Raw genomic sequence first — 57671 nt, forward strand, 5'->3', positions numbered from 1 at the left:
CCGATGGTAGTGTGGGGTTTCCCCATGTGAGAGTAGGTCATCGTCAAGATTAAATTCCGAAACCCCAATTGCGAAAGCAGTTGGGGTTTTGTTTTGCCTTCGAAAAAGTACTCACCTGCTTAACGCACAAAATGGCGCAGTTATTTTCGACTCATGCCTCTAGAATAGGACCAACTTTTTCGGAATCAGAGTCTTTATGTCAGATCCGGTTGACGCCACCAGGCTGTCAGAATTACCGCTGAACGATTTGGTCGCGTGTCATGAGTGCGATTTGCTGATGCGCAAACCCGAACTCGCTCACGATGAGAAAGCGCTGTGCCCGCGTTGTGGTTATGAACTCTACGCACATAGGCATAACGTCGTGCAGCGCAGCCTCGCCTTGGTCATCGCCGCTTTATTGTTGTATGTGCCGGCGAACTTTTTACCCATCATGGAGCTCAATCTACTCGGGCAATCGACGCAGGACACTGTCTGGAGCGGCGTTGTCGGCTTGTTTGATACGGGTATGCAAAGCGTTTCTGTGATTGTGTTCCTGTGCAGCATGGGCATTCCGTTGCTCAAACTGCTCTGTCAATTAATCGTGCTGTTGAGCATTCGCTTTGATATCGGACGCAGCTACGGCTTGCTGCTCTATCGCATTTATCACCATTTACGGGACTGGGGAATGCTCGAGGTTTACCTCATGGGCGTACTGGTCGCGATCGTAAAGCTGGCAGATATGGCGGCCATTACCGTAGGTCTTGGCCTGGTGTGCTTTATCAGTTTGTTGTTGATTCAGGTCTGGTTGGAGGTGGTGATGTCGCCTCATCAGGTCTGGCAGGCGTTATCAGGAGAGGATGCCCATGCGGGCGATTGATGCAGGCATTCTGATTTGTGCGGAATGCCATGAGTTGAACAAGCAGGAAGCTGACACCGACGAGCAAGTTTGCACCCGTTGTGGTGCGCTGGTTCATGCCCGTCGCCCGAACAGCCTGGTGCGCACCTGGGCGCTGCTGATTACCGCGGCGATTCTTTACATTCCGGCCAACCTGCTGCCGATCATGACCATCAATTCACTCGGTAAGGGCGCCCCGAGCACCATCATGTCCGGCGTGATTGATCTGGTTCATTACGGCATGTTTCCCATCGCGGCAGTGGTGTTCATTGCCAGTATTCTAGTGCCGACGTTCAAATTGGTGGGCATCGGCTTGCTGCTGTTTTCGATACAGCGCCGCCAGCCACTCTCGGCTCGCCAACGAATCTGGATGTACCGCTTTATCGAGTTCATCGGCCGCTGGTCGATGCTGGATATCTTTGTGATCGCCATCCTGGTGGCGGTCGTTAATTTCGGACGGCTTGCCAGTATCGAAGCCAATCTTGGCGCCATCGCCTTCGCCAGCGTGGTGATTTTGACGATGCTTGCCGCAGTATCTTTCGATCCCCGACTGATTTGGGATAACACGGAGTCGGACGACGACCATGACTGATTTGCCTACAGCAAAAACCCGACCGGCCTCGAACTGGTCGGCTATCTGGATTCTGCCCCTCATTGCGTTGATCATCGGTGGCTGGCTCGGGTGGCGTGCCTACAACGAGACCGGAATCGAAATTCAGGTGCGGTTCGAAAGCGGTGAAGGCATCCAGGCCAACAAGACTGAAGTGGTCTACAAAGGGATGTCGGTCGGCAAGGTCAAAGCCCTCAAGCTCGATGACGAAGGCGCTTCCAAGGGGGTGATCGCAACCGTCGAGATGAATAAGGATGTCGAGCAATACCTCAGGACCAGCACGCGCTTCTGGCTGGTCAAACCGAGCGTGACCCTGGCCGGGATCACCGGTCTGGAAACGCTGGTCTCTGGTAACTATGTAGCGATCAGCCCGGGTGAAGGCGAGCCTGTTCGCAAATTCAAGGCGCTGGCTGAAGAGCCTCCCTTGTCAGACGCGAAGCCGGGTTTGCACCTGACCATCAAGGCTGATCGACTTGGTTCGCTCAACCGTGGCAGCCCGGTGTTCTACAAGCAGATCAAGGTCGGCCAGATCAAAAGCTACGTGCTCTCGCAGGATCAGAGCACGGTCGAGCTCAAAGTTTTCATCGAACCCACCTACGCCAATCTGGTGCGCAAACACACGCGCTTCTGGAACGCCAGTGGCGTTAGCATCGACGCGAACCTGTCCGGTGTGAAGATTCGCAGTGAGTCGCTTGCCAGCATTGTCGCCGGTGGTATCGCGTTCGCCACGCCGGAGAACCGTAAGGACAGCCCGCCCACCGATCCGAGCCTGCCGTTCCGTCTTTATGAAGACTTTGACGCCGCTGCCGCCGGTATTCGGGTCAAGGTCAAACTCACCGACTTCGAAGGATTGCAGGCTGGCCGTACGCCGGTGATGTACAAAGGCATCCAGGTCGGCAACCTGAAAGCGCTGAAGATCGATCCGGACCTGTCCGGCGCCACCGCCGAATTGACCCTTGATCCGTTGGCTGAAGATTATCTGGTGACCGGCACTCAATTCTGGGTGGTCAAGCCATCGATTTCCCTGGCGGGTATCACCGGTCTGGAAGCGCTGGTCAAAGGTAACTACATTGCCGTGCGCCCTGGCGACAAAGGCTCTGCGCCGCAACGTGAATACGTGGCGCGGCCCAAGGCGCCGCCGCTGGATTTGCGTTCGCCGGGCCTGCACCTGGTGTTGTTTACCGAGAGCCTGGGCTCACTGGAGGTCGGCAGTCCGATTCTCTACAAGCAGGTCAAGGTCGGTTCCGTTCAGAGTTATCAATTCTCCAAAACCAAGAAGCAATTGGTGATTGGCGTTCACATCGAGAAGGAATACGAAGGGCTGGTCAACGCCTCGACGCGATTCTGGAATGCCAGCGGCATCACACTCTCGGGCGGATTGACGGGCGGAATCCAGGTTAAAAGTGAGTCGCTGCAAAGCCTGATGGCCGGCGGCATTGCCTTCGAAACCCCGCAAGCCAAGGCGCCGCTGCAAAAGAAAATTCCGCGTTTTCGTTTGTTCGCCAACCATGAAGAAGCCAATCAGAAAGGCACACTGGTCACCATCAAGGTCGAGCGCGCCGACGGTTTGCGTGACGGTACGCCTGTGCGATTCAAAGGGCTGGATGTCGGCAAGATTGAAGACGTTGACCTCAGCGATGACCTGCAATCGGTGTTGCTCACCGCGCGGATCACCGAAGTGCCGGAACGCATCGCTCGGGTAGGCACCCAGTTCTGGGTGGTTAAACCTGAGTTAGGGCTGATCAAGACCTCCAATCTCGAAACCCTGGTGACTGGTCAATACATCGAAGTACAGCCCGCACCGAAGAACCTCGGCCCGCAGAAGAATTTCGTCGCATTGGCCAACCCGCCGGAAGCCGCCAAGTCAGAGACTGGCTTGAGTCTGGTCTTGAGCGCCGCTCGGCGTGGTTCGCTGAAAACCGGCGTGCCGGTAACGTACCGCGAAATCACCGTGGGCAAAGTGACGGGCTACGAACTTGGGCAGACCGCAGACCGCGTGTTGGTGCACATCCAGATTGAGCCGAAATACGCGCCGCTGGTGCGCAGTGGTACGCGATTCTGGAACAGCAGCGGATTTGGTTTCGACTTCGGTTTGTTCAAAGGCGCGACGGTGCGTACTGAATCCCTGGAAACGATGATCCAGGGCGGCATCGCCTTTGCCACGCCAGACGGCGACCGGATGGGCAGCGCGGTGCGGCCTGGACAGACGTTCCCGCTGTTCGACAAGTTCGAAGACGAATGGCTGACCTGGGCACCGAAAATCTCCCTCGGCAAATAAGCTCAGGCAACAGGCATAAAAAAGGCCGCGATCCATTGGATCGCGGCCTTTTCCGTATCTAACGGATTAACTCAGACCGCATCCAGCTCCGGCTCATCCGCTTGCACAACGACGCTGGCCTTCACTTCATCATGACGACGGATGTACTTCCAGTCCGCCTCGTCGATGTAGATCCCGTTCGGCCCGCTGCCACCTTCCAGGTCAATCGCGACACTGGCGCACACTTGTGGCTTCACGCTTGCCAGGATTGGCACGAAGCCCAGTTGCAGGCTGGTTTCCAGCAAGGCTGCCTGGTTTTTCTCGTCGATGTCCGCTGCCTCGTCGAGGTAGTACGGCAGACGCACGCGACCGGCCTGGTCGCGGTCCATCAAGTGCAGCAACAAATACATGTTGGTCAGCGCCTTGATGGTCATCGTGGTGCCGTTGGAGGCGGCGCCGTCGATGTCGGTGTGAATTACCGGCTGGCCGTTGACCTTGGTGATCTCGAACGCGAGTTCGAACAAGTCCTTGAGACCGAGCTGGTTGTGGTTGGCCGCCACCAGCCGTGCCAGGTATTCCTTGGCCTCTTCGTTCTTGTTGTCCTGTTCGGCGCTTTGGCTCAGGTCGAAGACGGAGAGGGTTTCGCCTTCTTCGTACTGGCCGGCGCTGTGGATAATCTGGTCGATGTGCTTGAGCGCTTCCTTGTTCGGCGCGAGCACGATGCGGAAGCTTTGCAGGTTGGACACCTGACGCTTGTTGATCTCGCGGTTGAACAACGCCAGTTGGTGCTCGAGGCTGTCGTAGTCGCTACGGATGTTGCGCAGGGTCCGGGCGATGTCGGTGACCGCCGCACGGCGCGCCTTGCCCAGCGTCAGGGCTTCGTCGGTGCGATGCGCGTAGGCGTTGATCAGCAATTGCAGACGACGCTCCATGTCGTCTTCGCTGTCGAACTTGGCCACGCCCTTGAGGCGGACTTGTGCGTACAACGCTTCGATCTGACCGTCGCTGCGCAGCAAACCCTGCCAGCTGTCCTGATAGTCATTGAGCAGCGGCAGCAGGTTGTCCATGGAGTCGTCGATCGGGTCCATGAACGGGGTGCCGAACGGCAAGTCTGCCGGCAGCAACTGACGGCGACGCAGGGCGTCGTCGAGGGTGCGTTGCTTGGCTTCCATGTCGCCGATCTGACGGCCGACCAGTTGCAGCTTGGCCGACAGTTGCTGGACACGCTCGGTGAAGGCGTCGCTGGAGCGTTTCAATTCATCCTGCGCGGCTTCCATCTGCGCCAATTGCTCAAGCTTGTCGCCTTCTTCGGCGCTCAAGGTTTGCGCGCGACGGAAGTCTTCCAGGGCTTTCTGCGCATCCAGCACTTGCTGGTACAGCGCTTCCGTCTGGGTCTTGCTCGCGGCGCGGTCGGCGGCGACGGCTTGTTGGGTCTTGAGTTGCTTGAGTTCTTTGTCCAGACGCTCTTTCTGATCGCGCAACGCTGCACGGTCAGCCAGGGCTTGCAGCGCCGGCGGCTCGATGTTCGAGATGTCGATGGACAGGCCCGGCACTTCGAAGCGCTCGCCTTTGAAGCCGTCGAGGATCAGCTCCATGGATTTGACCCACTGACCGTCCTCGTCCAGCGTAATCCCATGCTCGCCCAGCGGCAGGCTGAACAGCGCGCTGTTGAACAGGCGCATCAGGCGCTCGACATCCTGTTGCGAGAACTCTTCGCGCAGTCGGGCGTAGCTGTTGTTGTCGGCGTGATCGAGTTGCTGCTTGACCGACTTCAGGCGTTTTTCCAGATCGCGCAGACGCTCTTCGAGGTCTTCGGCGCTGAACTGACGGGACTGCGCCAGCGCACCGGCCAGTTCATCGTGAGCGTCCTTGGCCGCCAGCAGTTGCTGTTCCAGCACTTTGACGTCATCGACCAGGGCGAAGCGATGCTTGAGCACCGACAACTCGCCGAGCCAGCGCTGGATCCCGGTGATTTCCCGCTCCAGACGCATCAGCTCTTGCGTGCCGCCACGCTGATCGTTTTGCAGCGCGTCTTGTTCATTGCGGTAATGCTCGGCCTGAATCGTCAGCTCTTCCTTGCGTGCACTGGCGTAGTCCAACCAAGTGCCGAGCAGGGAATCGAGCAGCGGTGAGATACGGTGCAGCTTGCCACGCAGAATATTGCGCTGGGCAACGCCCGCGGCCAGGGCTTCAACCAGCGGGCCGGCGGTGACCAGCGAGTTGTAATCCTGCTCCATGCGCCGTACATCGCGGAACGCCTCTTCACACGCGGCGATGTAATCGACGCTGCCGGAACGCAGGCTGTGCTCGAACGCATCGAGGAACAGCTGCTTGAGTTTCGCCGCCGTAATTTCGCGCATGTGCAGCAAGTTGATGAACAGCGCACGGAAGGTTTTCAGGCTCTGTTCACTGGTGGAGCGCAGCGGGATCAAGGTCAGGTCGAGTGGAATCGACGTGTGACCGCCGACCAGCAAACGACGCAGCTCATCCGGCTTCAACTCGTAGGCTTTGAGGCCTTCGCGTTCAAGGTTGGTGAACAATTCTTTCTGGCGCAGGCAGGTGTCGTTCTTCTGGTAATGGGCCAGATCGAGTTTGCCAGCGTAGGCAAAGAATTGGTGACCGAAACCACCGCCCGGGCCGCGGCCGACCACGCCGATCACGTGCGGGCCGTGGGGCAGGGAGACTTCAACGAGAATGTAACTGGTGTCCGAGGCGAAGTAGAAACGCCGGGATTGCTCCAGGCTGTACTTGCCGAAACTCATGTCCGACATGCGCGCCAGAATCGGGAACTGCAAGGCGTTGATCGAGGCGGATTTACCGAGGTTGTTCGCGCCGTAAACCGACAGCGGTTCCTCCAGCGGAAACAGGCCGAGGCTGTATCCGGCGGTGTTCAAAAGGGCAAAGCGGCGAATGCCGTAGCGTTCCTTGCTCATGCGTCGAGCTCCTGTTCTTCGGCAATGGCGCGGGCCATGGCGTCTTCTTCGCTTTCACCCTCGAATTCGCTGAGGTCCAACGGGTCATCGGTTTCCAACAGTTTTTCGTCACTGTCGTCATCGATCAGCACCGGCACCGGCAGTGGCAACACGCTGTGCAGGCTGGCCGCCAGGTCACGGTCCTGCTGCACCGACAGGCAGACATCAAGGAAGCGGTGCATCGGCGGCAGGAAACGGTAGATGCCGTTTTCTTCACTGGCGAAACCGAGTTGAGTCATGCGGCGCATGATTTTTTCTTCGAGTTCTTCCTGAGTCTGCACCTCGGCCTGGATGAACAGGTCGCGGTACTTCTCCAGCAGCGACGGCAGTTCATCGCGACCGAGGCTACCGCCGTCGAGCACGGCGACCGGGTCACGGCCCTGATCGGCCAGATGCTCGACGAGGATGAAGGTGAACAGCGCCAGACGTTGCGCGGTCTTGTTCACCGCCGCGGCGGCCAGGTCCGGCACGAAGTAGTAGAAACCACGGGTGTCGCATACCAGTTCAAAGCCCAATGCCTTGAACAGCGTGCGGTACTGGTCCTGGAAATTCGACAGTTGCGCGTACAGCTCCGGGTCGCGGCGGCTGACGTGGTAGCCCTTGAACAGCTCGCGAAAGATCGGCGCCAGCTGAGACAGTTCGGATAGATCAAGATGCATAGGGAGTGCTCGCAGAATCCTCGGCGGTGTCGCTGGCCGAGAGCAGGGCGAAGGAGCGCAGGCTGACCTGGTGCTCATGAGTGTGGTATTCGCGGCGTTCCAGACGCTCGCGTTTGAAGCGTTTTTCCCGCGACAGGCGCGAGAACCAATAAAGCAATTCGTCGGTCGCGCCGTCCGGTTCCTGCTCCAGCAGCCAGGTCATCAAGTCCGGCATCGGCAGGGCGTCTTCGCAGCGTTCGAGCATTTCGCGAACGGTACGTGGCGCGCGCGGGGCTTCGCCTTTCTGGGTCTTGTGGGCCTTGGGGAAACGCGCCGGTTTTGGTTCGAACCGGGCCAGCGCATACACGTAGGCTTCAACCTGACTGGCGCTGCCAAGGAAGGTGCTTTGCGGACGGGTGAACATCGGCATCGCCGCTTGCGGCACGGCGTCGATGCCCTTGCGACGGATCATCGACAGCGCCAGCGCGGCGCCACGGGTCACGGCGTTGTGGCGGCGGGCTTCTTCACGCAGCGGCAGCAGCAACTCGCGGGCATGGCGCAGGGTCAATTGGGCGCTGGTCTGCATTTCGAGGATGCGTGCGTGGGTACGCAGCAGCATGTCGTCATCGACCAGGTGGCCAAGGCGCTGCTGCTCGCTGAGCATCTTGAGCAGGACGGTTTCGACCTTGCGCACACCTTGTTCGAAGGCGCCGTCGGCGTTCACCAGGTCGATCATCGGCTCGACGTATTCGTCCCAGGTCGCCAGGACTTCGGCGTAGCGCTGACGCAACGGAATCTGCCGGTCGCTGGTCTTGGCCCTTTCGGCCACGGCCACCAGCGCCTGTTCGTCGTTGTCGAGCTTCTTCAATACGTCGCGTACGCGCATATCGAGCAAGCGCAACTGGCGCGCCAGATCGTTGCCGTCACGAATGTCGAAAGCGTCCTGAATGTAACCGGCCAGGCGTTCGAGGTGACGCAAGTAGGCTTCGATTTCCAGGCACAGGCCCAGACGGTGCTCACGGCGCAGGTAAGCGAGGAAGTCGTGGATCTGCGCATTGAGCTCGAAGCGGTTCGGGCTTTTCGCCACCGGAACCAGAATATCGAGGCGGATCCACACGTCCAGCAGGCTGGTGATGTCCTGCGGCGTACTGTCGAGTTGCTGGGCGGCCAACTGTGAACGCAATTCGTTGAGGCTCAGAGTGCCTTGGTCGAAGTGCTCGCACAGTGGCTCCAGAAGTGCCCAGTGTTCAGCGAGGGCGCGCAAGACGCGCTTGGGTTCGATCATCGGAATGGCCGGCTGGTTGGCGATTAAAAGCCGCGATTGTACTGCATCGCGGGCGTGTCGATTCACTCTCGGGACAGACTGTCGGGTTTCTATCGATCAAGCGCGGGCGATCTTGAGCGAACGGCGGTAGAATCAGCGCACTTTTAGTTATCCACAAGTGGCCGACCTTTGCTTATCGAGTCTCGTCGTCGCGCTTATTTGACCGCCATGCAGGTGGTCAACTGGCTACCGCGCACCGAATTGCCCTTTGCCGCGCCCTCGCGCCCCGAACTGCTCGAGATGCCTGAGCCGTTGGTCGTCGCCCCGGAAGTGCTGGCTCCAGTGCCTGAAACGCCTGTGGAGCCGCTGGTCAAACCGGCCGAACGGGTGAAAATCGAGGTGCCGCGTCCATCGTTGGCCAGTACGCGCACCAACGCCAAGGTCGAAGAAGAGGCTGCTCCGGTCGTCGCCAAGGCGGTGCAAGTGCCGCCACCGCGCTTCGCCCTGCAATTGCTGCGCGCCGGTCGTTGCCTGCTGCTGGTGGAGTTACCCACAGGCGAAACGTTCCAGACCCGCGATCCCGCTTATCTGCTACTCAAGGACATGCTGCGCGCTGCCGGTTTGCCGGACAGCCCGCAGATCGTCGGCGAGCCGGTACGCTGGCCGCTGCTGGCTCGCGGCACCATGGATCAGGGCCCGGAAGCGGCTCGCGACTTCGTGCAAGGCTTTCTTTCGGCGCGCATCGAAGACGCGCCATGCGTCTGCGTGTGGCTGATCGGCCTGCCTGCGGTGCGTTTTGCCGGTGAGGCGAACGCCGAATCGTTCAACCGTGAACTCCAGGTCGAAGGCCTGGGCTCGGTCTGGGTCCTGCCGGGTCTGGAATTATTAATGGAAGAGCCACAGCGTAAGGCTGATGTCTGGCAAGCCATGCGTCGGCTGATGGCGCGCTGGAAAGAATCAAATGAGTGACGCTGTATCGTTCCGCCCGATGACCGAGGCGGACCTGGACGCTGTACTGAAAGTCGAATACGCGGCGTATAGCCATCCCTGGACACGCGGGATATTCCTCGATGGCCTGGGCAAGTACCAGATCTGGCTGATGTTCGAAGGGCAGCAGCAGGTGGGTCATGGCGTGGTGCAGATCATTCTTGATGAGGCGCACCTGCTCAACATCACCGTCAAGCCGGAAAACCAAGGCCGCGGCCTGGGTTTGACGCTGCTTGAACACCTGATGTCGATTGCCTACAAGGCCGAGGCGCGGGAGTGCTTCCTGGAAGTTCGCGACAGCAATCGGTCGGCGTTTCGCCTGTATGAACGGTACGGGTTCAACGAGATTGGCCGGCGCCGGGATTACTACCCGGCGGTGGGTGGGCGCGAAGATGCGGTGGTCATGGCCTGTACGCTGGTCGACTGAGTCACAGCTATTGCGGCGAGGGAGCAAGCCCCCTCACCGCAGATCAGCGTTTACCGTCCATCGGATCGCGCTGCGCCATCTGCTCCTCGTCCAACCCGTTCCCACCGCCGATGTCATCTTCATCGACAATACTCAAATCCCAATCCGCCTGATCACCGTCGCCCGCCTCATGCGCGTCCCGCGCACCATCCTCATGGATCAGTGTTTCGGGACTCATGTCGTCATCGGTAGGCTCGTGGTCATCGATCGAGGCACCGGTTATGCCGACTGTACGCACACGCTCGGCGGACATCAGCCGTTCGCGTTCGGTTTGGGGCAGTTCGTCACCGATTTTGGCGCTGGGCTCTTCGTCGTCAAAATCCAGTTCGTGCATCGAACCCATGCGGTCTTCGTTGTCGTCGATCGGCTCGGGCTGCACCGCATCGAACGGACGTCGTGAATCATTCATGGCAATTGCTCATACTGTGGGCTTACTAGGGTGGACCCACCGGGCTGCCGAGAATTCCGTCGGCATGGAACGCCAGTTTTAAATGTCAGCGGCTATCCGCATTGCGCGCGTGACCCCGACGGGCGGTTGTCTGTCAAAGCTGCGCACCATTCTCGAGGCTTCTTTGTATGAACGACTTACAAGATCTGATTGATAACAACGAGCGTTGGGCTGACGCGATCAAAAAAGAAGATCCTGACTTCTTCGCCAAGCTGGCCCGCCAACAGACACCGGAGTTCCTCTGGATCGGCTGTTCCGATGCACGGGTGCCGGCCAACGAGATCGTCGGCATGTTGCCGGGTGATCTGTTCGTCCACCGCAATGTGGCCAACGTGGTACTGCACACCGACCTCAACTGCCTGTCAGTGATTCAGTACGCGGTCGATGTCCTCAAGGTCAAACACATCCTGGTCACCGGTCACTACGGCTGCGGTGGCGTGCGCGCCTCGATGCAGGATCGTCAGCTGGGCCTGATCGATGGCTGGCTGCGCTCGATTCGCGATCTTTACTATGAAAAGCGCGAAGAGCTCGCCAAGTTGGCGACTGAGGAGGAGCGGGTCGACCGTCTCTGCGAACTCAACGTGATTCAGCAAGTGGCCAACGTCGGGCATACCAGCATTGTGCAGAACGCCTGGCATCGCGGGCAGAGTCTGTCGATCCACGGTTGCATCTACGGCATCAAGGACGGTCGCTGGAAAAGCCTGAACGCGACCATCAGCGGGTTTGAACAATTGCCGCCGCAATACCGCCTGCGCCCGGTCGAAACGTTGTAAGACTGATCGAGCCTCGGGTCAACTGAGGCTCCGTCGGTGCAAATGCTGATAGAACAACTCACCGTCGGCATTCGGTGGCTCGTCGTAGCCGGTGATCCATTCGCGGCACTCGGCCGACCCGCAGCGGCAGGCAAACTGTCGCAACAGTTTGTCTTCGGTGCTGGCGTAATCCATCGTCAGGATATCGCCGGGGGCGATGTCCTTCAGCGCCCAGATCCACAGTTCACTCATGTCGAGAAAGATGTTCGGCTCGCACGAGTGGCGCAAGAGCCCGCAGAAGCGTGGGTCGTAGAGGTGAATGCCGGACGACAGCTGCCGGGTATGGCGCTGGCGATAAGGCAGCAGATGCCCGGAGACACGGCAAACCCGGCTGATTCGCGGGAATGCGCGCAAGGCCGCAACGGCCGTCGCTGACTCATTGACGTGGATAATCCTGAAGTCTTTGAAGGAGGGAAACCCGAAACGAACGGGTAACTCTTCAAAGGGATAAATCCCGTCCGGTGGTTGTGCACGCGTTCCGTTCAGGGAATGAGGTTTCATAACGATCCTTGTCGGTTGGGTGTTGCGACGTCCAACGCCAACGATCCTGCTGGCCCCTGCAACACTTGGGTGTGTCTCAAGACTCTCGCAATTGAAACGTTCGGTCTACTGTCAGAACTGACAGGGGAAAAGTGCGCTTTCCCGCGTCAGCCATGACGTACGCGGGAAAGCGTTTTTGCTTTAAAGGTGGGGTGCCGGGATCGCCATTGCGGGCGCCGGGGCTTGCAGTAGTTTGAGCTGGGACTTGATCGGTGTTGTCGCGCACTGGGCCACGGCTTGTTCGGGTGTCAGATTGCGAATCGAGGTGTAGAACAACTCGCAGGTTTTTTCCGTCTCGGTCACTTGCCAGGTTTGTGTGCAGCTTTTCAGTTGAACATCAGGGTCGCTGCCCGGTTTGCTGCCCATGCCGGCCTGCCAGCACGCAGCACTCAAGTCCTGGCCCATGACCTTCAGGCCCGCAGCATCGGCCTTGGCCTGGGCATCGTCGCCGGTATAGCTGTCCGGGTTGGCGGCGTACCAGATGTAGCTCGGGTGGTTGGACCCCAGCACCGGCACCTTCACGCCGGCTTTCGGGCTGATCGTGGCCAGCCCCAGCACGTTGACGGTCGGACCATATTGCTGCTTGAGCCAGTTACGCACCGGCGCGCCAAAGGCGACCATTGGCAGCGCCGCGCCTTTGGCGTTCAGGCTGACTTCATTGACCATGGTGGTCTGGTAGTTCTTGAAGTAATCGTAAACACCCTCCAGGTCCTTGCCGGCACTGGCCGGTGCGGCGATTGGCGCGATGTCGATGATGGTCTGATAGCCCGGCGTCTGGTCGGCGGGGATGCCGTTGGCGGTCAGCAGCGTGGCCCAGCGATCAGTGGTCGCCGAACGCAGGTAATCCTGGGCTTGTGTCAGGGAGTAATCCGGTGGGAAGTGCAGCAGTTCGACACTTTTACGGTTTTCCAGGGCCATGCCCAGCGGCAGGAACAAGTACCAGTTGTAGGCCCATTTGCCATCCGCATTGAGCTTGCTGGCGCCGGTGTACGCCAGATCGCCTGCGTCGAGCAGCGCGGCCAGTGGTTTTTCGTAGCCTTTTGGTACGCCGCTGATGTCGGCGTAGAGCTGATGGTTATCGGTTTTGACCCGTACTTTGGCCGCGCCATAACCATCGCGTTGCACGCTTTGGGTCAGGTAATGCTCGACGGTCTGCTCGAGCGTCCAGTTGCGAAAGCAGATCACATTGCAGTTGTTGGGGTAGGCGAACAGCCGGGTGACGCGTTCGGTGCTGCCCAGCTTCAGATCGACATCGGCATGGACGGCGGCACTCAGGGTGAGGGCCGCCAGGGTGAGTCCTGTGAGTTTTAACATGCTCAGATCCTTTTCAGCGTGGACCCGCGTGAGTCGCGGGTCACCGTACTAAAGCAGATCGGCTGGTCATCGTTTAGCTGAACCGCAGCTGAGTCAGGTGATATTCAGGAAAGTAAATCTGGCACGCCAGGTCGAGGCCGACCATCACCAGCAAGAACGCCACTTGCAGCGGGCTGAGATACGCCCAATGCAGCGCCGTCAGCCATGGACGACGGGCACGAAGTTCTGGGTCGAGTTCGCCGATGCGCCGTGTGTGCACGAAACCGATCAGCATAAAACCGACGTACGTCACGATCCCGAACCAACCCTGTAGCAGCGCAAACAGCAACAGCATGACGGCCTGCGGTGCGCCGTGGCGGATCAGTAACCAGCGCGTGTCCGGGTTCAAGCGTCGCGGAATCAGTTCTTCCGTCAGCCACAGGTCCTGGACAATAAAGTGGGAGGTGATCACCACCCACCAACTCAGCGCGAAGCGACAAAACGAGAACGGAGCGAGGGCGACAATCAACGGTATGCCGATGCTGTAGCCGACGGAGTTGTGGTTGGAGGGGAAAAAAAACAAATACAGTGCCAAGGCGAAGCCCGCCCAGACTAGCAGCCAGGTTTCGGCCGCGATGGGGCGTGGTAAAAAACGCCGCCAAAAAAACACATCGGTGCGCGGCAACCGCAAGAGCAACTGCGGATACCGCCACTTGAGGGTGTGCGCAAGGTCGTGGCAGGCCTGCCATTCATCCTGGCCGAAGCCGTCAATCATCTGTTTCTGTTGTTGGGGCCGCATTGGGTTCATCAGCAAATGCGCGGCCTGAGCATCGGCAGTCCAGTTGCGGCCATCTCGTGCCTTGGCGCGCTGGTTTTCGTAAAAGCTTTCCTGGTTGCAGCGCTCAATCAAGGCCTGCCAGATCGATGCCGGTTCCGGATGAATGCCTTTTTTGTCATCCCAGCCAAACACCTGTCCGACACGGTCGAACAGCGGCAGGCTCCATTCGGTGTCGTTGAACAATTGCAGGATGATTCGCTGCCATTCCTGGCGTCGATCGAACACCTGCAGCCAGGGTTGGGCGGTGTAACTTTTCAGTTGCGTGAGAAACTCTCGCTCTTTGCCGGCTTCAAGCAGTTCCTGCAAGGCTTGTCGATATTCCTGCAACAAACCGCTGGTGAGTGCGTCTTGCTGCTCCTCGGTCATGGCGACGTTTTGCCAGGGGGCTAGCCAGTCCAGATGTTCCACGGCCCAGTTGGCAATCGAACGGCGCAAACCCGGATGATCGAAGCAAAGCCGCAGCAGCAACTGCTCAAACGCTTGAGTGCATTGCTGGTGTCGGGCTTGCTCCCAACGCTCGGGCAAGTTCTGCGCCGTGAGTCCTTCCAGTAGCGCTCGTGCCGCTTGTTCCTGCGGCGCGATGACCGGTTCGTCGTGAAGGAGGAGGGGATCCAGCGGTTTAAGGTACAGCGGCCGTATACGAGGTGGATTCAGCGGTTCGATGTTCAGGGGCCGAAGGCGAGGCGGGTTCAGCAGTTCAATGTTCAGGGGCCGAAGGCGAGGCGGGTTCAACGGCTCGAACTTCAATGGCTTCAGGTCAAGCACCTCGGCCCACGCCGGCAGATTGACGTGCTCCGGTTGCGTGAATACCTCGGTGGGTGTTTCAGTCGTCGCGACTTCAACCTCTTCAATCGAGTTTTCGGCTCGCCAATGCGCTATCCCCAGCGCCGCTTCATACGCTTCGCGCAAGCGCTGAAAACCGGCTGGATCTTCATCGGGCCTGAACGTTTTCAGCAGCTTTGCATAGCTGCGTTTGATGCTGCGGGCATCGGCGTCTTCGGGCAGTTGCAGGAAAGACCAGCAATCCATGTCGCGGCTCCTTATTGCCAGAGGCCGCTGTCGAGGTTGCTCAATTGCAGGGTCAGCTCGCTGCGCGCCTCACGGATCCGGCGTTCGTCCTGGGACTCCAGCACGCTCTGGAATTGCCGGGCCCACTGACCAATCTGGTCACGCATCTGCCCCAGACTTTCCTGATACAGACGCTCAAGGCGTGCCGTCAACACGGTGTTGACCTGCTGATCACGAGGATGGATCTTCAGCAACGCCAGGCCCTGCAAGCGCTCTTGAATCTCTTCGGCGGTGAGTACGCCGGGATTGTTCTCGATCACCAACGAATGCAAGTCGCCGGTCAGCGGCACGACCACCTGAGCTTCCAGCAGGCCGTTGTTGTCGTAGGTGAAGCGCACGTCCAGCGCCACTTCACCGGCCTTGCGTTTAGGCACTTTGATGTCCAGTTCACCCAGCGCGACGTTATCTTTGACCAAGCGGCTCTCGCCTTGAAAGATCTTCAGTCGCACGCATTCCTGGTTGTCTTGCAGGGTGTAAACGGTTTTGACCCGGCTCACCGGCACGATGCTGTTGCGCTCGATGATCGGCAGGTAATGGCCACTTTCGAATTGCTGGCCAATTTGGGTCGAGGTCTCGATGCCCAAGGTGTAAGAGCAGACGTCTGTCAGCACCACTTCTTCCAGCGCGGCGGAGCGGGCTTTCAGTGCCGCTTGAATAGCTGCGCCGTGGGCCACCACTTCGTCCGGGTCGAGGCTGATGGACGGGAAGCGGCCAAACAGTCCCGCCGCGAGTTTGCGCACCAGCGGCATGCGTGTCGTGCCGCCTACCAGCAGGATTTCGTCGAGATCGCTGACCCGAATGCGCGCATCTCGCAACGCGCGTTCGATCGGTGTGCGCAAGCGTTCAAGCAGCGGCGTGTAGAGGGTGGCCAGTTGCTGTTGGGTGATGGTCTGCGACCATTGTTGGCCATCCACCCGCAGGCTGAACTCCACACTGTTTTCCTGGCCCAGGGCTTTGCGCACGCGCTCGGCTTCGCGCCGTAATGGCTGGATAACGCTGGCGCGGTCCGGGAAGTTGTCGGTGGTGCGATGGTGGTCAAGAAAGTGCTCAAGCAGCACGCTGTCGAAATCCTCACCGCCCAGAAAGTTGTCGCCGGCGCTGGCGCGCACTTCCATCACACCGTCGAAGAGCTCCAGGATCGACACGTCGAAGGTGCCGCCACCGAGGTCGAAAACCAGGAACGAGGTTTCCTTGTCGCGTTGATGCAACCCATACGCCAGCGCTGCCGCCGTCGGTTCGTTGATCAGTTTTTCAACCTTCAAGCCGGCCAGTTCCCCGGCAATGCGCGTGGCTTTGCGCTGGGCATCGCTGAAATAGGCCGGGACGCTAATGACCGCTTCATGCACCGTCTCACCGAAGGCCCGTTCGACGTCTTCCTTCAGGCTCTTGAGCACCAATGCCGAGAGCTCTTCGGGGCGGAATGTCCTGTCCCCGAGGCGCACTTCGGTGGCGCTGCCCATGTGGCGCTTGAACAGTGACGCGGTTTGGCGCGAGTGGGTGTGCAACCGCTCACGGGCTGCCTGGCCGACCAGCACCCGACCCTGATCATCGAGACCGACCACGCTCGGTGTGAGGAACTGGCCCAGGGCATTGGGCACCAACTCGCTCGACTCGCCCCGCCAAACGGCGACGAGGCTGTTGGTGGTCCCCAGGTCAATCCCTACGATCATCACGTGAACTCCCTTTGCGGTTTGCAAAAAACTGAAACAGTTAATATCCGTCCAAGGATATTACTGGAGCAGTGGAGCCGGCAAAGGAAAGTAGTGGCACTGAGCTATTATTTTACATAGCTCAGTGCATTGATCGGGCTCAAGGCATCACCGGCGCCGTATACGTCAGCGTCGTGCCCAGCGCCCATAGCAGAAACAGCACCAGCGGCGTGTGCACCAGCAACTGCACAAACGAAAACCCGATCAGGTCACGCGCCTTCAATCCGAGCACGCCCAGCAGCGGCAGCATGTAGAACGGGTTGATCAGGTTCGGCAGGGCTTCGGCTGCGTTGTAGATCTGCACGGCCCAGCCCAAGTGGTAATTGAGGTCGGTGGCCACTTGCATGACGTATGGCGCTTCGATGATCCACTTGCCGCCGCCGGACGGGATGAAGAAGCCGAGAATCGCCGAGTACACGCCCATCAGCACCGCATAGGTGTCGTGGGAGGCGATGCTGACGAAGAAGGTCGAGATGTGGTGTGCCAGGGTCTGGGCATCAGCGCCTTTGACCGTGGTCATCAAGGCGGCGATCGAGCCGTACAGCGGGAACTGGATCAGCACGCCGGTGGTGGTCGGCACCGCGCGGGCCACGGCATCGAGGAAGCTGCGCGGGCGCCAGTGCAGCAGCGCGCCGAGCATCAGGAACAGGAAGTTGTAGGTGTTCAGCCCGGAGATGGCACTGAGCAACGGTTTGGTCGAAAACTCGTGAAACAGCCAGCCAGCTGCCAGCAGCACCAGCAAGAGGGTCAGCAGCGGGCTGTATTCCAGCCATTCGCCGGGGCGAGTGCGTGGTTGCAGTGGCGGCAGATTGAAACTCGGGTCGACGCCACAGGCTTTGGCGTCTCGGGCCGTGTTGGGGCCTGGTGCGGTGGCGTAGGCAACGATCAGCGAGACCACGATCAGCGCCAGCAGCATTACACCGGACTGCCACAAAAAGATCGTTTGGGTGAAGGGAATGACTCCGGTGATCGCCAGGATAGACGGCGGCAGGCTGGCCGGGTTGGCTTGAAGTTGTGCAGCGGAGGACGACAGGCCCAAGGCCCACACCGCACCAAGACCCAGATAGACGGCAGCGCCGGCGGCACGGTAATCCATTTTCAGATCGGTACGGCGGGCGAGGGCGCGCACCAGCAAGCCGCCAAACACCAGCGACAGACCCCAGTTCAATAGCGAAGCGACCATGGAAATCAACGCCACCCAAGCCACGGCCGAGCGACCGTTTTTCGGAAGACGGGCCAGACGGTTGATCAGTTTCACCGCCGGCGGCGAACTGGCGACCACATAGCCGCCAATGACCACGAACGCCATCTGCATGGTGAATGGAATCAGGCTCCAGAAGCCGTCGCCGAACGCCATGGCGGCATCAGTCGGTTTGGCGCCCATGAACAGCGTGGCCACGGCGACGATGATCACCGCCAGCGCGGCAAATACCCAAGAGTCGGGGAACCAGCGCTCGGCAAAACTTGAGCAGCGCAGGGCAAAACGGGCGGAGCGGGTATCTTCGATAGCAGCAGCCACGGGAAAACCTCGAATTGTTATGTTTATTGTGGTCTTTCGGGCCATAGAGGCCCGTCTAGACAGATGCCAACAGTAAATCAACCGTTGCTGTTTTGTGACCAGGTTTCACCTAAACAGGACTATGGTCTAACGGCTTGTCCGAGGAAGCGTTTGCGTAGACCATGGGCGCCTTGGTTTTTTACCGGTTGCAGAGTTCTTTTTCATGACCGCCAACACCCCTTCGCGCCCGACGCCTTTTACCCGCTCGGACTACAAGACCCTCGGCCTTGCGGCCCTGGGCGGTGCGCTGGAAATCTACGATTTCATCATCTTCGTGTTTTTCGCCCTGACCCTTAGCCAACTGTTTTTCCCGCCAGAAATGCCCGAATGGCTGCGCCTGCTGCAAAGTTTCGGCATCTTCGTCACCGGCTATCTGGCGCGGCCGTTGGGCGGGATTCTGATGGCGCATTTCGCCGACCGACTGGGTCGCAAGAAGGTCTTCAGCCTGAGCATCCTGATGATGGCGCTGCCGTGCCTGCTGATCGGGATCATGCCGACCTACGCGCAAATCGGATATTTCGCGCCGCTACTGCTGTTGGCCCTGCGCGTTTTGCAAGGCGCGGCGGTGGGCGGGGAAGTGCCGAGTGCCTGGGTGTTTGTCGCCGAGCACGCGCCGGCCGGGCATCGCGGTTATGCGCTCGGTTTCCTGCAGGCGGGATTGACCTTTGGCTACTTGATCGGCGCCCTGACGGCGACCTTTCTGGCACAAGCGTTCACCCCGGCCGAAATCCTTGATTACGCCTGGCGTTATCCATTCCTGTTGGGCGGTGTGTTCGGCGTGATTGGCGTCTGGCTGCGCCGCTGGCTGAATGAAACCCCGGTGTTCATGGCGATGCAGGCCCAGCGCGATGCCGCTGTCGAACTGCCGCTGCGCACGGTCTTGCGCGAACATCGCCTGGCGATGTTGCCGGCGATGATCCTCACCTGCGTGCTGACCTCAGCGGTGGTGGTCTTCGTGGTCATCACGCCGACCATGATGCAAAAGACCTTCGGGATGACTGCCAGCCACACCTTCGCCTTGAGTGCATTGGGCATCGTGTTCCTCAATATCGGCTGCGTGCTCGCCGGTTGGCTGGTCGATCGCATCGGCGCCTGGCGCACGGTCATGTTTTATAGCCTGTTGCTGCCGCTGGGTATTGGCGTGCTTTATACCTGCCTGAACACTGGCGGCAACTGGATCGGTCTGGCGTACACGATTGCCGGTCTGAGTTGCGGCGTGGTCGGCGCGGTGCCGTCGGTGATGGTCAGCCTGTTCCCGGCGCGGGTTCGCGTTTCAGGAATTTCCTTCACCTACAACATTGCCTACGCCGCGTGGGCGAGTATCACACCGTTGTTGCTGATCGGCCTGATGCCGTGGAGCCCATGGATTTGCGTGATGTTCTGTACGGTCATGGGGGCCGTAGGCGTCGGCAGCGCGGCGTATTTTGGTGCGCGGATGCCCAGAGCCGGCCAATGCGCAGCGGCTGGCGCGATGTAATCGCAGGGTAGATCCCTCGCGTTGCAATTATTTTTGTAGGACAACCCTGAGGCACTCTTCAGAAAACACCCACAAGGCCGATGGCTAGGCTGCATCCCGCTCTATTTCCTGCCTATCGGTACCTTCCCATGTTCAACAAACGCTTGAAGCAGGAGCTGTCGGCTCTTCGCGAAGAACTCTCCAGCCTTCAGCAAGTGAAGGACAGCCTGGAAAGCGAGATGCTGGTCCTGACCCTTGATCCTGATGGGCGGATTCAGTCGGCCAACCAGAACTTCATCGGCGAAATGCTCTACAAGAGCGCCGACCTGGTCGGCCGGCACATCGAAGACATCGTCCCCGTGCATGTGAAGTCCGATGAATTCCACCGCCGCTTCCAAAACGCGCTGACCCGCGGCGAGCATTTCGCCGGGGCCGTTCGCTTGCTGCGTGGCAATGGCCAGGAAGCGTGGTTGCGCTCGATTTTTCAGCCAGTGCGCTCGGCGGATGGCCGGATCAAACACTTCTCGCTTTACTCCAGCGACCTGACCCGCACCATCGAAGCGTCTCGCGAGCACGAGAACCTGATCGGCGCGCTGGTGCGTTCAACGGCAGTCATCGAGTTCGATCTGGACGGCAACGTGCTGACAGCCAATGATCGGTTCCTCAGCGGCATGGGTTACAGCCTGGCGCAAATCAAAGGTAAACATCACCGCACGTTCTGTGATCCGCAGGAATTCAACAGCACTGAATACCAGGATTTCTGGCGCCGCCTGAACGCCGGTGAGTTTGTCGCCGGCCGTTTCAAACGCTTCGACAGCCATGGGCGTATGGTCTGGCTGGAGGCCTCTTACAACCCGGTGGTCGACGCCAATAACAAACTCTACAAAGTGGTGAAGTTCGCCACTGTGATTACCGATCAGGTCAATCAGGAGAACGCCGTGGCGCAAGCGGCGAACATCGCCTACAGCACCTCTCAGCAGACCGACCAGAGCGCCCAGCGCGGCACGGCCGTGGTGACTCAGGCGGTGGATGTGATGCGCGACCTGGCGAAGCACATGCAAACCGCGGGCGATGGCATCGAAGCCTTGAATGAGCAATCGCTGGTGATCGGCACCATCGTCAAAACCATCAGCGGTATCGCTGAACAGACCAACCTGCTGGCGCTCAACGCGGCCATCGAGGCGGCTCGGGCTGGCGAACAGGGCCGAGGGTTTGCCGTGGTCGCAGACGAGGTTCGACAGTTGGCCTCTCGCACCAGCCAGGCCACCGATGAGATTGTCGGGGTTGTGCGTCAGAACCAGGAGATGGCGCGCAATGCCGTGGCCCTGATGACTGACGGCAAGCTCCAGGCCGAACAAGGCCTGGCGCTGGCGGCGGAGGCGGGCACAGTGATCGTCGAGATTCAGGACGGTGCGCAGAAAGTGGTGAACGCGGTCGGGCAGTTTGCCAATCAGCTCGCGACTTGATGCCAGCGCGGTGGAAATCGCTACAATCGGCTCTTTTCAGGAGCAGACACCATGAGCGCTTCCCACCGCCGGCCGGTTCCTTTGCCCAAGGCTTACCGTTTGCTCAATCACGGGCCCACCGTACTGGTGAGCGCAGCCCATGAAGGTCAGCGCAACATCATGGCCGCCGCCTGGGCCATGCCGCTGGATTTCGAACCGCCGAAAATTGCCGTGGTGCTGGATAAATCCACCTGGACCCGGCAACTGCTCGAGGCCTCGGGGACGTTCGTGCTGAACGTTCCTTGCGCGGCTCAAGCCGATATCACGCAGACCGTTGGTTCGACATCAGGCCTGGAATTGACCCAAGGCCAAGGCCAGGACAAGTTTCAGGCTTATGGCTTGCAAACTTTCAGTGGCGAATTGATTGACGCGCCGATGCTCGAAGGCTGCGTTGCATGGCTGGAATGTCGACTGCTGCCGGAGCCCAACAATCATCAGCAGTACGATCTGTTCCTGGCTGAGGTGATTGCCGCTCAGGCCGATGAGCGGGTATTCAGCGACGGACGCTGGCACTTTGAAGGGCAGGATGCATTGCGCACCCTGCACCATGTGGCAGGCGGGCATTTCTTGACAATCGGCGACCCGGTGGACGGCAAGACCCTGGCGTAAACCCGCCAGGTTCACACCCAGACGTCATTCAATGCGGTCCGTTCGCCACCTTCGCTGCCGGTATTCAGCACACCCTTGGGCTCGATCAGCAGCAACTTTACTTCCTGATCGGCAGACGGTTTGTGCTCGACGCCCTTGGGCACCACGAACATTTCACCGGCATTCACCAGCACGTGGCCATCGCGAAAGTCGAGGCGCAATTGCCCTTCGATGACGATGAAGGTTTCGTCGGTTTCCAGGTGATCGTGCCAGATGAAATCCCCTAGCAGCTTTACTACCTTGAACTGATAGTCGTTCATTTCGGCGATGACCCGAGGCGCCCAGTGTGCGTCGATCCGGGCGATTTTTTCAGCGAAGTTCAGGCTTTTGTAAGCGCTCATGAAGCGGTTCTCCAGGTTGATCGTGAACCCACGATAACCCGCGTATCGGTCAGCTTCTTGTACGATTGTGCGTGGCTCAGCGACGGTGCATTTTCATCCAGCGAGCCGGCGACAGGCCGTAGGTTTTGCTGAATTGCCGGGTCATGTGGCTCTGGTCGGTGAAGCCGGCAATCAGCGCGGCACTGACCAGTGGCTGGCCCTGGATCAGCAGCGAACGGACCAGGTCCAGGCGTCGCATCGTCAGGTATCGATAGGGGCTGGTGCCAAACAGAAGGCGAAAGTCGCGTGACAGGCTCCACCGATCACGACCGCTGTGGTGCGCCAGTTCCTCCAGGGTCACAGTGCGATCGAGTGCGCTGTGGATGAACTCCCGCGCACGTTCGGCGGCCACGTAATCGAAGGATTGGCGCGGGACGCCGGTCGCTCCCGAAACGCTGCTCAGGGCTTGCGCCAGATCGTACAGCGCGTCCTGTTCTTCCAACGGGTCGAGCGGGCAATCGAGGCTTCGCAGCAGCACATCGGTGGCGGCGAACAGGCGAGGGTCAGTCGATAGTCCGGTCTTGATGAACGGCAGCGGCTGACCGCCGAGCATCTGCTGGATCAGCGCCGGTTCGATGTACATCATTCGGTATTTGAAACCGGCCTCGGTGCCGGCCTCTCCATCGTGGACTTCGTCCGGGTGCAACACCAGGGTCCCGCCCGGCAGGCTATGGCGCCATCCTCCTCGGTACTGAAAGCTCTGCACGCCGGCCAGGGTTCGGCCGATGGCGTAGGTGTCGTGACGATGAAGGTCGTAGCCGTGGCCGGAAAAAAACGCTTCGAAACGCTGCAGCCCGCCGACGTCGGGCGCGCGGTGGAACCAGTCGATGGGGAGCGTCTGCTTGGCCATGGTGTTGTGTCTTGAGCGCGATGAAGAACACGTTAACCCAGTGGTTGACCCTCTGTCTTCCCACCGATAAAACGCGTCCGTCGGGTAGAAAACCCTAGGCAAATGTTGCAAGGTTCCCTCTGCTGTCCGGTACACAGTGAGTGGCCAATCGTTGAGGTGTCTTGAATGAGTAAATTGCGGGTAGGCATTATTTTTGGCGGTCGTTCGGCGGAGCACGAAGTATCGCTGCAATCGGCGAAGAACATTGTCGATGCACTGGACCGCTCGCGCTTCGAGCCGGTGCTGATCGGCATCGACAAGCAAGGCCACTGGCACCTCAACGACCCTTCGAACTTCCTGCTCAATCAGGAAAACCCGGCGCTGATCGCCCTCAATCAGTCCAATCGTGAACTGGCGGTGGTGCCGGGAAAAGCCAGCCAGCAATTGGTGGAAACCACCGGTCAGGAACTGCTGGGCCACGTCGATGTGATCTTCCCGATTGTCCACGGCACCCTGGGTGAAGACGGTTGCCTGCAAGGCCTGTTGCGCATGGCCGACTTGCCCTTTGTCGGTTCCGACGTGCTGGGTTCGGCGGTGTGCATGGACAAGGACATCAGCAAACGCCTGCTGCGTGACGCCGGGTTGGCGGTCACGCCGTTCGTCACCCTGACCCGCGCCACGGCGGCGCGTATCGGGTTCGCCGAGGTGCAGGGCAAGCTCGGCCTGCCGTTGTTCGTCAAACCGGCGAACCAGGGTTCGTCCGTGGGCGTGAGCAAGGTCAACGACGCAACCGAGTACGAAGCGGCTGTGGAGCTGGCCCTGGGTTTCGATGAAAAAGTCCTGATCGAATCCGCCGTCAAAGGCCGTGAGATCGAGTGTGCAGTGCTTGGCAACGAAGACGCTATCGCCAGCGGGTGTGGTGAAATCGTGGTGAGCAGCGGCTTCTATTCCTACGACTGCAAATACATCGATGACCAGGCGGCGCAGGTCGTGGTGCCGGCAGACATCAGCGTGGAGGCCAGCGAACGCATCCGGGCGTTGGCCGTCGAAGCGTTCCAGCTGCTGGGTTGCTCCGGGCTGGCGCGGGTCGATGTGTTCCTCACCGACAGCGGCGAAGTACTGATCAACGAGATCAACTCGTTACCCGGCTTCACCCGAATCAGCATGTACCCCAAGCTCTGGCAGGCCACCGGCATGACCTACAGCGAACTGGTCAGTCGTTTGATCGATCTGGCGCTGGAAAAGCACCAGCGGCGACAGGTTTTGAAGATCACGCGCTAAGCTGTTTATTCCAGCGTCGTACTCAATCCCGGGTTTGAAGCGTGGAGGTAGCCGAGTGCGTCGTTGCGTCACACAACGTTATCCGGAATGATGGGTTAAGTTGTATACAATAATTTTCATTCAGGGAGACAAAACGTGAAAGTCAGCGCGCGTAACGTATTCAAAGGCACCATCAGTCAACTGCAGCCGGGCGCGGTCAACGCCGAAGTCTCGCTGAAACTCCCGGGCGGCAACGAATTGGTCGCCGTGGTGACCATGCAAAGCGTGAAAAACCTGGGCCTGGCGGTCGGCAAGGAGGCGGTCGCGCTGGTGAAGGCGCCGTGGGTCATGCTGATGACCGAGTCCAGCGACATTCGTCTCTCGGCGCGTAACTGCCTGGAAGGCATCGTCACCAATGTCACCGATGGCGCGGTGAATGCCGAAGTGGTGATCAAGCTCGATGGCGGCAGCGAGGTTTATTCAATCGTCACCCGTGAAGCGGTTGCAGAGCTGGGCCTGGCTCCGGGTGTGAGTGCGACGGCGGTGATCAAGGCGTCGCATATTATTTTGGGTGTGCCGGCCTGAAGCGTTTGCGTGTAGGAAAAGCCTATACGCGACAACCGATAAGAATGTGAAACCTGTAAAAAAGGGCCTACCTTGCGGTAAGCCCTTTTTCATTCTCACGTACGAATCAATCCCCCAACGCTTCCCCCTCACGCCGCGGATCGGCCCCTCCGGCCAGCGACGCATTCCCCTGTGCATCCTTCACCCGGACAATCGCCTGGGTGCCGCTGGTCATGTCGATCTCACTCACGCTGTGCCCCTTGTCCTTCAGCGCCTGAATCAGCTCCGCGCTGAACTGCCCCCGTTCCAGTTCGGTCGGGCCGTTGCGGCTGCCGAAGTTGGGCAGGTTGATGGCGGCTTGTGGGGCGAGGCTCCAGTCGAGCAGGCCGAGGGTGGTTTTGGTGACGTACTCGATAATTTGCGAGCCGCCGGGAGAGCCGAGGGTGGCGAGGAATTCACCGCTCTGACGATCGAAGATCAGGGTCGGCGCCATGGACGAGCGCGGGCGTTTGCCAGGCTCGACTCGGTTGGCAACTTTTTGCCCGTTTTCTTCGGGGATGAACGAGAAGTCGGTCATCTCGTTGTTGAGCAGGAATCCCTGGACCATCACGTGCGAGCCAAAGGCCGATTCAATGGTGGTGGTCATGGATACGGCGCCGCCTTCGTCATCCACTGCCACCACTTGTGAGGTGGAAATGCGTAGCGGTGAACGGTCCGGTGCATAGGCGACTTGAATGCCTGGCGGGGTGCCGGGTTTGGCCGTGCCCATGCTGTGGTCACCGATCAGGGCGGCGCGGCTGGCCAGATAAGTTGGGTCCACCAGCCCTTTGACCGGCACGGGCACGAAGTCGGTGTCGGCGACGTACTGTGCGCGGTCGGCGTAGGCCAGGCGCTCGGCTTCCGAGATCAGATGCACGGCTTCGGGGGCGGGTTCGGTGCCTGCCGGTTTGTCAGTCCTGACCGGTTTTAGCGGCGCGAGGGCAAAGCGTGGGTCGCGGTTTTCCAGAGCCTGCAAGGTGCCGAGGATCTGCGCCACGGCGATCCCGCCGGACGATGGCGGCGGCATGCCGCAAATCTGCCAGCGTTTGTAATCGGTGCACAGCGGCGCGCGTTCCTTGGCCTTGTAGCCTTGCAGATCGTTCAGCGACAGGCTGCCGGGGTTAGCGTGGCCCTGAACCTTGGCGACGATCTCTTGCGCGACAGCGCCTGTGTACAACGCGTCAGGCCCTTCCTTGGCAATGCGTTTCAGCACCGCGGCCAGTGCCGGATTCTTCAACAGCGTGCCGGCAGCTTTCGGGCTGCCATCCGCGTTCATAAAGTAGGCCACCATGTCTGGCGAACTGCGCATGGACGCATCCGAAGCGATCAGTTGATGAAGGCGCGGCGAGATGGCGAAGCCTTGCTCCGCGAGTTTGATGGCCGGCTCGAACAGCTTCGACCACGGCAGGCGACCGTGTTTGCGATGGGCCAATTCAAGCGCCCGCAACACGCCCGGCGTCCCCACCGAGCGCCCCCCGATCTGCGCCTGGGTAAACGCCATCGGGGTGCCGTCGGTCTGTAGGAAAAGCTTCTCGGTGGCGCCGTGCGGTGCGGTTTCGCGACCGTCGAAGGTGCGCACCGCCTTGCCATCCCAGAGCACGATCAACGCGCCGCCACCAATGCCGGAGGATTGCGGCTCGACCAGCGTCAACACCGCTTGCATCGCAATCGCAGCATCAATTGCCGAACCACCCTGGCGCAGCATCTCCCGGCCGGCTTCAGCCGCCAGTGGATTAGCCGCTGCTGCCATGTGTCTGGACGCGTGGCGGGTTTGCAGGTCGGTGCGATAGCCAGAGGCGACTTCCGGAGCGACAGGCAAGGTCAAGGAGGGCGGAGAATGACAAGCAGCGAGGGTTAACGCGGCGGCGATCAACGAAAGGGTTGAAAGGCGAAGGGTTGAGAACATGTTGGGGCACTCCGTCCGTGGGAAAGTTACCGGGACTTTATCGGCCGACTCGGCATGGCGCAAACCAAGGCCTACAGTAAAGCTGCATTTGCCCTTCAGGAGTCGAAGGATTTTCTGTAGGGTCGAGCGCAACAGATTGGCCAGAAGATCAACAAGAGGCAGACATGCAGACCGAGTTCCCCACCCAGCCAAGTTACCGCACCCAGCGCGAACAGTTCATCGCGGCAGCCACCGCGGCCGGTGCGACGTTGACCGAGTACCCGCATCCGCTCAAGGGGCCTTTCGGTGAGTCGTTGAGCACCGATGTGGCGGTGCTGGGCGATCCGGGCGCCAAGCGGTTGCTCATCGCGTTGAGTGGCACCCATGGCGTCGAAGGCTTCTACGGGTCGGGTTGCCAGATCAAATGGCTGCAGGAGTTGGGCAAGCGCTCACTGCCGACTGACGTCGCCGTGGTGTTCATACACCTGATTAATCCTTGGGGCACCGCGTGGCTGCGCCGGGTCAACGAGGACAACATCGACCTGAACCGCAATCACCTGAACTTCGAGCGTGCGTTGCCGGACAATCAGGCTTATGCAGCGCTGCATGAGATCTATGCCTGCACCGAACTGCAAGGTCCTGAGCGTGAGCGTACCGATGCCTTGCTCGACGAGCAGATTCGCCAGCATGGCTGGCCGGCGGTGATGTCGATTGTCGAGGGCGGTCAGCACAGTCACCCTGATGGCCTGTTTTACGGCGGGCTGGCGCCAAGCTGGTCGAACCGCACATTGCACGCGATCATGCAAAAGCACATGGCCCATGCCGATGTGGCCATGTGTTTCGACTTGCACACAGGGGCCGGTGAGTACGGTCATCCGATGTTGCTGACGATCACCGAAACGGCTTATCCGGCCCTTCCAGACGCGCAGGCCATTTACGGCCCATGGCTCTATACGCTGCTGACCGGCGCCGACACATTGAGCGAAACCGGCGTGGCGGCCACGGCGACCGGCTACACCTCGCAGGCGTTGGTCGATGCCTTGCCCCACGTACGGCTGATGCCGTTTGTCATCGAGTGTGGGACGTATCCGGGCGCGGACGTGCATCGCCATTTGCGCGATGACCACTGGCTGCATCTGCATGGTAATCCGAGTGATGCCGTGGGGCGCGGGATCAAGCTGAATCTGCTGGAGCAGTTCTATCCGGCAGACAGCGACTGGCAGGCGATGGTCTGGCTGCGCACCTGGCAGATTTGGGAGCGGGCGCTGTCTGCACTGCCGACGATTCGCACCTGACGCGGATGACCTTGAACCCTTGCGGTTCAAGGTACTTTTCTCGAGGCATAAAAAAACGGCCTACCTTTCGGTAAGCCGTTTTTAGTACTTGGTGGCTACACAGGGACTTGAACCCCGGACCCCAGCATTATGAATGCTATGCTCTAACCAACTGAGCTATGTAGCCAAGTGGCGCGCATTATTGGCTTGGAACGATGATGTGTCAAGCGTAAATCTAAAATATTTCTCTACGCTTTCAACCGCTTATCCTCCTGACCCGAAAAATCGGGCCAGGGGAGGGTGTTAACCGAGCTGAAATCTCCCGGTATTTGCGCTCAGGGCCTTGCTGCCCTGGCTCAAGGTATCTGCTGCCAGGTTCACCGCCCGCGCGCCTTCAAGCAACCTCACTGCCGCCTGATCGACTTGCTGGATGTTGCCGCTGACCTCATCGGCGGTACTGGCCTGTTCTTCCACGGCGGTCGCAATCTGCGCCAGAGTGTCAGTCACGCCTTGCACCGCATGGGCAATTTCGCCAAGGCGTTCGCCCAGGCCGGTGACCGACTGGGCATCACTTTGTGCCTGGCTACAGGCTGCTTCCATCAGGCTGACCGCCTCATTCACGGTACTGCGCAGGCTGTCGACCGTGCCGGCGATTTGCGCGGTGGAAGACTGGGTGCGTTGCGACAGGCTGCGCACTTCATCGGCGACCACGGCAAAACCGCGACCTTGTTCGCCTGCGCGAGCCGCCTCGATCGCAGCATTGAGTGCCAACAGGTTGGTTTGTTCGGCGACCCCGCGAATGGTGTCCACCACCAACTGAATCTGTTGCCCTTGTTCACTGACCCTGCCCAGTGCCGCGGCGGTGTCGTTCAAGCGTTGATTGAGCTGCTGAATGCTGGCGGTCGTGCGCTGACTGTCTCGACTGCTGTCGGCGGCAATGCGCTGGGTGTGCTGAGCGCTGCCTGACGCCTGTTCACAGCTCTGGGCGACCCCTTGAGAAGTAGCCGCCAGTTGCGTGGCCGCAGCGGCGATCTGGCTGATTTGCAATTGCTGCGCTTCGACTTCGCCGAGTGCGCCACTGGAGTGCTGATTGAGCGTGCGTACGGCGTTGCTCACTTGCAAGGTTTCGTGATCGACCCCCAGCAAGCTGTTGCGCAATTGCACCACGGCGACGTTAAGGGCGGTGCTGATGGCCGCCAGTTCGTCACGGCCCTGCACCGGGGCTTGCAGGCTCAGATTGCCGTCACGCAAGGCTTCGGCCAGCAGCGTGATACCGCTGGCGCTACGACGGATCGAGGCTTGCAGGCAGATAAACAGGTACAGCGCGGCCAGGAGCAGACAGCCAAAGATGGTCGCCACCACAATGAATTGCCGAATCGCCGAGCCGTGGTAGTAATACAGGCGCTGATCCAGCGACGTCAATGACTGCTGGCGCAACGCGGCGAGGTCGGTGAGCAGGGCGTCCAGGTTGCGTTCGAACTCTTCCGGCTTGAGCGTAATGCTGCCGCCGAACACCCCGTCATCCAGGACTTTCAGGCTCGCGTCCAGGTGTTTCAGGTTGTCATGGTATTGCCCGGCCCAGCTTTGCAAAGCACTTGGCAGGCGGGCTTCCAGGAGCGTGGCGGTTTTCACCAGTTGCTCCCGGGCATCACCGATACGGCTGCGCAAATCACGCAGTTGCAGACGACTTTGCAACGTGAACTGTCCCGAGACAACAGACGCCTGACCCACGCTGGCCAGGCGGCCGACCCGTTCGATCAGGTCAGGCGCGTGTTGCGTCGAGATCTGCGTCAGCAGGTAGGTTTCCAGCCAGGGCGCGAGTGTCAGGCGATTGTCCATGGCGATCTGTTCACGCAGGGCTTGCAGTGCGCTCAAGGCGTTGGTGAAACGGTCGTAACCGTCTGGCCACCAGCCAACACTGCTCAGGCTTTTCGAGTCCAGGCCATTGAGGGCAGTTTGCAGGGCTTGATACCGGGTCAGCGTCTCGCCCTCGGCCCCTTCGGTTTTCAGTGCATTGCCCAGGTCCGACGTGGCTTGAGCGACGGCAGGCTGAACCGCATCAAACGCGCCCATCGCGGCGATGGTCGCCGGCGTCGGCTGGCGATTGGTTTCCGTGGCGCGCCAGCGAGCAGCGCGATCCCGCTGGGCGGCGAGCAGGTTGTCGAGCGCATCCAGCGCGAGCAACTGACGCACACCGGCACGTTCGCCGGAGATCAGATTGAGTTTGTCGCGATAATCCTGACCAATCATCCACAGGCTGCCCGTCAGCGGCAGGATGAACAGCAGAAACAACAGCTGAAATTTGCGTGCGAAGCCAAAACGCCCCAGCAACCCGATCCCCGGTGATAAAAAAGACATGCCCCATGACTCCTCTGGACACCACGCACCATCGGCGTGCGTCGAGGTCATTGCGACCGCGACATGTGCCCTTTTAAAAGGCCTCGAAAGTTCACCCTCGCCAGCTCTGTAGGCCGACTCTGTAGCGAAACTTCCCATTCTCGGTCCTCTTTGTAAGAGGCCCGCGTTGAAGGTGTTAAACAAGGCAAGATTCAGACCATGGCGTTGCGCTATCACCTATCGGCCGATGAAAGATTAGTTCGTTAGCTGGCTAAGGGGATGGCGTTGTCGCACCGAAAAATGGCACATTGATGCACCTGCCCGCATGCACCCATCTGCTATACGGAAATACTCATGGCTATCAGCACTACCCAGACCGGCACGACGTCGGCTCCCGCGACTTCACAAAGCAGCCCTCTAGTCATGCGCATCATCGGCGCGGTGGCGCTGGCGCACCTCATCAATGACCTGATCCAGTCGGTGCTGCCGTCGATTTATCCGATGCTCAAGGCCAGCTATGGCCTGACCTTTACCCAGATCGGATTGATCACGTTGACCTTCCAACTGACCGCTTCGCTATTGCAGCCGTGGGTCGGTTATTACACGGACAGACATCCCAAGCCCTGGCTGCTGCCCGCTGGCACGGTGTGCACGCTGATCGGCATTTTGATGATGTCGGTGGTTGGCACCTTCCCGTTGATTCTGCTGGCGGCGGGGTTGATCGGTATCGGGTCGTCGACCTTTCACCCCGAAGCATCTCGCGTGGCGCGACTGGCCTCGGGCGGACGATTTGGCCTGGCGCAATCGACCTTTCAGGTGGGCGGTAATGCCGGCTCGGCGTTCGGTCCGTTGTTGGCGGCGGCGATCATTATTCCTTATGGCCAGGGGCATGTGGCCTGGTTCGGATTATTCGCGGTGTTCGCGCTGTTCGTGCTCTACCGGATCAGCCGCTGGTACGCCAACCACTTGAGCCTGTTCAAGCTCAAACAAGGCCAGGCGGCGACTCATGGCCTGTCCAAGGGGCGGGTGACCAGTGCGCTGGTGGTGCTCGGTTTGCTGGTGTTCTCCAAGTATTTCTACATGTCCAGCCTCACCAGCTACTTCACGTTCTACCTGATCGAGAAGTTCGACCTGTCGGTGGCCAGTTCGCAGTTGCACCTGTTCCTGTTTCTGGGCGCGGTCGCGGCGGGGACCTTCTTTGGTGGGCCGATTGGCGACAAGATCGGGCGTAAGGCAGTGATCTGGTTCTCGATCCTGGGTGTGGCGCCGTTCACGCTGTTGCTGCCGCATGTCGACCTGTTCTGGACCAGCATCCTCAGCGTGATCATCGGTTTCATCCTGGCTTCGGCATTCTCGGCCATTGTGGTTTACGCGCAGGAACTGGTGCCGGGCAATGTCGGAATGATTGCCGGCGTGTTCTTCGGTTTGATGTTCGGCTTTGGCGGGATCGGCGCGGCGTTGCTCGGGCATCTGGCGGACGTGCACGGCATCGAATACGTGTACTTCCTGTGCTCGTTCCTGCCGTTGTTTGGTGTGTTGGCGATCTTTTTGCCGCGAACCAAAAAGGCCTGATAGCTCACCGTCCTGTAGGAGCAAAGCTTGCTCGCGATGGCCGTTACGCGATTTACCATTAGCACCGCGTTATCGTTCATCGCGAGCAAGCTTTGCTCCTACAGGCGCAAAAAAGCCGCGTATCAAACGCGGCTTTTTCTTGGGCGGGTGTTTTACAGGCTCAGGCACTGCTATTGCGGAAACTACCGGGTGTGATGCCCACTACTTTTTTGAACGCTCGGGTCATGTGGCTTTGATCGAAGAAGCCGCAGGTGAATGACGCTTCTGCGAGACTGGATCCGGTGCGCAGCAGTTTTTGGACCTGGGCGATTCTTTTCTGAATCTGATAGCTGTGGGGCGAGACGCCAACGCTTTTTTTGAACACCCGGATCAGGTAAAGAGGGTCAAGGTTCACCAGTTGCGCCAGTTCTTCCAGAGACAGATGTTTGTCGAACTCGTCTTCGAGCTTCCTCTTGATCCTTTGCACGGCGTGCTGCTCAACCGCACTGACGGGTTCGATGGGCGCTCCGCTGCGCTCGAAGAGCTGCGTCACCAGATCCAGCAGGATCGTTTCCCGTTCAAGGCTGGAGGGCGATTTTTCAATGATTTGATGTTGATGCAAAAAGGTCCGGGCGAAGTCGGGGGCCTGGCTCAGCGCTGTTTGAAAAAGATGAATATGATCGTCTGAAAAACGCCCTTGAAACACCATCCGATTGACCCATTCGGGGTCGATATAGAGCATTCGATACATCCAGCCCTCATCATGGCCTGGCAAGCCGTCGTGGATCTCCCCGGGGGTAATGGTGACCACACTGTCAGCGACGCCCATGTAGTAACTGCCGCGATAAAAAAGTTTTTCAACCCCGCTACTTATAACGCCGATAGCGTATCGGTCATGTGAATGTCGGCCGAAAGATTGAGTGCTGTAACGCGCAGATAGCAACTCACAGTCGCCTTCGGGTATACGCCAGAATTGAACAAAGTCCTTGTCTTTTTGAGGGGCTTTGTTGCGGCGACTTTTGTCCATGAATTGTCCAGTTTTGTGCAATACGTATGAAAAAAAGGTCGCTAAATTTAGCACCTGTTTCATAACACAAGCTAGGGGGTACGATGTCTACAAAACTGGTAGTTGGGGATTTTAATAAGTCTTCATGGTCATTTCGTGCGTGGCTGGTTCTTGTGACAGCGGATGTTGAATTTGAAACCCTTCAGATCAAACTGGAACAAAGCGACACCCGCCAGCGCATTCTGGAGCACTCGCCTTCCGGCAAGGTGCCGGCGCTGCTGCTTGATGATGTCGTCATCACCGACAGCCTGGCCATCAGCGAATACATTGCCGATTACTGTCCGGCCGCCAACCTTTGGCCCCGGGATTCAAGGGGCAAGGCTCTGGCACGCGCTGCTGCGGCAGAGATGCACTCCGGTTTCATCCACCTGCGCACGCAGATGTCGTTTGGCCTGAACACAGGCGACATCCCGGAAAGCCTGACCGCTGAGACGGAAGGGGAAATCATGCGGATATTCGCTATCTGGAACCAGCTCCGTGAGGTGAGTGGTTCAACAAAGTTTCTCTGCGGTGACTTCGGCATTGTGGATGCGATGTTTGTTCCGGTGGTGTTCCGCTTCCGTCGTTATGGTATTGCCATCCCTGCGCAACTGCAGGGCTATGTCGAAAATATTCTGGGTTTTTCACCGGTACAACAATGGTTGAAGTTGGCCGCGCAAGAAGTTTAAAGAGAGGTATTGTTGCTAACGCTTAATGCCAATTAATAGTAAGTGCATTTTGGCACATGGCAGAAAAGACCTTTGGGGATTTTCTGCTTTGTCGAATCTGATAGTTGCTCACCTGGGGAGTTGTGAGTACTCATAAAGTTAATGCCGGTCTTTATCAATGAGGTTTCTCATGGCGACTAATAACAATCGGGCAATCATTGAATTGACCGTCGGTGGACTGATGCTCAGTCTGTCTGCTCTAGCCGTCGCTTTCGCCCATATCGGCGCGGGTGGCGCAGGGTTCTATCGGATGGTGTTCGCCTCGATCCTGTTCTTCCTGCTGCTCAAGGTGCGCAAAACACCGGTGCTCCTCAAAAGTGCCAAGGCGCAGCTGTACACCGCGTTGGCTGGGGTGTTTTTGGCCATTGACCTGGTGCTTTGGCATCAGAGCATCTATATCGTCGGCCCGGGCATCGGGTCGATCCTGACCAACTGTCAGGTGTTCTTCATGACCCTGTTGGGGTTGTACCTGTTGAAGGAAAAACCTTCGATCTACTTCCTGGTCTCCATTAGCTTGGCATTTGTCGGGCTCTATCTGTTGTTGCTACCCGAGATGACCAGTGCGGTAGGGATCAAGGGCGTGGTGTATGGCGTGCTGTCGGGGCTGGCGTATGCCATCTGTGTGTATTTTCTGAAGATCAACACCCAATTGCCGGACGGCGGGGGTGACAAGATCGCACAGATGCTCAATTTGAGTCTTTGGGCGGCATTGGTTCTGCTGACATACGCGCTGGCAACTGGGGAAAGCCTGGCCATCGTGGATGGGCAAACCTTGCTGATGCTGATCATCTACGGGGTACTGGTGCAGTTTGTCGGCTGGTTGCTGGTCAACCGTTCGATCGGAGCAATCAGCCTAGGGTTGGCCGGTCTGATCCTGTTACTGGAGCCGGTGATCACCTATTTCATTGATGTCACCTTTCTCGGCAAGGCCAGCTCCACGCTGCAGATTTGTGGCGCGCTGCTGACTGTCTTTGCGGTTTATATCGGTTCAATCAAACCCCCTGAGAAAGCGCAGCCTTTGCCCGAGGCGACCTGACAAAAGGTTTATCACTGTGAGCCGTGACCCCGGTCAATACGTTACGCGCAGGCCCGCAAAGTTTGCGTGTCGTCGAGGAGAATGGTGATCCCAAGACGCAAAAATCCCCGTATCAGCAAGTGATTACGGGGATTTTCAGTCTATCGGGTTCCGTGTTAATCCACGGTCACCGTTACACGTTAAACCAGAAGTCATGGGGTGCAGACCTTATAAAGTCTAGGCTTTAGTACGGGTAAATTTACGTCATACCCGGTTTAGCGCCCGGTTTTGAAGCTGTATATGATTTTACTTTCACAGCGGTTGCGTTGCTCTCTGAACCGTCAACCACGTTAGAGTTAGAGTAGGTCCAAGGTGGCCATGGAGTCAGCCATACGGTAGCCCATCGCTTTGTAACCTGCCTGGCGCTTATCCCACATCCTCATCAGCGCGACATTACCCCCGTCAACGAAGTCGATCACTCGCACGTCGGCCTTATCGGTATGCGATCGATGCAACCGCCCCGCATATTGCTGAAGGATTCCCTTCCATGAGATGGGCATTGCCAGTACCAGCGTGTCCAGCGGCGGGTGATCGAAACCTTCACCTACTAGTTTTCCTGTTGCCAAGAGCACCCGTGGAGCATCAGGGGGAAGGGACTCAAGCTCATGCATACGGGAAATGCGCTGTTTCTTGGGCACTCGCCCATGAAGCGTGAAAAGGTTGTGCACGCGCTGCTTCAATTCTAATTCAAGGGCGTCCACATGTTCCGTCCGCTCCGTTAGCACTAGAACTTTTCTACCCTCGCTGTACGCCAGCTCAATCTCCGAGACGATTTTGGCTGTCCGCTCAGAGTCGTCGGCTAGACGCCGAAATATGTCCTGAATTCCAAAACCGTCGGGGACCACTATTGGTTTGGACAGCAATCGAGGCACGACAGATAGGTCATGAGGCGCATTCGCTGGTCGAGCAGCAGAATGTCGGATCGGTCCGCACTGCATGAAAATAATGGGCTGCTGCCCATCTCGGCGCACAGGGGTTGCCGTGAGTCCCAGCACGTACCGCGCGGTTGCGCTCCTCAGTAGTGCCTCGAATGACACTGCTGATAGGTGATGACACTCATCAACGATGATTTGGCCGTAGTTTTTTACCTGATCGCTGATCTCGCCTTTTCGCGATAAAGACTGCATTACGGCAATGTCGATGATGCCGGTAAGCTTCGCTTTTCCGCCCCCAAGAGTTCCAACGACACCATTCCCGACTCCCAAGAACGCCTGCAAGCGCTCTTGCCACTGCCTTAACAATTCCGTCCGATGCACAAGCACCAATGTGTTAACGCCACGTTTAGCAATCAAGGCAGCAGCACTCACCGTTTTACCGAACGCTGTCGGCGCGCAGAGGATGCCGGTGTCATGACTTAGCATTGTGCTGATCGCATCTTCCTGGTCGGGGCGCAGGGTCCCGAGGAAGCTCACGTCGATGGAATTGCCTGCGAAGCGTTCATCTTGAAAAACTGGGGTAATGCCGTTTTCTCTTAAAAGCTCCAGCACAGCATCCAAGCAGCCACGTGGCAGTGCAATATGTTTGGGGAAATTCTGGGCACAGCCGATGACCCTTGGCTTGTTCCACACCGACATACGCATGGCCTGAGCTTTGTAGAATTCGGGGTTTTGAAACGCAGCGAGCCGGACAAGCTGGTTTGCCAATGGCTGTGGCAATGCCGTTTTTTCAAAGTAAATCATGTTAGCCAGCGTGATGTTGGCGGACGCCGGTAACGGGCATGTCAATTTGCTTGATCTTGAGTCCCGACCTTTCCAAGGTTCTGCATCGCCTTCGTCATCAATATGGGTGACACCTATAGGATCCCGGTTACCCATCGCCTGGGTAACAACGGCCTGGATATCCTCTGGGTTCATCCGCTGAACCGATGCCAGGAAGGCCCACTGATCGGGATGAGGTTCAAGCGTGTCGTCTACAAAAACACTGTTGTTTTTGGCCCTGGCTCGCTTTTGCAAAGGGAGCGCGATGAGGTTCCCGAAGCCGCCCTTAGGCATATAGTCCTGATTTGGAAACAGTCGATCATAGGAGCTGAGCGCCAATTGGCGCGTGCGTTCACATGCATGACTGATGATTGCCGCACCGAGGCGGCGCGCATCATGAGCAGGGACATTTCGCTCGAAAAAAATCCAGCAGTGGGCCCCGTTACCTGAGCGCGATATTTCCAGTGCCACTGGGACGTCCAGTTCATGGCACGACTGAGCAAAAGCTTGGGTATCATCACGCCATTCGGCTTCATCGAAGTCGACAGCCAGAAAATAACAGGTGTCATCAGGAAGCAAGGGGTAGATACCAACAACCACTTCACCTGCTAGATGGCGATAGACCACCTCATCGGTCAGCGGAAGTAGCTGACGGTTACCGCAGTCGCCACATTTAATTCGGGGCTTCTCACAAACGCCAGGCTTCCATTCGTTTGCGCAAGCGGGTGCGTACCCTGATTTGCCTGCCTTGCTTTCCCAGCGGGTTGGATAAACGTCCGTCCTACCGCGAAACAAACTTCGGAATAGGGCAAGCTTTCCTTCAGTATCGAGTTGCTGTGATGGCTCTGCTTGGACAATCGCTATCTTGACTGGCTCAGCAGGCGGGCGCCAATCGATGCCATGAGCATCCAGCAAGGCAACTAATCTTGCATTCTCAGCCCTTAGCTTCGCCACCAGACTAGTGTCTATCACCACCTTCAGCCTCTACGTCTCAGATGAAGCTTGTAGCCTTGAGCTACAAACCCTCAGTCCATCAGTAAAACATAGGTTATCACTACAAGGTTTGGTTCAGGGGGCTCAAGAGGCCCGCCCTAACTACAATCAAATCGTTGGCTGGCGCAACCCGCCGGGGAGGGATATAGAACGCGCAGTTGCTGACACTCGGCTAGCGTTGAAAACTCCAGGATTTTCCTAGGCGCAGAGTGATCAAACTTGTGGTCAGCAGGTAGTAGTAGCGCGTCGATTTCGAGTTTGAGTTCATATGGTGGTTTAAAAACCAAACGAGATGTTTTCTTTGCCATGTCCATGGATTATCTCGGTTCCAGCGTTCAGAAATGGCTGCTTGAATAGTCTTGGCCTGGCGGATGTGACGTTCGCGTGTGGCATGTGCCCCGGTCAGCACCCCAGCAAGGAAAAGCTCCATATCGAATGCCGTGCTCATGCTCGGCCACCGATGTAAGCCGATACCACGTCGATACGACCGTGCCCCAATTCGCAGCTAATTTGTGCTCGGGCCTCCTGATCGAGGCGTCGGTCGAGCTGGTAGCAGCGGCCACCGTTGATGGGTGCGAGATGCTGGGTGATTTGCTCATAGCGTTCGCACGCATAGGCCGCCCGCAACTCGTGGAAGCCTTTGAGGTTGTGCGTATGGAGGATGTCCCGTGCCGGACGAACGATTCCCCGTTGGAAATCGAGGTAGCGTTCATCCGGTGCAAGCAGGTTGCGGCTACCCTCAGGCGAGACCTGTTCGGCAAACCTCAGAGCGTCACGAATATGCTCATCTACCGTAATCCAGCGAGGTGCCGAGGCACCTGAGCGGCCCCCTTTGGTGCCCTCTTGGATGTTGATCTTGCCGTAGTGTTCAGCCTCACGTTTTAGACGCGGTAGGTCGGCCAAAATGGCCTCGCGCAAGCGCATACCGGTGGCTCGCGCCAACTGAGCGATGGCCGCGGCGCGCGGCATTTTATGTTCGCAGAGCACGTCGACGATCCGCTTCACGTGTTCGCGGTCCTGGCCTTGCGGCTCCGAGCGACGAACACTGGTGCGCCGCATTCCCAGCGCCTTGCTCGGACTCGGCACTTTCACATACTGATCACCGCGCAGCGCGGCCATGGTTCGGTTCACGCTGGACAACCGGTTTTGCGCGGTGGCGATGCAGATAGCCCCTTGTTCGACTTGCTGCCGCAGATATCCGGCGTAGTCAAACAAGGTCTGCCGATCAATCTGTCGCGCATCGTTAAACCCTGGCCCATCCTCCGACCGACACCAGCGCACAAACGCCTGCCACCGATCACTGTGTGCTTTGACCGTGCCGTAATGCCCGCCGCCAAACATGTCGCGCAATGCTTGTGGTCCGGCATAACTCAGTTGCCGGCCCCATCCAAAATTTCGCCCGTCCCGTCTACCGACCAATGCCATGATCAAACTCCTCTTAAAGCCAAAACCCTTGAAACTTTCCCCACGTCATCCCGCCATGGATGTTGAGTGCTATCAGGGATCAAGGCCCCTGCGACCTGTGAGGGTTGTCCACTAACGCGGGACTGGCGGCTCTTTACGGCCAAGAGCTTGGGCATCTCATGATCTGGCCTCCTGAGCACTTCCGAGGAAGTGGGCGGGTGGAGGCTGCACTGGCCTGACGAGACCAATGCCGCGAGATCCTGAGTCGGGTGAAGGCAGTGATGCGATGACTGGGGCATGCCTGACTGTCAGTCAGGTACAGTCCATTCCGTGGGCTGCGGCACCATCATCGGCATCGCTGCTGTGGGTGAGCATTCGGTGTTTGTCATGCCGATTGTCACGAGGGGGAATGCCGCAAAGCCTTGTACGAGTTGGGCTGCAGCAGCGGTAGGCGCGTTCGTCTCTTCCTGGAAGTAAGAGACGAACGCAGGTTGGCGCAGTGAAATGGCCAAGCGGATAGGTTGCTGCAGGGCAGCCGGGTAGGGTGGGTTTTGCCGCAGTAGGCAAAGCTGAGAAGTAGGCATCCATCACATCGCTGTGACTGTGCGAGCCGCCGGACGCTAATCGCACTTGGGGGAGAACCACCACGGTGTGGCGTAGCCTTAAAGGTTCTGGCTACCTGGGTTGGGTGCTGTCAACGACAGCGGTCCTCAGGGCTTGATTTAAGCCCTGCCTGGCTGCGGGTCAATCGCTGTTTTTGATGCGCGTGGCGCCAGTTGAGGCCACTGGATGGTCCTGGAAATCGATGGCTTTCGGTGGAGGCCTAGCCGTTCGTCGGCTTTGTTATGTGAGCCCTCATGGCAGGGAATGCGGAGCCTTCCCTGCCATGAGGGCTTGGCCGGAAAAGCGTATTCGCGAGCTAGAAAAAGTGGCGACGGTCACCAATACTGTCGCCCCCTTCCAGCCTGTCGCTGGTGTCGCCAGTAGGTAGAACAGGTATTGGCTATGGATTGGCACTTCGATTGAAGGGCGTGATGTTGCTTTCGCCGAGAGTCCATACATCAAGCATGTCTGCCCACTGCTGCATCATCTTCGTACGATCCGCCAGGTACTCTGCATGGTTATAGGTGCGCCGAACCATATTGGGCTCTGCGTGGGCGAGTTGTCGCTCGATCCAGTCGGCGGGATAGCCCATCTCGTTGAGTCGGGTACTTCCCGTGGTTCTGGTGGCATGGGGGCTGTATTTTCCACTCCAGCCCAGGGCTTTGAGCATCTGCCGGAAGGAAGCCGTGACCATCGGTTTGGTTCGTTCATCACGGTGGGGAAATAAGTGCTCATATCTGCCTGTGATGGAATGCAGCGCTCGCAGCATGTCCATTGCCTGGGTGGGTAGAGGAACAATGTGCTCCTTGCGCTTTTTCATCCGCTCAGCGGGAATTCGCCAGCGACCGGCATCGAGATCAAATTCATCCCATCGGGCTTCCACTGCTTCGTTCGGTCGGCAGAGCACCAGCCACATTAGGCGGAATGCGGTAATGGTTTCGTGGCGACCGCAATGTCCTTCGACGTCCCTCAGGAGTTGACCAATTTCATCCGCCGTTAGCGGGCGCTTGTGCTGGGTTTTATTTGCCGGGAGTGCTTTGCGAACTGGATACACCGGATCGGTATCTGCTCGCAGCGTCGAAACCGCGAGTTCGAAGATGCCGGACATGCTGCGTTTGGCCTCTGCCGCGACCGTCAGGCCGTTTTTTTTCGCCGACGTGGTAAGCACATCCAGGATATGCGCTGGGGTGATGCTCTTGATTGGCCATGGACCAATCTTGGGGAAGACCACGCGCTTGAGCATATCTAGGCGCCTGGTCTTGGTGATCTCTGCCCAATCTTTCAGGGCCAGCCACTCTTTCGCCACCGCTTCGAAGGTGGTGGCGTTTTCCTGCTCTCGCTTGATGCGCTCGAGTTGTCGATGCCGGGCGGGGTTGATGCCTTGCTTCACCAAGTCTCTGGCTTTAACGCGCTCGTCCCGCGCCTCTGCCAACGTGAAGCGTCGACCATTTTTTCGAGCTTGGGCCTCTTTCGGAGATTCGCCCCGAGGCGCGATCGCATAGTCGCCAATCGCAAAGGTACTCTCCTTTGTCGTGTCTCCGGATCGAAGCTCGAAACGGTAACGCCACGCTTTTGAACCGTTGGGTTTGACCTCTAGGTGCAGCCCTTTCCCATCTGTGAGCTTGTAGGGCTTGTCCTTGGGTTTTGCGGTGCGGCATTGGGTATCGGTGAGCATGGGATGATCTCCGAACTTCCGTCGTACCCGGTTTTTAAAACCGGCTTCAGGCGTCATACCCGGTAGCGTACCCAGCAATACCTCAGATCGCAATGGCGGATGATGGTGATCATAAGACGCAAAAATCCCCGTATCAGCCAGTGATTACGGGGATTTTCTGTCTATCGGGTTCCGTGTAAATCCACGGTCACCGTTACACGTTGAAGCGGAAGTGCATCACGTCGCCGTCTTTGACGATGTAGTCCTTGCCTTCCAGACGCCATTTACCGGCTTCTTTGGTGCCGGCTTCGCCCTTGTACTGGATGAAGTCGTCATAGGCGATGACTTCGGCGCGGATGAAGCCTTTTTCGAAGTCGGTGTGGATCACGCCAGCGGCTTGCGGTGCGGTGGCACCGACGCGAACGGTCCAGGCGCGGACTTCTTCAACACCAGCGGTGAAGTAGGTCTGCAGGTGCAGCATTTCGTAGCCAGCGCGGATCACGCGGTTCAGGCCAGGCTCTTCGAGGCCCAGGGCTTCGAGGAACATGTCTTTCTCTTCGCCGTCTTCCAGCTCGGCGATTTCGGCTTCGATCTTGTTGCAGACCGGAACCACCATGGCGCCTTCTTCGTCGGCGATGGCCTTGACGATGTCCAGCAGCGGGTTGTTCTCGAAACCGTCTTCAGCGACGTTGGCGATGTACATGACCGGCTTGGTGGTCAGCAGGTGGAAGCCACGAATCACTGCCTTGTCGTCGGCGCCCATGTTCTTCATCAGCGTGCGCGCAGGCTTGCCGAGGGTGAAGTGAGCGATCAGTTGCTCCAGCAGGCCTTTCTGGACCACGGCGTCCTTGTCGCCACCCTTGGCGTTGCGGGCGACTTTCTGCAGTTGCTTCTCGCAGCTGTCGAGGTCGGCGAAGATCAACTCCAGGTCGATGATCTCGATGTCGCGTTTCGGGTCGACGCTGTTGGAGACGTGAATCACGTTCTCGTCTTCGAAGCAGCGGACCACGTGGGCGATGGCATCGGTTTCACGGATGTTGGCGAGGAACTTGTTGCCCAGGCCTTCACCTTTCGAGGCGCCGGCAACCAGGCCTGCGATGTCGACGAATTCCATGGTGGTCGGCAGGATGCGCTTTGGATTGACGATGGCCGCCAGGGCATCCAGACGCGGATCCGGCATCGGCACGATACCGGTGTTCGGCTCGATGGTGCAGAAGGGGAAGTTTTCGGCCGCGATCCCGGATTTGGTCAGGGCGTTGAACAGGGTGGACTTGCCGACGTTAGGCAGGCCGACGATGCCGCAATTGAATCCCATGGTGTTTCCCCTCGGATTAGAGTCAGGCCTTCTGGCTGTGCAGGTTTTTCATCGCGCGGTTCCATTCACCGGCGAGGATATCCGGCAGCACGCCGAGGGCAAAGTCGATGCTGGCATCGAGTTTTTCCTGTTCGGCGCGTGGCGCACGACCCAGGACGAAATTTGAAACCATACTGGCAACGCCCGGGTGGCCAATGCCAAGCCGCAAGCGATGAAAGGTGTTCTGATTGCCCAGTTGCGCAATGATGTCGCGCAACCCGTTGTGACCGCCATGGCCGCCGCCCTGCTTGAGCTTGGCAACGCCCGGAGGCAGGTCGAGTTCGTCATGCGCCACGAGGATTTCTTCAGGCTTGATGCGGAAGAAACCTGCCAGGGCTGCTACGGCCTGGCCGCTACGGTTCATGTAGGTGGTGGGAATCAGCAGACGAACATCCTGACCCTGATGCGAATAGCGTCCGGTCAGGCCAAAATATTTGCGATCGGCGACAAGGTTTACACCTTGTGCGTTCGCGATGCGCTCAACAAAAAGGGCCCCTGCGTTATGCCGGGTCTGTTCGTATTCAGCACCTGGATTTCCCAGGCCAACGATCAGTTTAATGGCGGTCACGATAGGGGCCCTTCCTTGGAGTGGTGGATAACATCGCTGCAATCGGTGTGTGCGGCGAAAGTGGACGAAAATTGCTCATTTACCATTATGTAAACTCCGCGTTCCCGCCCGCTTTCTCGCTACGTTCCAGTCCGCGATGTTTCCGGTCACTCCGGCGTACAGAGTGAATTACTCTGCAGCGCCTTCTGCAGCTTCTGGAGCAACACGTGGAGCGTGAACGTTGGCAACAGCCAGGTCGTTACCGTGAGCCAGAGCAACAAATTCAACGCCTTTAGGAGCGCTGATGTCGGACAGGTGAATGATCGAGCCGACTTCGGCGTTAGCCAGGTCAACTTCGATGAATTCAGGCAGGTCTTTTGGCAGGCAGGACACTTCGATTTCAGCAACAACGTGCGAAATCTCGCCGCCTTTCTTCACTGGAGCAGCTTCGTTGATGAAGTGCACAGGAACGATAGCGGTCAGCTTTTGGCCGGCAACTACACGTACGAAGTCAGCGTGCATCACGTGGCCTTTGGCCGGGTGACGCTGCAGAGCCTTGATGATTACGTTTTGCTTGGTGCCGCCAACGTTCAGCTCGATGATGTGGCTGTAAGCCGCTTCGTTTTCGAGCAGTTTGGCAACTTCTTTAGCCAGCATGCTGATGGATTCAGGGGCTTTTTCGCCACCGTAAACTACAGCTGGTACCAGGCTTGCGAGACGACGCAGGCGGCGGCTCGCACCTTTCCCCAGGTCGGAACGCACTTCAGCATTCAGAGTAAAATCGTTCATGTTGTATCTCCAAAATAACCACATTCGCCCCAGCGTTTGCGACCAGCGCTAAAGGCGATATGGGCAAAAAAGCCCCGCCCCGACAGGAATGCCGGGGCGGGGCGCTTTTCGTCAACGCGATGATTGAAAAGGGCAGGGCCCTTAACGGAACATCGCGCTGATCGATTCTTCATTGCTGATGCGGCGGACCGCCTCGGCAACTACCGGCGCGATATCCAGTTGACGGATACGCGAGCAGGCTTGTGCAGCAGCGGACAACGGGATGGTGTTAGTCACCACCAGTTCGTCCAGCATGGAATTTTCAATGTTTTCGATCGCCCGACCGGACAGCACAGGGTGTGTGCAGTAGGCGAAAACCTTGGCAGCGCCATGCTCTTTCAAGGCCTTGGCCGCGTGGCACAAAGTGCCGGCGGTATCGACCATGTCATCGACCAGAATACAGGTACGCCCTTCGACATCACCGATGATATGCATCACTTCAGAGTGATTGGCTTTCTCACGGCGTTTGTCGATGATCCCGAGATCCACGCCCAGGGACTTGGCAACAGCACGTGCACGCACGACGCCACCAATGTCCGGGGACACGATCATCAGGTTTTCGAAGCGCTGATCTTCAATGTCATCCACCAATACAGGGGAGCCGTAGATGTTATCTACCGGAATATCGAAGAAACCCTGGATTTGGTCAGCATGCAGATCAACCGTGAGAACACGGTCGATGCCGACTACGGTAAGCATGTCAGCAACAACTTTCGCGCTGATAGCCACACGTGCGGAACGCGGACGGCGATCCTGACGGGCATAACCAAAGTAAGGAATAACAGCAGTGATACGAGTAGCCGAGGAGCGGCGGAAGGCATCAGCCATCACTACCAGTTCCATCAGGTTATCGTTGGTCGGAGCGCAAGTCGGCTGAATAATGAAGACATCTTTACCGCGGACGTTTTCATTGATCTCGGCTGTAATTTCGCCGTCGGAAAACTTACCGACAGAGATGTCACCGAGAGGGATATGCAGCTGACGTACGACACGCCGAGCCAGATCGGGGTTGGCGTTCCCCGTAAAGACCATCATCTTGGACACGCGCAGTACCTGAAGGCTGAGGGTAACCTGGATGAGTATAGGAAAATGGCAGGGGCGGCTGGATTCGAACCAACGCATGGCAGGATCAAAACCTGCTGCCTTACCGCTTGGCGACGCCCCTGTATCTGTTGCAACGATTACCCAGTAATCGGTTCCTTTAGAGCAGACTTTGCAGCTTGCGATGCAACATCGAAACGTTGCTTCCTTTTGCTACAAACCCTGTAAGGGTCTCTGTAAGAAGGGCCGAGACTTTATCAGCTTCAGCTTTGCTTGGGAAGCCCCCAAACACACAACTTCCAGTGCCAGTGAGTTTTGCTTCGGTAAAATTACCTAACAAATTCAATGCGTTACGTACCTCTGGATAACGCCTTGCTACTACCGGCAAGCAGTCATTACGACTGTTTCCCTTGGGAACGGGGCGCACTTTAATGGGAGGAGAGTTACGTGTCAACAGCGGATCTGAAAAAATTTCTGCTGTACTTACAGATACTTGCGGTATCAGCACGACATACCACGGTTCTTCGGGGTCTACAGGGGTCAGTTTCTCCCCGACGCCCTCGGCAAAAGCCGCATGGCCACGCACGAAAACCGGGACGTCAGCCCCCAGTCTCAGGCCCAGTGCCGCCAGTCGATCCTCGTCCCAACCCAATTGCCAAAGATGGTTGAGGCCCAGCAATGTCGTCGCGGCATTGGAGCTGCCGCCACCAATTCCACCGCCCATGGGCAGGACTTTTTCGATCCAGATATCAATGCCGAGTGCGCAACCGGATTGCTCCTGCAGTTGCTTCGCGGCCTTGACGATCAAATTGCTGTCGTGGGGAACACCCTCGAACTCGGTATGCAACCGGATCACACCGTCGTCGCGAACGGCAAAAGTAATTTCATCGCCGTAGTCGAGGAACTGAAAAATCGTCTGCAACTCGTGATAGCCGTCATCACGGCGACCGAGGATGTGCAGCATCAGATTGAGTTTGGCCGGGGAGGGCAGTCTCAGGCGAGGCACGGTCATGTTCATTGCCCCAACTTGCGTGGTTGCCATTCCTTGATCACCAGCGTGACATCAAGGTCGGTGCCGTGAAGTTTTATCTTCTCGGGCAGCCAGAAACCGTTTTGTTGTGTGTAAGTGGTGTATTCAACCTGCCAGCCATCCTGTTCGAGACTGGCCAGGCGACTGTCGGCATCCAGCGTCAGTTTGCTTTTGCTGTCGGGTGCCGGGAGTCCGCGGACCCACCAGGCCAGGTTGGACACCGGTAGTTTCCAGCCCAGTTGTTCTTCGAGCAGCACTTCCGGATTCGGTGCGTCATAGCGACCCTGGTTCGCCACTTCCAGCGAGACCTTGCCAGGTCGGCCGGTCAGGCGTGCGGCGCCGCGACCCAGCGGGCCGGAAAGGCGGATGTCGTAGTAATCCTGACGCTGCAGCCAGAACAGGGTGCCGCTGCCCGAGTCTTTGGGTGCGCGGATGCCGATCTTGCCGTTGATCTGCCAGCCGTCGAGGGCGGTCAATTGCTGTTTGTGTTCACGCCATTGGGCCGGGTTGCCGTGACCTTCGACGGATTCGCGAGCGCCGAAGCCCGCGCAACCGGCGAGCAGGGCAATAAAACTGAAAACAATGAAATGGCGCAAAAACATAATCTTAAAGAGTCTCTGATCCGGTCAGGCGCTTGATGGTGCCGCGCAGGGTAGGGCTGTCAGGTTGTTCCTTGAGGAATTTGCCCCAGACTTGTTTGGCTTCGCGCTGTTTGCCATTGGCCCACAGCACTTCACCCAGGTGGGCGGCCACTTCCTGATCGGGGAAACGCTCCAGTGCCTGGCGCAGATAGCGCTCGGCTACATCGAGATTACCCAGGCGGAAGTTTACCCAGCCGAGGCTGTCGAGCACCGCCGGGTCTTCCGGATTGATCTGGTGAGCCTGTTCGATCAAGGCCTTGGCCTCGGTATACCGCGTGGTGCGGTCGGACAGGGTGTAGCCGAGCGCATTCAGTGCCATGGCATTGTCCGGGTCGCGCTTGATGATCAGGCGCAGGTCTTTTTCCATCTGCGCCAGGTCATTGCGTTTTTCCGCCTGCATGGCGCGGGTATACAGAAGGTTCAGATCGTCCGGATATTGCTGCAAGGCTTTTTGCAGGACACCGAAGGCTTTGTCGCTCTGATTGTTGGCTGACAAGGTTTCGGCTTCGATCAGGTACAGCTGAATCGCGTAGTCAGGTTGCTCGTCGCGCTCTGCAGCCAGACGGCGTTGGGCTTCAGCGGTCCTGCCGTTATTGATCAGAATGTCGGTCTGGCGCAATTGGGCTGGCAAGTAGTCGTTACCAGGCCCGACTTTGCCGTACTCGATCAACGCGCCTTGGGGATCGTTGCGCTCCTCTGCGATACGGCCCAGGTTCAGGTGGGCGGAGTCGACGTGGCTTTCGCGGGCGATCAAGTCTTCAAGCAGGCTCTTGGCCTCGTCCCAGGATTTTGCCTCCAGGCAGACCAGTGCCAGGGAATAACGCAGCTCGTCATCCTCTGGGTACTGTTGCACCAGGCTCGAAAACTCGGCTTTGGCGTCTTCTATGCGGTCTTGCTCAACCAGCATGCGTGCGTAGGTCAGGCGCAGGCGCTTGTCGTCTGGGTATTTCTTGATGCTTTTTTGCAGCAGTGGCAAGGCTTCGTCGCCGCGGTTGAGCACCTGCAGCAGGCGCGCGCGCAGCAGGATCGGAGCAATTTCACCGTCATCGGGCGGATTGTTTTCCAGCAGGGCCAATGCACCCTTGGCGTCGCCGTCCTGTTGCATCAACAGGGCCTTGCCGAAAATCAACTGACTGTTGTTCGGGTGGCGTTGCAGCAAACGGTCGAAGCTGTTCATCAAACCGTTGCGCGTGTCCTGGTCGGTATCGGCCGCGGACAGGGCCAGAAAGTCAAAATGCGTGTCGCCTTTGCCTTGCAGGACTTTCTCCATATAAACCATGGAGTCGTCGTAACGACCGGCACGGGCCAGTTGCACGGCAGCCGCACGTTGCGCTTCGAGGTCTTGCGGGGCGTTTTTTGCCCAGATCAGCGCGGTGTCCAGGGCAGCCTGATCGGCGCCCAGGTACTCGGCAATGCGGAATGCTCGCTCGGAGATGCCCGGATCCTGTGTGTTGATGGCCTGGGTCACGTAGTTATCCAGCGCAATGTCGAAACGATTGCGCTGGCCAGCCAGTTCGGCGCTCAGCAAGCTGAAGATGGTTTCTTCACTGAATGAGCTGTAAACCTTGGGCTTTTCAGGGGCCGGAGTGCTGTCTTCGACCGGCGACGTACCGTCCGGCGACACGGGGGCCAAGGCTTGGCAGCCGCTCAGGAAGACAAAAGCGAGGAGCAACGCGGAAGATCTATTCATATAGGAAGAGGACGACTAACCTGCGGTCGGATCATCATGACACAAGCCTTCGGCCAAACATAACCGAGTCTCAATCGATGTCTTTATAGAGACGGGACATGGGGACAATAGTCAGCGGTAGTTGTTCTGGCTGTGACGAAGTAGGACAATTGCCGGCTTCACGTCACCATCAGCGACCTTGAATGGCCTTCCTTGCACTCGGTATCAACCACAAGACTGCTTCTGTAGACGTCCGCGAGCGCGTGGCCTTTACCCCTGAGCAGCTGGTGGAGGCCTTGCAGCAGCTCTGCCGCCTCACCGACAGCCGCGAAGCTGCGATCCTCTCCACCTGCAATCGCAGTGAACTTTATATAGAACAGGATCACCTTTCGGCCGACGTTGTGTTGCGCTGGCTGGCCGACTATCACCATTTGAGCCTCGACGAGCTGCGCGCGAGCGCTTATGTGCATGAAGATGATGCGGCAGTTCGTCACATGATGCGGGTCGCCTCCGGGCTCGATTCGCTGGTGTTGGGCGAACCGCAGATTCTCGGCCAGATGAAATCGGCCTATGCCGTCGCCCGCGAGGCCGGGACCATTGGCCCGTTGCTTGGCCGGTTGTTTCAGGCCACGTTCAACGCGGCCAAACAAGTGCGCACTGACACCGCCATCGGCGAGAACCCGGTGTCCGTGGCGTTTGCCGCGGTCAGCCTGGCGAAACAGATTTTCAGTGACTTGCAACGCAGCCAGGCATTGCTGATCGGCGCTGGCGAGACCATCACCCTGGTGGCCCGTCATCTGCACGAGCTGGGTGTGAAGCGCATCGTGGTCGCCAACCGAACCCTGGAGCGCGCGAGTATTCTGGCCGAGCAGTTCGGTGCCCACGCCGTGCTGCTCTCGGACATTCCGGCAGAACTGGTGCGCAGCGACATCGTGATCAGTTCCACCGCCAGCCAGTTGCCGATCCTCGGCAAAGGCGCGGTGGAAAGCGCGCTGAAGCTGCGCAAGCACAAACCGATCTTCATGGTGGACATCGCCGTCCCGCGCGATATCGAGCCGGAAGTCGGCGAACTGGACGACGTTTACCTGTACAGCGTCGACGATCTTCATGAAGTGGTCGCCGAGAACCTCAAGAGCCGTCAGGGAGCAGCGCAAGCGGCGGAAGAGATGGTCTCGGTCGGCGCCGAAGATTTCATGGTCCGCCTGCGCGAACTGGCGGCGGTGGATGTGCTCAAGGCCTATCGTCAGCAAAGCGAGCGCATGCGCGACGAGGAATTACTGAAAGCCCAGCGCCTGCTGGCCAATGGCAGCAGCGCCGAAGACGTGCTGGTGCAACTGGCGCGCGGCCTGACCAATAAACTCTTGCACGCGCCCAGCGTGCAATTGAAAAAGCTCTCTGCCGAAGGCCGCCTCGATGCGCTGGCCATGGCCCAGGAACTCTTTGCCCTCGGTGAGGGCTCATCGGATAGCTTTTCGGATAAAAAACCGCAATGAAAGCGTCACTGCTCAATAAGCTGGACATCCTCCAGGACCGTTTCGAGGAATTGACCGCCTTGCTTGGCGATGGCGAAGTCATTTCCGATCAGAACAAATTCCGCACCTATTCCAAGGAATACGCGGAAGTCGAGCCAATTGTCGGCGCCTATCAACAGTTGCTCAAAGTGCAAGGCGACCTCGAAGGCGCCCAGGCACTGCTCAAGGACAGCGACCCGGACATGCGCGAAATGGCCGTGGAGGAAGTCCGCGAAGCCAAGGAGCAATTGATCGAGCTCGAAGCCAGCCTGCAACGCATGCTGCTGCCCAAGGACCCGAACGACGGGCGCAACGTGTTCCTCGAAATCCGTGCCGGCACCGGTGGCGACGAGGCGGCGATTTTCTCCGGCGACCTGTTCCGCATGTATTCGCGGTATGCCGAGCGTCGCGGCTGGCGGGTGGAAATCCTCTCCGAGAACATCGGCGAGCATGGCGGCTATAAAGAAGTCATCGCCCGGGTCGAAGGTGACAACGTCTACGGCAAGCTCAAGTTCGAATCCGGCGCACACCGCGTGCAGCGGGTTCCGGCCACTGAATCCCAAGGACGCATCCACACCTCGGCCTGCACCGTGGCGGTGTTGCCCGAGCCGGACGAACAGGAAGCGATCGAGATCAACCCCGCGGACCTGCGGGTCGATACCTACCGCTCTTCCGGGGCCGGTGGTCAGCACGTCAACAAGACCGACTCGGCGATCCGCATCACGCACTTGCCGTCCGGAATTGTCGTGGAATGCCAGGAAGAACGTTCCCAGCACAAAAACCGCGCCCGGGCGATGTCCTGGCTGTCGGCCAAGCTGAACGATCAGCAGACCAGCGCCGCCGCCAATGCCATCGCCAGTGAACGTAAATTGCTGGTGGGTTCCGGTGATCGTTCGGAGCGGATTCGCACGTACAACTTTGCCCAGGGCCGGGTCACCGACCACCGGGTCAACCTGACGCTGTATTCGCTCGACGAAATCCTCGCCGGCGGGGTCGAGGCGGTCATCGAGCCATTGCTGGCCGAGTACCAGGCCGATCAATTGGCGGCGATAGGTGAGTAAATGACGATCATTGCCAGTTTGTTACGCGCCGCAGATTTGCCCGACTCGCCCACCGCGCGCCTGGATGCCGAATTGCTGCTGGCTGCCGCCCTGGGCAAACCCCGCAGTTTTTTGCACACCTGGCCGGAGCGCATCGTTCCCAGTGAAGCGGCGCTGACATTTGCCAGTTACTTGCAACGTCGTCGTGGCGGTGAGCCGGTGGCTTACATTCTGGGGCAGCAAGGGTTCTGGAAGCTGGATCTGGAAGTGGCGCCGCACACGCTGATCCCGCGTCCGGACACTGAATTGCTGGTGGAGGCCGCGCTTGAGCTGTTGCCGGCCACCCCGGCCAAGGTGCTCGACCTCGGTACCGGCAGCGGCGCCATTGCCCTGGCCCTGGCCAGCGAGCGTCCGGCCTGGAAAGTGACAGCAGTGGATCGCGTGCTTGAAGCGGTGGCCCTGGCCGAGCGCAATCGCCAGCGTCTGCACCTCAACAACGCCACGGTGCTGAGCAGCCATTGGTTCAGCGCCCTGGACGGTCAGCGTTTTCAACTGATCATCAGCAATCCGCCTTACATCCCTAGCGCTGATCCGCATCTGGTGGAGGGCGATGTGCGCTTTGAGCCGGCCAGTGCCCTGGTGGCCGGTGTCGACGGGCTCGACGATCTGCGTTTGATCGTCGCCCAGGCACCGGATTATCTGGACGCGGGTGGCTGGCTGATGCTCGAACACGGCTACGATCAAGCCAATGCCGTGCGCGATTTGTTGCTGAGCCGTGGCTTTGAAAACGTCCACAGCCGTACGGATTTGGGTGGTCACGAACGAATCAGCCTGGGGCGCCTGCCGTGCTGAATGATCAGGAATTGTTGCGCTACAGTCGGCAGATTCTGCTGCAACACGTCGACATCGACGGCCAGTTGCGCTTGAAAGAAAGCCGCGTGTTGATCGTCGGCCTCGGCGGTCTGGGCTCGCCGGTTGCGCTTTACCTCGCCGCCGCTGGCGTGGGTGAACTGCACCTCGCTGACTTCGATACGGTCGACTTGACCAATCTGCAACGCCAGATTGTTCACGACACCGACAGCGTCGGCCTGAGCAAGGTCGATTCGGCGATCAAACGCCTGAGCGCGATCAATCCCGAGATCAAACTGATCGCCCATCGCACCGCCCTGGACGAAGACTCCCTGGCCGCGGCCGTGGCTGCGGTGGATCTGGTGCTCGATTGTTCCGACAATTTCTCCACCCGCGAAGCGGTCAACGCCGCTTGCGTCAACGCCGCTAAACCGCTGGTCAGTGGCGCGGCGATTCGCCTTGAAGGGCAATTGTCGGTGTTCGACCCGCGCCGCCCGGAGAGTCCGTGTTACCACTGTTTATACGGGCATGGCAGTGAAGCCGAGCTGACGTGCAGCGAGGCCGGCGTCGTCGGACCGCTGGTTGGGTTGGTGGGCAGCCTTCAGGCACTGGAAGCGCTGAAACTGTTGGTCGGTTTCGGCGAACCGCTGGTGGGGCGCCTGCTGTTGATTGATGCGCTGGGCTCACGCTTTCGCGAATTGCGCGTCAAGCGTGATCCGGGGTGCAGTGTCTGCGGTTCCACACATGCGTGAAGCGCCGATCGGCGTGTTCGACTCCGGCGTCGGTGGGCTCTCGGTGCTGGCCGAGATCCAGCGTTTGCTGCCCAACGAGTCACTGCTGTACGTCGCCGACTGCGGGAATGTTCCCTACGGCGAGAAAACACCGGAGTTCATACGCCAGCGCTGTAGCGTCATGGCCGATTTTTTCCAGCAGCAGGGTGCCAAGGCCCTGGTGCTGGCGTGCAATACCGCGACCGTTGCGGGTGTTGCGGACTTGCGACGCGATTACCCGCAATGGCCAATTGTCGGTATGGAACCGGCCGTCAAACCTGCCGCTGCCGCGACCCGCAGCGGTGTGGTCGGCGTGCTCGCCACCACTGGCACCTTGCAGAGTGCCAAGTTCGCCGCATTGCTCGACCGTTTCGCCACCGATGTGCGCGTCATCACTCAGCCCTGTCCCGGGCTGGTCGAACTGATTGAGAACGGCGATCTGCACAGTCCGGCCTTGCGGCAGTTGCTCGCCAGGTATGTCGAACCGCTGCTCGGCGCCGGGTGCGACACCTTGATTCTGGGGTGTACGCATTATCCGTTTCTGAAGCCTTTGCTCAAACAGATGATCCCGGATGACATCAGCCTGATCGACACGGGGGCTGCTGTAGCGCGGCAACTTCAGCGGCTGTTGGCCGAGCGTGACTTGCTCGCCGAGGGGCCCGTTCGTGCTGCTGAGTTCTGGACGAGTGCCGATCCGGTTCATTTCAGAAATATCTTGCCGATACTGTGGAATACGCCCGGTGTTGTGAGAAGCTTCGACCGGTAACCAAGTAGCGGGGCGAACGAGCCATTGGGATGAACTTCTAATCAAACGTCGACTTCTATAGCGTTGAGCAACAAAAAAACCATACGAAATTGTTCGGAAAAGGATGTTTCTAGTGAAGCGACTATTCTGTTTGGCCGCGATTGCGGCCGCTTTAATGGGGCAAAGTTTTACCGCACAGGCGGCAGGCGTGGAGTTCGGGGTCGGTCAGACCAGCGATTCAACTATGACTTATCGATTGGGCATGCAATTCGATTGGGATCAGAGCTGGTTACAAAGTGACGTCGGTCGTGTGACCGGTTACTGGAGTGGTGCCTATACCTATTGGGAAGGTGACAAGCTCTCCAGTAACAACAGCCTGTCGTTCTCGCCCGTGTTTGTTTACGAGTTTGCCGGTCAGTCCGTTAAACCCTACGTCGAGGCGGGGATCGGTGTAGCGGTGTTCTCTCATATTAGAGTTGAAGACAACAATCTCGGCTCGGCCTTCCAGTTTGAAGACCGTCTCGGATTTGGCCTGCGCTTTACCGGCGGACATGAAGTCGGGGTTCGTGCGACGCACTATTCCAATGCCGGTTTGAGCAATCATAACGATGGCGTAGAAAGCTACTCGCTGCACTACACCTTGCCGTTGTAACGTCAATAGCATCGCGGGCAAGCCATGCTCCCAAAAATGTGGGGACGTGGCTTGCCCGCGATGGCGTCAGATCTAGCGATACGCCGTAGTAATCCCTTGGCGTTCGTCGATGCACTCCGGTGCGCCCATCTCGAATTCCCGGCAGATCAGCGGGCGCTTTTCGTAGATGGTGCACATCATGCTGTTGCGATCCAGCGCGGCGCACCAGCCGTCGTCCAGGCGCAGCATGACTTCCCCACCCCAATCATCGGTATCGATAAAGCGTTCGGGTACGCCCGTGTCGGTGATCAACATCACTTCGAGCTGACAGCAGCAAGCCGCACAGGTCGAGCACGTAACGGTCGGCTCGGCGATTTGCGTATGGGGAATGGTTTTCATGGCTCGCAGTGTAAGGCAGTGGGGCGCTGCTGTGTGAAAGCCCTGACGGACGCTTGGTTGTGTGCCTACCCATCCTCGGGCTATGAAGTGGGGAAGCCGTCGTCGATGACGGCGATGTTCATGGTCGATCCTGGATCGGCGCAGGGCTGCGCACCATGCGTTTGCCGATGGCCAGTTTCACCTCGCTCGGCGATGTCGACAGGGGCCAAAGCGCCGCCATGAACAGACCCGGAAAAACGATCTCCACTGGCCGGTTCTTGAGTTTGGCGAAGATGTGCCGGGCGGCTTTACTTACCGGCCAACTGAACGATTTCGGGGCGTCATTATTTGCGGCCTGCGGGGGGGCGACAAACCCGGGGCTGACCACCGTGACTTCGATACCATCCGGCGCCAGGTCCATGCGCAGCGATTCGAACTGGTAACGCAGTCCGGCTTTTGATGCACCATAGGCCTCGGCACGTGGCAGCGGCAAGTACGTCGCCGGGCTCGCGATGCCCACCAGGTGCGGCGCGGTGCCTTTGCGCAACAGAGGTATCGCGACCTGGATGCAATAGGCACAGGCGAGCAAATTGGTGCGCACCACGTGTTCGACAATCGAAGAGTCGAATTGCTGAATGTCGACGTACTCGCAGGTGCCTGCGTTGAGAATCACGGTGTCCAGCGAACCCCAGTCCTGGACGATTTGCTCGCCGATTTCGCGCACCCGCTGACTGTTGGTCAGGTCACCGGGCACCACCATCACCTGTCCGGGATAGCGCAGGGACAAGACTTTCAGTGCTGGCACCGAGCGTGAACTGACGGCCAGATGAGCGCCGGTTTTCAGTATTTGTTCGGCCAGCGAGGCGCCAAGACCGCTGCTGGCGCCGGTTAACCAGTATCGCCGTGGAGGTGTAAAACTCATCCCATTTTCCTTTTCGGCCAGGCAATCGCCGGTCCCAATACGGGTAAGTGCAGCAGACTATCTTTGTTCGCCTTGGCAAACGGTGCGGCAAAACGCCTCAGTCCATCACTCATGGCAACCTCCGGCATCGAGTCGCGCGGGCAGGTTCTTGAACGCGGCCAGCGCTCGTTGTCGGGAGGTACTCAGGTTGACGATGGGCGACGGATAATCCGCCACACCGAACAGGCCACCCAGGTTGGCCGGGTTATGCACATCTTTTTGGTTGAGTCCGGCCAGTTCTGGCAGCCAGTGCTTGATGAACGCACCGTCAGCGTCGAATTTCTGTGACTGGCTCAATGGATTGAAAATCCGGAAGTAGGGCGCCGAATCTGTGCCGGTGGACGAGCTCCACTGCCAGCCACCGTTGTTTGCCGCCAGATCACCGTCGATCAAATGCCGCATGAAAAAGCGCTCGCCTTCACGCCAGTCGATCAGCAAATTCTTGGTCAGGAACATCGCCACGACCATGCGCAGCCGGTTGTGCATCCAGCCGGTCTCCAGCAATTGGCGCATGGCCGCATCGATGATCGGCACACCGGTGCGGGCTTCTTGCCAGGCCAGCAGTTCTTGTGGGGCGTTGCGCCAGGCGAGGGCTTCGGTTTCCGGTCGAAAGGCGCGATGGCGCGAGACCCGTGGGTAACCCACCAAAACATGTTTGTAGAACTCGCGCCATAGCAGCTCGTTGATCCAGGTGACGGCACCGATCTTGCCGCTTTCGAATTCGCCTTGATTGGCTTGCAGGGCGGCGTGCAGGCATTGGCGGGGGGAAATAATCCCGGCGGCGAGATAGGCCGAGAGCTGGCTGGTTCCGGGTTTGGCCGGGAAATCCCGCTCGTTTTTGTAGTCGTCGATCCGGGCGTCGGCGAAGGCATCGAGTCGACGCCGGGCTTGGGCTTCACCGGCGGGCCAGTATTGGCGCAGGCCGTCGCTTGGCGTTTCGAACCCCTCGATGGTAGCGGGGATCAAATCGCTGCTTATCGTCAGCGGCAACTGGGGGGCGGGTGTTGCGACCAGCCCCGGTAATGAAACCCGCAGCCGGTCGTAGCACACCTTGCGGAACTGGCTGAAGACCTGGAAGTAGGTGCCGTTCTTGGTCAACACGGAGCCTGGCTTGAATAGCAGTTGATCGAGGTAACGGTGGAACTGAATGCCCTTGGCGTTCAGCGTTTCGGCCACCGCTGTATCACGACGGCTTTCATTGACGCCGTAGTCCTCGTTGACGTGCAGGGCGTCGACCTTCAACTGCTGGCACAGGTCGAGCAGCACCGTTGGTGCGTCATCCCAGTGCGATGCCTGGCGGATCAGCAAGGGAATGTTCAGCTCGCCCAGCGCGCGACTCAGTTCGCCCAGGTTGCGCAGCCAGAAATCCACTTTGCACGGTGCATCGTCGTGTTCCAGCCACTGCTGCGGGCTCAACAGATACACCGCCACCGTCGGGCCGCTGGCTGCGGCGGCCGAGAGGGCGGTGTTGTCGTGTACGCGCAAATCGTTGCGCAACCAGATCAAATGCATGTTGGTGTCCGCACGCTTCATTAAAGGAGTCCACGCTGAACCAGGTACTGATGCGCCGATAACGGGCCTTCAGCGAGGGACAAATCAGCGATTTCCGTGGTTCTTGCGGACAGCTCGGCGTGGTGAATGCATACCGTAGGTCCGACAATCATTTTTGGGCATCTGATACCGTTCAATAGTTTCGGCAGCTGCGAAAGATTTATGGCTTTGCTGGAATACAGCAGTACGCCGCGGGCTTGCAGGTGGTCGACCGCCATCGCGAGTTCACCGGCGGGCAGGGGCCAGTCGAACACCTCTACCGGACAATCGGCGCTGCTGATCAGCCAGGCGGTGAGCCATAGGTGAGGTTCCAGTGGCAAATCCGATTGATTGATCAACAGCAGCGGCGCGGCGCGTAACTGACGGTTGTTATGGTAGATGCGTGCGCCGAACTTGCTGCGCAACCAGGAATAAAAAAACACCCGCTCCATCTGCGCGCCAAACTGTCCCTGCCAACGCTGTTCCAGTTCGGCCAGTAACGGGATCAACAAGTGTTCGCACAAGGTTCGCGGTGGATACAGCGCCATGGCTTGATTGACGGTTTCATCGAGGGCGCGTTCGTTCAACTGCAACACCGCTTGCAGCAGTGTGCGGCGCAGTACTTGCCAATCATTTTCGACGGTTTCGGTAAACGCTTGCGGCGTGTCCAGCAGTTGCTTGACCTGGCTGACAGCCACGCCACGGTTGAGCCAGGTGAGGATCATCAGGATGCGCTGGACGTGTTCGGCACTGAACAGCCGATGGCCCTTGGGTGTGCGTTGCGGAACGATCAGGCCATAACGCCGTTCCCAGGCGCGCAGGGTCACGGCGTTGACGCCGGTCTGGCGCGCGACTTCACGGATCGGCAGCCAGCCTTCGTCCAGG

49 protein-coding genes, 2 tRNA genes and 2 pseudogenes (1 of these 53 running past the window's edge) are annotated in these 57671 nt (G+C 58.7%); 22 read left to right on the top strand and 31 right to left on the bottom strand.

Annotated elements, in window-relative coordinates:
* The first annotated feature begins 196 nt into the window (after positions 1–196).
* From C7534_RS28265 to C7534_RS28275, 3 genes are read left to right on the top strand one after another with little or no spacing between them, the layout of a single operon-like run.
* Entirely contained in the window at positions 197–856 is a 660-nt protein-coding gene (locus tag C7534_RS28265; protein ID WP_046030087.1) for a paraquat-inducible protein A, read from the top strand.
* Positions 843–1466, top strand: a complete 624-nt coding sequence (locus tag C7534_RS28270; RefSeq protein ID WP_046030089.1) for a paraquat-inducible protein A — start codon at positions 843–845, stop codon at positions 1464–1466. The genes C7534_RS28265 and C7534_RS28270 overlap by 14 nt, the downstream gene beginning before the upstream one ends.
* Positions 1459–3762, top strand: a complete 2304-nt coding sequence (locus tag C7534_RS28275; RefSeq protein WP_046030091.1) for a PqiB family protein — start codon at positions 1459–1461, stop codon at positions 3760–3762. The genes C7534_RS28270 and C7534_RS28275 overlap by 8 nt, the downstream gene beginning before the upstream one ends.
* Positions 3763–3833: 71 nt before the next feature.
* Here the strand turns inward: C7534_RS28275 and mksF are convergent, their stop codons facing one another.
* Genes mksF through mksB form a run of 3 tightly spaced genes read right to left on the bottom strand, consistent with a single transcriptional unit; the run spans position 3834 to position 8636 of the window.
* A complete protein-coding gene (mksF, locus tag C7534_RS28280; RefSeq protein WP_109787798.1) occupies positions 3834–6674 on the bottom strand; it encodes an Mks condensin complex protein MksF in 2841 nt (946 codons plus the stop codon).
* Positions 6671–7372 (bottom strand): Mks condensin complex protein MksE, encoded by a 702-nt coding sequence (mksE, locus tag C7534_RS28285; RefSeq protein ID WP_046030094.1) that lies wholly within the window; start codon positions 7370–7372, stop codon positions 6671–6673. The genes mksF and mksE overlap by 4 nt, the downstream gene beginning before the upstream one ends.
* Positions 7362–8636 (bottom strand): Mks condensin complex protein MksB, encoded by a 1275-nt coding sequence (mksB, locus tag C7534_RS28290; RefSeq protein WP_046030232.1) that lies wholly within the window; start codon positions 8634–8636, stop codon positions 7362–7364. Before mksB ends, mksE begins: the two co-directional genes overlap by 11 nt.
* Positions 8637–8843: 207 nt before the next feature.
* Here mksB and C7534_RS28295 point away from each other — a divergent pair, with 207 nt between their 5' ends.
* Together C7534_RS28295 and rimI are read left to right on the top strand one after the other, a co-directional pair.
* Positions 8844–9584, top strand: coding sequence for an energy transducer TonB (locus C7534_RS28295; protein ID WP_109787799.1), 741 nt, complete (start codon positions 8844–8846; stop codon positions 9582–9584).
* Positions 9577–10029: a ribosomal protein S18-alanine N-acetyltransferase gene (gene rimI / locus C7534_RS28300; protein WP_109787800.1), complete on the top strand. Its 453-nt coding sequence runs from the start codon at positions 9577–9579 to the stop codon at positions 10027–10029. The genes C7534_RS28295 and rimI overlap by 8 nt, the downstream gene beginning before the upstream one ends.
* Positions 10030–10072: 43 nt before the next feature.
* On the opposite strand, the gene C7534_RS28305 is transcribed toward rimI, so the two are convergent.
* Positions 10073–10477, bottom strand: a complete 405-nt coding sequence (locus C7534_RS28305; protein ID WP_109787801.1) for a serine kinase/phosphatase — start codon at positions 10475–10477, stop codon at positions 10073–10075.
* Positions 10478–10644: 167 nt separating this feature from the next.
* Between C7534_RS28305 and can the strand changes: the two genes are divergently transcribed.
* On the top strand, positions 10645–11289 hold the full coding sequence (gene can, locus C7534_RS28310; RefSeq protein ID WP_046030109.1) for a carbonate dehydratase: 645 nt from the start codon (positions 10645–10647) through the stop codon (positions 11287–11289).
* Between the two features lie 18 nt (positions 11290–11307).
* On the opposite strand, the gene C7534_RS28315 is transcribed toward can, so the two are convergent.
* From C7534_RS28315 to C7534_RS28335, 5 genes are all read right to left on the bottom strand, one after another.
* Positions 11308–11829, bottom strand: a complete 522-nt coding sequence (locus C7534_RS28315; protein ID WP_046030110.1) for an SET domain-containing protein-lysine N-methyltransferase — start codon at positions 11827–11829, stop codon at positions 11308–11310.
* Positions 11830–12009: 180 nt separating this feature from the next.
* The gene (locus tag C7534_RS28320) at positions 12010–13182 is read right to left on the bottom strand and encodes a hypothetical protein (protein WP_109787802.1); all 1173 of its coding nucleotides are present in this window, start codon (positions 13180–13182) and stop codon (positions 12010–12012) included.
* Positions 13183–13255: 73 nt separating this feature from the next.
* A complete protein-coding gene (locus C7534_RS28325) occupies positions 13256–15028 on the bottom strand; it encodes a J domain-containing protein (RefSeq protein ID WP_109787803.1) in 1773 nt (590 codons plus the stop codon).
* 11 nt (positions 15029–15039) lie between these two features.
* Positions 15040–16737, bottom strand: a complete 1698-nt coding sequence (locus C7534_RS28330; protein WP_109787804.1) for a molecular chaperone HscC — start codon at positions 16735–16737, stop codon at positions 15040–15042.
* A gap of 139 nt (positions 16738–16876) precedes the next feature.
* A complete protein-coding gene (locus C7534_RS28335) occupies positions 16877–18295 on the bottom strand; it encodes a short-chain fatty acid transporter (protein WP_046030114.1) in 1419 nt (472 codons plus the stop codon).
* 202 nt (positions 18296–18497) lie between these two features.
* On the opposite strand from C7534_RS28335, the gene C7534_RS28340 reads away from it, so the two are divergent.
* The 4 genes and pseudogenes from C7534_RS28340 to C7534_RS28350 all read left to right on the top strand — a co-directional run bounded on the left by C7534_RS28340 (position 18498) and on the right by C7534_RS28350 (position 21904).
* Positions 18498–19811 (top strand): MFS transporter, encoded by a 1314-nt coding sequence (locus C7534_RS28340; RefSeq protein WP_109787805.1) that lies wholly within the window; start codon positions 18498–18500, stop codon positions 19809–19811.
* Between the two features lie 218 nt (positions 19812–20029).
* Positions 20030–20716: pseudogene (locus C7534_RS33395) on the top strand (PAS domain-containing protein); the annotation flags it as partial.
* Between the two features lie 102 nt (positions 20717–20818).
* Positions 20819–21256, top strand: a pseudogene (locus C7534_RS33400) (methyl-accepting chemotaxis protein); the annotation flags it as partial.
* Between the two features lie 51 nt (positions 21257–21307).
* Complete coding sequence (locus C7534_RS28350; RefSeq protein ID WP_109787807.1) at positions 21308–21904, top strand: flavin reductase family protein; 597 nt, start codon at positions 21308–21310, stop codon at positions 21902–21904.
* Positions 21905–21915: 11 nt separating this feature from the next.
* Here C7534_RS28350 and C7534_RS28355 read toward each other — a convergent pair whose 3' ends face one another.
* Both C7534_RS28355 and C7534_RS28360 read right to left on the bottom strand, forming a co-directional pair.
* Positions 21916–22284: a cupin domain-containing protein gene (locus tag C7534_RS28355; protein WP_046030120.1), complete on the bottom strand. Its 369-nt coding sequence runs from the start codon at positions 22282–22284 to the stop codon at positions 21916–21918.
* 76 nt (positions 22285–22360) lie between these two features.
* A complete protein-coding gene (locus C7534_RS28360) occupies positions 22361–23173 on the bottom strand; it encodes an AraC family transcriptional regulator (RefSeq protein WP_109787808.1) in 813 nt (270 codons plus the stop codon).
* 165 nt (positions 23174–23338) lie between these two features.
* On the opposite strand from C7534_RS28360, the gene ddlA reads away from it, so the two are divergent.
* Both ddlA and C7534_RS28370 read left to right on the top strand, forming a co-directional pair.
* Entirely contained in the window at positions 23339–24433 is a 1095-nt protein-coding gene (gene ddlA, locus C7534_RS28365; protein ID WP_109787809.1) for a D-alanine--D-alanine ligase, read from the top strand.
* Positions 24434–24568: 135 nt separating this feature from the next.
* Positions 24569–24997: a TOBE domain-containing protein gene (locus tag C7534_RS28370; protein WP_109787810.1), complete on the top strand. Its 429-nt coding sequence runs from the start codon at positions 24569–24571 to the stop codon at positions 24995–24997.
* Positions 24998–25103: 106 nt separating this feature from the next.
* On the opposite strand, the gene ggt is transcribed toward C7534_RS28370, so the two are convergent.
* Positions 25104–26921, bottom strand: coding sequence for a gamma-glutamyltransferase (ggt, locus tag C7534_RS28375; protein WP_109787811.1), 1818 nt, complete (start codon positions 26919–26921; stop codon positions 25104–25106).
* 164 nt (positions 26922–27085) lie between these two features.
* On the opposite strand from ggt, the gene C7534_RS28380 reads away from it, so the two are divergent.
* Complete coding sequence (locus C7534_RS28380) at positions 27086–28195, top strand: DUF2817 domain-containing protein (RefSeq protein WP_109787812.1); 1110 nt, start codon at positions 27086–27088, stop codon at positions 28193–28195.
* Between the two features lie 89 nt (positions 28196–28284).
* Here the strand turns inward: C7534_RS28380 and C7534_RS28385 are convergent.
* Both C7534_RS28385 and C7534_RS28390 read right to left on the bottom strand, forming a co-directional pair.
* Positions 28285–28361, bottom strand: a tRNA-Met gene (locus tag C7534_RS28385).
* 116 nt (positions 28362–28477) lie between these two features.
* Complete coding sequence (locus tag C7534_RS28390; protein ID WP_109787813.1) at positions 28478–30532, bottom strand: methyl-accepting chemotaxis protein; 2055 nt, start codon at positions 30530–30532, stop codon at positions 28478–28480.
* A 333-nt stretch (positions 30533–30865) separates the two neighbouring features.
* Between C7534_RS28390 and C7534_RS28395 the strand changes: the two genes are divergently transcribed.
* Positions 30866–32083 carry an MFS transporter gene (locus C7534_RS28395; protein WP_046030128.1) on the top strand — a complete coding sequence of 406 codons (1218 nt, stop codon included), beginning with the start codon at positions 30866–30868 and terminating at the stop codon, positions 32081–32083.
* Positions 32084–32243: 160 nt separating this feature from the next.
* Here C7534_RS28395 and C7534_RS28400 read toward each other — a convergent pair whose 3' ends face one another.
* The gene (locus tag C7534_RS28400; protein WP_109787814.1) at positions 32244–33089 is read right to left on the bottom strand and encodes a helix-turn-helix domain-containing protein; all 846 of its coding nucleotides are present in this window, start codon (positions 33087–33089) and stop codon (positions 32244–32246) included.
* An 83-nt stretch (positions 33090–33172) separates the two neighbouring features.
* On the opposite strand from C7534_RS28400, the gene C7534_RS28405 reads away from it, so the two are divergent.
* Entirely contained in the window at positions 33173–33796 is a 624-nt protein-coding gene (locus C7534_RS28405) for a glutathione S-transferase (protein ID WP_109787815.1), read from the top strand.
* 169 nt (positions 33797–33965) lie between these two features.
* Entirely contained in the window at positions 33966–34871 is a 906-nt protein-coding gene (locus tag C7534_RS28410) for a DMT family transporter (protein WP_109787816.1), read from the top strand.
* A 335-nt stretch (positions 34872–35206) separates the two neighbouring features.
* Here C7534_RS28410 and C7534_RS28415 read toward each other — a convergent pair whose 3' ends face one another.
* The 12 genes from C7534_RS28415 to C7534_RS28475 form a co-directional block, all read right to left on the bottom strand.
* A complete protein-coding gene (locus tag C7534_RS28415) occupies positions 35207–37579 on the bottom strand; it encodes a TOTE conflict system archaeo-eukaryotic primase domain-containing protein (RefSeq protein ID WP_109787844.1) in 2373 nt (790 codons plus the stop codon).
* A 193-nt stretch (positions 37580–37772) separates the two neighbouring features.
* Positions 37773–38048, bottom strand: a complete 276-nt coding sequence (locus tag C7534_RS28420) for a hypothetical protein (protein ID WP_109787817.1) — start codon at positions 38046–38048, stop codon at positions 37773–37775.
* Positions 38045–39025 carry an integrase domain-containing protein gene (locus tag C7534_RS28425; RefSeq protein ID WP_109787818.1) on the bottom strand — a complete coding sequence of 327 codons (981 nt, stop codon included), beginning with the start codon at positions 39023–39025 and terminating at the stop codon, positions 38045–38047. Before C7534_RS28425 ends, C7534_RS28420 begins: the two co-directional genes overlap by 4 nt.
* 982 nt (positions 39026–40007) lie before the next feature.
* Positions 40008–41282 carry a tyrosine-type recombinase/integrase gene (locus C7534_RS28435; RefSeq protein ID WP_109787819.1) on the bottom strand — a complete coding sequence of 425 codons (1275 nt, stop codon included), beginning with the start codon at positions 41280–41282 and terminating at the stop codon, positions 40008–40010.
* Between the two features lie 193 nt (positions 41283–41475).
* Positions 41476–42576 carry a redox-regulated ATPase YchF gene (gene ychF / locus C7534_RS28440; protein WP_077431265.1) on the bottom strand — a complete coding sequence of 367 codons (1101 nt, stop codon included), beginning with the start codon at positions 42574–42576 and terminating at the stop codon, positions 41476–41478.
* A 22-nt stretch (positions 42577–42598) separates the two neighbouring features.
* On the bottom strand, positions 42599–43183 hold the full coding sequence (pth, locus tag C7534_RS28445) for an aminoacyl-tRNA hydrolase (protein WP_046030136.1): 585 nt from the start codon (positions 43181–43183) through the stop codon (positions 42599–42601).
* A gap of 168 nt (positions 43184–43351) precedes the next feature.
* Positions 43352–43951, bottom strand: a complete 600-nt coding sequence (locus tag C7534_RS28450) for a 50S ribosomal protein L25/general stress protein Ctc (RefSeq protein ID WP_018929567.1) — start codon at positions 43949–43951, stop codon at positions 43352–43354.
* Positions 43952–44092: 141 nt separating this feature from the next.
* The gene (locus C7534_RS28455) at positions 44093–45034 is read right to left on the bottom strand and encodes a ribose-phosphate pyrophosphokinase (protein WP_003208392.1); all 942 of its coding nucleotides are present in this window, start codon (positions 45032–45034) and stop codon (positions 44093–44095) included.
* Between the two features lie 46 nt (positions 45035–45080).
* A tRNA-Gln gene (locus C7534_RS28460) sits at positions 45081–45155 on the bottom strand.
* 36 nt (positions 45156–45191) lie between these two features.
* Complete coding sequence (ispE, locus tag C7534_RS28465; RefSeq protein WP_109787845.1) at positions 45192–46043, bottom strand: 4-(cytidine 5'-diphospho)-2-C-methyl-D-erythritol kinase; 852 nt, start codon at positions 46041–46043, stop codon at positions 45192–45194.
* Positions 46044–46045: 2 nt separating this feature from the next.
* Positions 46046–46663: a lipoprotein insertase outer membrane protein LolB gene (gene lolB, locus C7534_RS28470; protein ID WP_109787820.1), complete on the bottom strand. Its 618-nt coding sequence runs from the start codon at positions 46661–46663 to the stop codon at positions 46046–46048.
* A 4-nt stretch (positions 46664–46667) separates the two neighbouring features.
* Positions 46668–48392, bottom strand: coding sequence for a tetratricopeptide repeat protein (locus tag C7534_RS28475; protein ID WP_046030143.1), 1725 nt, complete (start codon positions 48390–48392; stop codon positions 46668–46670).
* Between the two features lie 182 nt (positions 48393–48574).
* Here C7534_RS28475 and hemA point away from each other — a divergent pair, with 182 nt between their 5' ends.
* The 6 genes from hemA to C7534_RS28505 all read left to right on the top strand — a co-directional run bounded on the left by hemA (position 48575) and on the right by C7534_RS28505 (position 53938).
* Positions 48575–49864: a glutamyl-tRNA reductase gene (gene hemA, locus C7534_RS28480; RefSeq protein WP_046030145.1), complete on the top strand. Its 1290-nt coding sequence runs from the start codon at positions 48575–48577 to the stop codon at positions 49862–49864.
* A complete protein-coding gene (prfA, locus tag C7534_RS28485) occupies positions 49861–50943 on the top strand; it encodes a peptide chain release factor 1 (protein ID WP_046030148.1) in 1083 nt (360 codons plus the stop codon). The genes hemA and prfA overlap by 4 nt, the downstream gene beginning before the upstream one ends.
* Positions 50944–51774 (top strand): peptide chain release factor N(5)-glutamine methyltransferase, encoded by an 831-nt coding sequence (prmC, locus tag C7534_RS28490; protein WP_109787821.1) that lies wholly within the window; start codon positions 50944–50946, stop codon positions 51772–51774. It begins immediately after the preceding gene.
* Positions 51768–52523, top strand: a complete 756-nt coding sequence (locus tag C7534_RS28495; protein ID WP_046030153.1) for a molybdopterin-synthase adenylyltransferase MoeB — start codon at positions 51768–51770, stop codon at positions 52521–52523. Before prmC ends, C7534_RS28495 begins: the two co-directional genes overlap by 7 nt.
* Entirely contained in the window at positions 52516–53307 is a 792-nt protein-coding gene (gene murI / locus C7534_RS28500) for a glutamate racemase (protein ID WP_109787822.1), read from the top strand. Before C7534_RS28495 ends, murI begins: the two co-directional genes overlap by 8 nt.
* A gap of 112 nt (positions 53308–53419) precedes the next feature.
* Positions 53420–53938 carry an acyloxyacyl hydrolase gene (locus tag C7534_RS28505; protein WP_109787823.1) on the top strand — a complete coding sequence of 173 codons (519 nt, stop codon included), beginning with the start codon at positions 53420–53422 and terminating at the stop codon, positions 53936–53938.
* Positions 53939–54010: 72 nt separating this feature from the next.
* On the opposite strand, the gene C7534_RS28510 is transcribed toward C7534_RS28505, so the two are convergent.
* The 4 genes from C7534_RS28510 to C7534_RS28525 all read right to left on the bottom strand — a co-directional run.
* Entirely contained in the window at positions 54011–54316 is a 306-nt protein-coding gene (locus tag C7534_RS28510; RefSeq protein ID WP_109787824.1) for a YkgJ family cysteine cluster protein, read from the bottom strand.
* A 118-nt stretch (positions 54317–54434) separates the two neighbouring features.
* Positions 54435–55217, bottom strand: coding sequence for an SDR family NAD(P)-dependent oxidoreductase (locus tag C7534_RS28515; RefSeq protein ID WP_109787825.1), 783 nt, complete (start codon positions 55215–55217; stop codon positions 54435–54437).
* Positions 55218–55322: 105 nt separating this feature from the next.
* The gene (gene phrB, locus C7534_RS28520) at positions 55323–56768 is read right to left on the bottom strand and encodes a deoxyribodipyrimidine photo-lyase (protein WP_109787846.1); all 1446 of its coding nucleotides are present in this window, start codon (positions 56766–56768) and stop codon (positions 55323–55325) included.
* A gap of 20 nt (positions 56769–56788) precedes the next feature.
* On the bottom strand, positions 56789–57671 hold the 3' portion of the coding sequence (locus tag C7534_RS28525) for a MerR family transcriptional regulator (protein WP_077431268.1). The gene runs 59 nt beyond the window's last position; the window shows 883 of its 942 coding nt (coding positions 60–942); its start codon lies off the right edge, out of view; its stop codon occupies positions 56789–56791.

Source organism: Pseudomonas sp. OV226 (assembly GCF_003148705.1).
GTDB lineage: Bacteria > Pseudomonadota > Gammaproteobacteria > Pseudomonadales > Pseudomonadaceae > Aquipseudomonas.

Excerpts from the sequence above, each read along its gene's own strand:
- C7534_RS28265 (WP_046030087.1), top strand. The coding sequence starts at position 197 with ATGTCAGATCCGGTTGACGCCACCAGGCTGTCAGAATTACCGCTGAAC.
- C7534_RS28270 (WP_046030089.1), top strand. The coding sequence starts at position 843 with ATGCGGGCGATTGATGCAGGCATTCTGATTTGTGCGGAATGCCATGAG.
- C7534_RS28275 (WP_046030091.1), top strand. The coding sequence starts at position 1,459 with ATGACTGATTTGCCTACAGCAAAAACCCGACCGGCCTCGAACTGGTCG.
- mksF (WP_109787798.1), bottom strand. The coding sequence starts at position 6,674 with ATGAGCAAGGAACGCTACGGCATTCGCCGCTTTGCCCTTTTGAACACC.
- mksE (WP_046030094.1), bottom strand. The coding sequence starts at position 7,372 with ATGCATCTTGATCTATCCGAACTGTCTCAGCTGGCGCCGATCTTTCGC.
- mksB (WP_046030232.1), bottom strand. The coding sequence starts at position 8,636 with ATGATCGAACCCAAGCGCGTCTTGCGCGCCCTCGCTGAACACTGGGCA.
- C7534_RS28295 (WP_109787799.1), top strand. The coding sequence starts at position 8,844 with ATGCAGGTGGTCAACTGGCTACCGCGCACCGAATTGCCCTTTGCCGCG.
- rimI (WP_109787800.1), top strand. The coding sequence starts at position 9,577 with ATGAGTGACGCTGTATCGTTCCGCCCGATGACCGAGGCGGACCTGGAC.
- C7534_RS28305 (WP_109787801.1), bottom strand. The coding sequence starts at position 10,477 with ATGAATGATTCACGACGTCCGTTCGATGCGGTGCAGCCCGAGCCGATC.
- can (WP_046030109.1), top strand. The coding sequence starts at position 10,645 with ATGAACGACTTACAAGATCTGATTGATAACAACGAGCGTTGGGCTGAC.
- C7534_RS28315 (WP_046030110.1), bottom strand. The coding sequence starts at position 11,829 with ATGAAACCTCATTCCCTGAACGGAACGCGTGCACAACCACCGGACGGG.
- C7534_RS28320 (WP_109787802.1), bottom strand. The coding sequence starts at position 13,182 with ATGTTAAAACTCACAGGACTCACCCTGGCGGCCCTCACCCTGAGTGCC.
- C7534_RS28325 (WP_109787803.1), bottom strand. The coding sequence starts at position 15,028 with ATGGATTGCTGGTCTTTCCTGCAACTGCCCGAAGACGCCGATGCCCGC.
- C7534_RS28330 (WP_109787804.1), bottom strand. The coding sequence starts at position 16,737 with ATGATCGTAGGGATTGACCTGGGGACCACCAACAGCCTCGTCGCCGTT.
- C7534_RS28340 (WP_109787805.1), top strand. The coding sequence starts at position 18,498 with ATGACCGCCAACACCCCTTCGCGCCCGACGCCTTTTACCCGCTCGGAC.
- C7534_RS28350 (WP_109787807.1), top strand. The coding sequence starts at position 21,308 with ATGAGCGCTTCCCACCGCCGGCCGGTTCCTTTGCCCAAGGCTTACCGT.
- C7534_RS28355 (WP_046030120.1), bottom strand. The coding sequence starts at position 22,284 with ATGAGCGCTTACAAAAGCCTGAACTTCGCTGAAAAAATCGCCCGGATC.
- C7534_RS28360 (WP_109787808.1), bottom strand. The coding sequence starts at position 23,173 with ATGGCCAAGCAGACGCTCCCCATCGACTGGTTCCACCGCGCGCCCGAC.
- ddlA (WP_109787809.1), top strand. The coding sequence starts at position 23,339 with ATGAGTAAATTGCGGGTAGGCATTATTTTTGGCGGTCGTTCGGCGGAG.
- ggt (WP_109787811.1), bottom strand. The coding sequence starts at position 26,921 with ATGTTCTCAACCCTTCGCCTTTCAACCCTTTCGTTGATCGCCGCCGCG.
- C7534_RS28380 (WP_109787812.1), top strand. The coding sequence starts at position 27,086 with ATGCAGACCGAGTTCCCCACCCAGCCAAGTTACCGCACCCAGCGCGAA.
- C7534_RS28390 (WP_109787813.1), bottom strand. The coding sequence starts at position 30,532 with ATGTCTTTTTTATCACCGGGGATCGGGTTGCTGGGGCGTTTTGGCTTC.
- C7534_RS28395 (WP_046030128.1), top strand. The coding sequence starts at position 30,866 with ATGGCTATCAGCACTACCCAGACCGGCACGACGTCGGCTCCCGCGACT.
- C7534_RS28400 (WP_109787814.1), bottom strand. The coding sequence starts at position 33,089 with ATGGACAAAAGTCGCCGCAACAAAGCCCCTCAAAAAGACAAGGACTTT.
- C7534_RS28405 (WP_109787815.1), top strand. The coding sequence starts at position 33,173 with ATGTCTACAAAACTGGTAGTTGGGGATTTTAATAAGTCTTCATGGTCA.
- C7534_RS28410 (WP_109787816.1), top strand. The coding sequence starts at position 33,966 with ATGGCGACTAATAACAATCGGGCAATCATTGAATTGACCGTCGGTGGA.
- C7534_RS28420 (WP_109787817.1), bottom strand. The coding sequence starts at position 38,048 with ATGAGCACGGCATTCGATATGGAGCTTTTCCTTGCTGGGGTGCTGACC.
- C7534_RS28425 (WP_109787818.1), bottom strand. The coding sequence starts at position 39,025 with ATGGCATTGGTCGGTAGACGGGACGGGCGAAATTTTGGATGGGGCCGG.
- C7534_RS28435 (WP_109787819.1), bottom strand. The coding sequence starts at position 41,282 with ATGCTCACCGATACCCAATGCCGCACCGCAAAACCCAAGGACAAGCCC.
- ychF (WP_077431265.1), bottom strand. The coding sequence starts at position 42,576 with ATGGGATTCAATTGCGGCATCGTCGGCCTGCCTAACGTCGGCAAGTCC.
- C7534_RS28450 (WP_018929567.1), bottom strand. The coding sequence starts at position 43,951 with ATGAACGATTTTACTCTGAATGCTGAAGTGCGTTCCGACCTGGGGAAA.
- ispE (WP_109787845.1), bottom strand. The coding sequence starts at position 46,043 with ATGACCGTGCCTCGCCTGAGACTGCCCTCCCCGGCCAAACTCAATCTG.
- lolB (WP_109787820.1), bottom strand. The coding sequence starts at position 46,663 with ATGTTTTTGCGCCATTTCATTGTTTTCAGTTTTATTGCCCTGCTCGCC.
- C7534_RS28475 (WP_046030143.1), bottom strand. The coding sequence starts at position 48,392 with ATGAATAGATCTTCCGCGTTGCTCCTCGCTTTTGTCTTCCTGAGCGGC.
- hemA (WP_046030145.1), top strand. The coding sequence starts at position 48,575 with ATGGCCTTCCTTGCACTCGGTATCAACCACAAGACTGCTTCTGTAGAC.
- prfA (WP_046030148.1), top strand. The coding sequence starts at position 49,861 with ATGAAAGCGTCACTGCTCAATAAGCTGGACATCCTCCAGGACCGTTTC.
- prmC (WP_109787821.1), top strand. The coding sequence starts at position 50,944 with ATGACGATCATTGCCAGTTTGTTACGCGCCGCAGATTTGCCCGACTCG.
- murI (WP_109787822.1), top strand. The coding sequence starts at position 52,516 with ATGCGTGAAGCGCCGATCGGCGTGTTCGACTCCGGCGTCGGTGGGCTC.
- C7534_RS28510 (WP_109787824.1), bottom strand. The coding sequence starts at position 54,316 with ATGAAAACCATTCCCCATACGCAAATCGCCGAGCCGACCGTTACGTGC.
- C7534_RS28515 (WP_109787825.1), bottom strand. The coding sequence starts at position 55,217 with ATGAGTTTTACACCTCCACGGCGATACTGGTTAACCGGCGCCAGCAGC.
- phrB (WP_109787846.1), bottom strand. The coding sequence starts at position 56,768 with ATGCATTTGATCTGGTTGCGCAACGATTTGCGCGTACACGACAACACC.